We start from the raw sequence: 40,844 nt of genomic DNA, 5'->3' as shown, positions 1-40,844 counted from the left end.
TCGACGGCGGTCAGCCGTCGACGGGGCGGGGGACGCAGTCCCCCGCTCTAACTGGGATTCGGCACGTCGATGTGCACCTCGACCCGGCGGTTCTTCGCCCGGCCTTCCTTCGTGGCGTTGTCGGCGATCGGCTTCGACTCGCCGTATCCAGCGACCGAGATCTGCTCCTCGCGGACGCCCCGCGACACGAGCACGGTGCGGACGGAGTCCGCGCGCTTGCGGGAGAGCGTCTCGTTGAGCGAGTCGGAGCCGGACGAGTCGGTGTGGCCCTCGATCTGGATGCGGTCGTCCGCGTACTTCGCGAGGATGTCGCCCACCTGCGTGAGCTGCGTGACCGCCTCGGCCTTGAGGTCGGCGCTGTTCGTGTCGAACAGGATGTCGTTCTTCATGTTCACGAGGATCCCGTTCTCGGTGCGCTTCGCCTCGGCGACCTTCTCGAGCTCCTTGTGCTGCTTGTCGAGGTAGAGCCCGACCGAGCCGCCGGCCAACGCGCCGACGCCCGCGCCGATGAGCGCGCCCTTCTTGCCGCCCGCCAGCGCGCCGACGCCCGCGCCAAGGAGGGCGCCCGCGCCGCCGCCGATGGCCGTGCGCTTGCCGGCGGTGCCGCAGGCGATGAGGGTGACGAGCGTCGCAAGCGCGACGACCCGAGTGGTCCGAACGTGCATTTCAATTTCTCCTGGTTCTCCGTGCGACCGAGCCAGCGCTCGGGACGAGCGCAGCCCCCCGGCCGCACGCACGAGGCGCGGCATTGTACCCGGTCGCCTACGAGGACGTAACGGGGAGCCTGGCAGCGGCTAGCCGCGCAGCCCGGCGGGCAGGGCGGCAGGCGTCTCGCTCGGGACCTCCACCCGCCCCGGGGCGAGGCTGGCCGCCGCGAGGAGGACGAGCGCGACCCAGACGAGGTCGGCGAGCAGGAGGTGCAGGAGCTGCAGCGGGACCGGCGCGGCGAGCACGAGGTTCACGACGCCCGCGAGGAGCTCGGCGCCCACGAGCGCGATGAGGCCCAGCGCGGCCCGGCGGACGCGCGCGTCGGGGCGGAGCCGGAGGGCGAGCCGCGCCACGAGGAGCAGCACCGCGGCAGTGGCGATCGCCGCGAACGGGTGAAGGACGCGCAGGCGCAGCAGCACGTGCGCCTCGGTGGAGAGCTCCTGGCGCAGGCCCTCCGCGAAGCTCGTGGCCGGGAAGAGCGTGTCCCCGAGGGCGGCCACCGCCCCGGTCACGCCGGCGATGAGCACCGACGCGAACCCGAGCCACAGGCCGCCCGCGAGCGCCCCGCGCCCCGCGAAGCGCATCCCGCCGGGCTGCGCGCTCCAGTCCGCGGTGAGCGCCAGCGCGCCGAGCAGGAGGAACGTGTTCGTGAGGTGCACGCCCATCACCCAGCCGCGCGCGAAGGAGGTGTCCTTCGCCACCCAGCCGAAGAGGACGAGCCCCGCGCCGACGAGCGCCTCGAGGATCATGAGGCCGAGCGACGCCCACGCCGCCTTGCGGGTCGGATGGCCCGCGGGGAACGCACGGACGGCCGCGACGACGAGCGCCACGACGAGGAGCAGCGCCAGGCCGCTCATCGCGCGGTGGGTGAACTCGATGACGGTCTCGACCGCCGGGGCGCGCGGCACCACCTGGCCGTTGCACATCGGCCAGTGCTTGCCGCAGCCCGCGCCCGACCCGGTCGCGCGCACGAAGGCACCCCAGGCGACGACGAGCAGGTTGTAGGTGAGGACCGCCCAGGCGAACCGCGTGAACGAGCGCATGCGGGAGAGAAAGCATCGGCCCCGGCGCGGATCAACGGCATGACGTCGCGGCCCCCACCGGGGGGCGGGAGGGGCTCCGGTCAGTCGCGGACGACGAGCGCGAGCCCCGCACCGCCGGGGACGGCGAGCGGCACGACCGAGGCTCGCGGAGCGCGGATCGCGCGCCCGTCGGCGTCGAGCGGCGAGGCGCGGTGCCGGACCACCCACCTCCCCACGTAGAAGCCCATCGCCGAGCCCCACAGCGAGTCCGACAGGAAGTGGCGGTGGTCGATGACGTGGAACGCGACCAGCGTGGTCGTGGCGCCGTACCCGAGCACCTGCACCCAGACCGGCGGCCGGAAGTACGAAAGGCCCGCGGTGGCGAGGCTGAAGAGCGTCGCGGCGTGGCCCGACGGCGTGCCCGCAGGGTAGACGCGCAGCGCGTTCGCGGGGCCCTTGATGTCGCCGCTCTGGTCGCCGTCCCAGGGGCCGTCGCGCCCGAGCGCGAACTTGAGGGTGAGGTGGTAGACCTGCGAGACCGCGAGCGCCTCGCCCATGAGCGAGCAGCCCTGCGCGACCCGCTGGTCGCCGTGCGCTACCGCCCACCCCCAGGTCCCGAGCCCGCCGGCCGCGATCCCTGCCCAGAGGGTCGGCTGCATCCACTCCGTCCAGACGGTGGGCAGGCGCGAGTCGAGCTCCCGGTGAATCCAGCGATCGAGCCGCGCGTCGGCCGGGTCGTGGAGCGGGAACATCAGCGCGCCGACCGCGCCCGACCAGAGGGCGAGCTGCCCGAAGTCGCCCGCGCTCCAGCGCGGCGCGTTCGCGGGGATCGCGACGACGTCGTGGAGGACCCGCTGCAGGACGGGCATCTCGGCCCAGCGGAAGCGCGGGCCGAGGTACACGCCCTCGTCCTCGCCGGCGAGGGAGCCCGCGGGCGCCCCCGCGGCCAGCACGAGCGAGAGGACGACCGCGAGGCGCCCGATGGCGGCCGCCCCGCGGCGCGACGCGATCACTGGCAGGTCGGGGTCCCGGAGCACGTCAGGCCGGTGTCGCTGAAGCAGGCGTCGAACGTGACGCCGGGGCACGCCTTGGCCGTGAACGGCCCGCGCAAAAAGCCCCCCTGCTGGTCCGAGAACGTGACGTCGATCTCGCCCACGAGCTCCGTCGCGCCGACGGAGTCGATCCGGATCGTGCCCGTGGCGCTCGGCGGCGTGCCCGGGACGCACTGCGCGTCCGTCTTCTGCGCGGGGAGCAGCGCGGCGCGGATGGGACCGGACACGTTCGCGGCGATCGCCGGCACGGCCTCGTCGAGCGTCGCGTAGACCGCGTACGAGCCCGCGTCGAGCGCCGGGGCCTGCGCCGTCGCCGGGACCTGGGCGTGCGCCAGCAGCCCCGCGACGAACGTGAAGTCCTTGCGGCCGTGGCACGGGTCCGCGAGGGCGCATGCGCCCGCCTGCGGCGAGAACGCGATCAGCGCGTCGCCGATGCCGTAGGTGATCGGCACCCCGGGGAACGTACAGCTCGCCGACTGCTGCGGGCCCGCGAACACGACCTCCGCCGGGTCGAACGTCTGGCCGAACAGCTTCCCGGTCAGCGCCGGGCCCTTCTTGTCGTTGCCGCCGTCGCCGCAGGCCGTGAGGACGAGCGCGACGGAGAGTGCGAGGAGCTTCTTCATGGCGACCTCGGGATGGCGACCGCGTGCGAATCTTCCACCGTCGAGGAGCGCACCACCGCACGGACCTTGCGTCAACGTGCCGTTTCGAGGTCTCCCGCTCGGGTCGCGCTGCCGTGCGGGAGCGGCGCCGCTCCGCGGCGGCGCTATGCGTTCACCCGGAGGCCGATCATGCGCGTCCCTCATGCGCTCGCGGCGCTCGCGGCGGCTGCGCTCACGGGGTGCCCCGACAACGTGAAGACGCCGTTCGACCCGGCGGCCGGCTACCAGCCGATCGAGCCTTCCACCGCCGCCTTTCCGCCGCCGGACGGAGGCGACCCGCACCCCGAGGCCATCCAGATCGTGTCCGGCTGGCGCGAGGGCCGGCTCGCCTTCGCGCACGGCGCGGCCTACCTGCACGCGTCCGTGCCGCAGGTGCTCGAGGCGCTGCGCGACCCGCGCGTGAGCCGCATCCACGGCACGGACAGCTGGTACGCGACGGCGGACGTGGAGCCCGACTACCCCATCTCGTTCTCGATCCGCTACGCGGCGGGCCCGGCCATCTACAAGGGGCGGTGGACGATCGTGTACCGCGGCGGCCCGCTCCTCGGCACGCTGGAGGCGCCCGAGCAGATCGGGTTCCGCTACCAGAAGGTCGAGGGGATCGAGGACATCCGCGTGCAGTCGGGCTCGCTCGTCGCGTACGCCGTGGGTGACGGGGTCAGCGCCCTCGAGTTCGTCTGCCATCTCGACACCTCGAGCCGCGCCGACCAGGGGCCCGACGACGTGTACGGGACGGTGAACGACTGGTGGGTGGACCTCCGCGCCAAGGTCCGCGGCGAGCCGGTCCCCTGAGCTCGCCGCAGGCGCGCGGGCCGGCCGGAGGGGTCGCGGCCACCAGGACGCGCGGAGCTGGCCGGCGTCGAGCTGCGCGCTGCGGGCGCCAGCCCTCGACGTCCCGGAGATGACGCTCAGTCCAGCGTGTCGATGAGGGCGACGAGGTCGTCGATGTCCACCGGCTTCACGAGGTGCGCGCGGAAGCCCGCCTCGGCCGCGCGGCGCCGGTCCTCGGAGCCGCCGTAGCCGGTGAGCGCCACCAGCCGGACCGCCGGCACGAGCTCGCGCAGGCGCCGCGCTACCTCGAACCCGTCGAGCTCGGGGAGCCCGATGTCGACGAGCGCGATCTCCGGAGGCGCGTCGGCGGCGAGGGCGAAGGCGGAGCGCCCGCCGTCGGCCTCGCGCACGGCGTGGCCGCGGCGGCGCAGCAGCTCGCCGAGGGTCTCGCGGATGTCCGCGATGTCCTCGACGATGAGGATGTCGCGCGGGGTCACCGCGCGGGCCTCGGCCGCGGGGGGCACGGACGAGGCCGCCGGCGGCGCGGGCACCGCCGCGCCGGGAGGGAGCGCGGGGAGCCGCACGGTGAACGTCGAGCCGCGGCCGGGGCCGGGGCTCTCCACCCGCACCGTGCCGCCGTGCATCTCGACCAGGCTCTTCACGAGCGAGAGCCCGATGCCGAGGCCGCCGCGGGAGCGGTCCACTCCCTGCTCGGCCTGGACGAAGGGCTCGAAGATGCCGCCGGCGAGCTCGGGCGCGAGGCCGATCCCGTCGTCCTGCACCGAGAGGACGGCGAGGTCCCCCTCGCGCGTGAGCGCGACGCGCAGGTGGCCGCCGGGATCGGTGTACTTCGCGGCGTTCGCGACGAGGTTCTCCACCACCTGCGCGAGGCGGACCGCGTCACCGTCCACCCCGAGCCGCGCCTCGGGCAGGCTCACCACGAGGGCGTGCCGCCGCGACGTGACGAGCTCGTCCACCGTCTGCACCGCCTCCCGCACCACCTGGACGAGGTCGACGGTGTCCTTGCGCAGGCGGACCTTCCCGCTCCGGACCCGCGAGACGTCGAGCAGGTCGTCGACCAGGCGGGACATGTGCCGCACCTGCCGCCCCGCCGCCTGGAGCGCGCGCTCCCGCAGGCGGGCGTCGGCGCCGTACTCCTGGAGGAGTCGCACCGCGTTCGTCACCGGCGCGAGCGGGTTGCGGAGCTCGTGCGCCAGCATCGCGAGGAACTGGTCCTTGCGGCGGTCGGCCTCGCGCAGCTCCGCGTTGCGGCCCTGCAGCTCGGCGATGAGGCGATCGCGCTCGAGCGCCATCCCCACGGCGTAGCCGACGAGCTCGAGGGTGGCGGGGTCGTCCGGGTCGCACGCATCCCGCTCGGCGGAGCCGAAGGCGAGCGTGGCGACCACCTCTCCGCCCGCGAGGCACGGCCGCGCCACGCAGCAAGCGACGCCGAGCACGGCGGCGATCGGCGGCAGCGGCTCTCCGCGCGCCGACACCCACGGGGCGAGCCCGCCCAGGATCGCCTCGGCCGAGTCGAGCGCGGCCAGGAGCCCCGGCTCGGCCGCCCCACCGCCCGCGGCGGCGAGCGTCAGCCGCCCGTCCGGGCCGGCGACGTGCAGCGCCCAGCGCTCGAGCCCGAGGTGCGAGGCCACGCGGTCGCAGATGGCCGGGAGCCGCTCGCGCACGCTCTCGGCCGTGAGCAGATCGCTGCGGACGCTGGAGAGGATCTTGAGCCGCTGGTTCGCGCGGTGGAGCGTCTCCACGAGCCGCCGCTCCCGCTCCATCTCGCGCCGGAGCGCCTCCTCCTCCCAGCGGCGCCGCGCCTCGGCCACGTTCCGCGCGAGCTCGCGCTCCTGCGCCGCGCGGAGGAGCTCCGCGTTGCGGCGCAGGGCCTCGTTCTTCCGGTGCGCCTCGATGAAGAACGCGACCTTCGCGCGGAGCGCCTGCTCCGGCACGGGGGTGGTGAGGAAGTCGACGGCGCCGAGCGAGTAGCCGCGCTCGAGCAGCCGCACGTCGGAGCTCGCGGTGAGGAAGATGATGGGCGTGTGACGCGTCCGCTCGCGCGCGCGCACGAGCTTCGCCATCTCGAGCCCCGACATCCCCGGCAGGTTGACGTCGAGGAGGATGAGCGCGACCTGGCGCCTGAGGAGGATGCGCAGCGCGTCCTCGGCGGTGGAGGCCTCGACGATGCGCGCCCCCGAGCCGGAGAGGAGGGCGCGCGTCACCTCGAGGTTGCGCGGGTCGTCGTCGACCGCGAGCACGTCGATCGGCTGGGCCTCGCCGATCGAGACCGGCCGCTCGGCGTCCGCTCGCGGGCGCTCCGCGCGCGTGGTGTTGCGCTCCGCGGGCGCGCGCGCCGGCGGCTCGGAGCGGTCGCCGTCCGGGTGGTTCGCGGGCGAGGGAGGCAGGTTCTCCATCGTGTCTTCGTGGATATGCGCGGCGAGCCGAGGCCGCGCGTGCCGTGGAAGACGCCACGCGAGGGGGCCCCTCAAATAGATCGGGGAGTTGCCGTAGAGAAGTGCCCCCGCCGGGGCGGCGGCGAACTGGCGGCGTTCTGGCTCGACGATCTCCGGACGTCCGCCGCCGTTCGATCGACCGCGCACGGCGGTCCCGGGCCCCGCGTCGAGCTCGCGCCCAGAAAACGAAAAACCCGGGACCATCGAGGTCCCGGGTGTCCCCCTCCGCGCCGGACGCTGCCGGCGTGAGTGCGCCTAGTAGTTCACGGTCACGGTGACCGTGTCGCTGTAGCTCCCGGCGGTGGGGTACTGGCCCGCGGGGATGCGCGCGTAGACGAAGAGCAGGTTGCCGGCCTTGCCCGCCGCGCCCTGGGACGCCGGCATGGCGGCGTTCGTCCAGACGGCCGTGCGGGTCGAGTCGGAGTAGAGCTCGTAGCCGAGCACGTCGCCCGCGCCGGACATCTGGCGCGTCCCCGAGATGCCCGAGGTGCCGTTGTCGAGGCCGACCGTGAAGGAGGTGCCCTTGGTGCAGGTGACGGTGAGCGACCCCTGCGCGTCGAGGTCGACCCCGGCGGTGGGATCGTAGCTCCCGAAGGCGATGTCGCTCGTCGTGACCGAGCACTTCGCGGCCACCTGGGCGGTGACGGCGAAGGTGTTCGTGGCGGTCGCGGCGCGCGCGGCCGTGGAGAGGAGGGCGGCGGCGAGCGCGACGGAGAGGCGGAGGGCGGTGCGGTTCATGGGGCGGGTCCTTGCGTGGGTGGTCGGCGGCGGATCCTGCACGCGCGCCTGGCAATCGCCAGCATATTGCGTTTGCGATGGCGCAGAAGGCCACGATCCCGTGACGCGCAAAAGTGCGCCGAGCACGCCGCTGTGGGTGAACCGGGCACGGGAGCGCACGCGATAGCGCGCTCAGTAATTGATCGTCACGGTGATCGTGTCGTCGTACGCGCCGACGGACACGTCCTGGGCCGCGAACGCCCGCGCGTACACCGCGATCGTCCGGTCGCTCGGAGAGGCCGACGCCCACGTGGACGTGCCGGGAGCTCCGTCGCCCCACACGATCGAGCGGGCCGCGTCGAGGTACAGGTCGTACCGGAGCAGGTCGCCGCCCGGCCCCCGCATCGCGCGCGAGGAGAACGACCCGGACCGTCCCGGCCCGATCGCGATCGTGACGGGCGTCTGCGAGCAGTGCTGCAGGGTGATGGTCCCGGTCGTGTCGAGCGGCACCGTCGAGAAGGGATCGTAGGCGCCGAAGGCGATGGCGCTCGCGACGCTCACGCTGCAGGTGGGCTGGACCGCGGCCGCGTCCCGCGCGCAGAGGACGGCGCCCACCACCGCCGCGGCGAGGGCCGCGCGACGCGCTGCGGTGCGAGCATGTGAGCGCGGCCGTTTCATTGCTGGCGTCGAATTGCGCGTATTAGACTCCGGCGCCGCCCACCCCGCCACTTCACGTGCTCATGCGACCGCTCCTCCGTGCCGCCCGCGCCCTCCTCGTCCTCGCCGCGCTCGCGGCCGGGGCCGCCCGCGCCGGCGACCTCGACGTCACGCCGGTGAACGTGGAGCTGTCCGGCGGCGCCCGCACCGCGCTCATGTCGCTGCGGAACCGCGGCGGCGCCCCGGCGCGCTACCAGATCCGCGCGTTCCGCTGGGCGCAGAAGCCCGACGGGGCGATGGACCTGTCCCCCACGCGCGAGCTCGCCGTCTTCCCGCCGCTCCTCGAGCTCGGGGCGGGAGAGGCGCGCTCACTGCGCATCGGGACCGACGCTGCGCCGGCCGCGACCGAGCGCACCTGGCGCATCTTCATCGAGGAGCTGCCGCAGGCCGAGACCGCGGAGGACGCCGCGCGCGTGAAGGTGCTGACCCGCGTCGGCGTGCCCGTCTTCCTCGTCCCGGCCGCACGCGTCGAGCGCGGTGAGCTCGCGTTCCTCGGTCGCGACGGCACGCACGTCCGCTTCGCGCTGCGCAACCCCGGGACGGTCCGCCTGCGGCCGAGCGCGGTGACGCTCGCGCTCGTCGCGGCCGACGGCGCGCGGGTGCTCGAGAGATCGCTCGAGGCCTGGTACGTGCTCGCGGGCGGCGAGCGCGTCTACGAGGTCGCGGTCCCGCCGGAGGCGTGCGCGCGCGCCGCCAGCGTCGTCGTCTCGGCCGCGCTGGCGCGCGGCGCGATCGAGGCGCGCGCTCCGGGCGCGTGCCGTGATCCGTAAGAAGCTCGCCCGCGCGCTCGCGCTCGTCGCCGCCGCGGCCGCCGCGGCGGCGTTGGCCACGACATCGACCCCGACCTCGACGAAGACCGCGGCCCCGATCTCGACGTCCACCCCGACCCCGACCGCGACCCCGACCCCGACCCCGACCCCGAACCCGGCGCCGCCTTCGACCGCGACCCCGACCGCGGCCCTCCCCCTCGCGAGCGCGGAGCAGCTCGACCTCACCTCGCCACCCGCCGCGGCGGCACCTCGCGACCTCTCGGCCGCCGAGGGCGACCTTCGCCCCGCCTTCCTCCAGCTCTTCGTGAACGGGGGGCCGGCCGACACCGCCCTCGTCCTCGTGGCGCCGCAGGACATCTGGATCGCGCCCGCCGACCTCGTGCGCGCGGGCCTGGCCGGCTTCGGCGGCGCCCGCCGCGAGCTCGACGGCCGCACGCTCGTGTCGCTCCGCTCGCTCGCGCCCGGGGTGCGCTTCGATCTCGACGAGCGCGCGCTCGCGATCCGGCTCGAGGCCGCCCCATCGCTCCTCGGCCACGGCGCGCTCGACCTGCGCGCGTCGAGCCGCCCCGCCGGGCTGGAGACGGGGGACGCCCCGAGCGCGTTCCTCAACTACGCGGGGCGCGCCACCACCCAGGAGGACGTGTCCGGGTTCCTCGAGGCGGGCGTCTCGCACGGTTCGGCGCTCCTCGCCGGCTCGGTCTCGGCGACCCGGGCGGCGGGCGCGGTGCGCGGGCTCACGACCCTCACGATCGACCGCCCGGCGCGGCTCCTCCGCCTGACCGCCGGCGACGCGGCGATCCCCCCCGACGCGCTCTCCGGCGCGCCGCTCGTGGGCGGCGTCGGCCTCGCGCGCGAGCTGTCGCTCGATCCGTACCTCGCGCGGACGCCGCTCCCCGGCGCCACCGCCTTCGCCGCCACGCCCTCCACCATCGACGTCTACGTGAACGGCGCGCTCGCGCGCACGCTCACGGTCGCGCCGGGCACCTACGACCTCTCGAACCTGCCCGTCAGCACTGGGGCGAACGACGTCCGGATCGTGGTGCGCGACGCCTTCGGGCGCACGCAGGCGATCGAGGCGGCGCACTACCAGGCGCAGGGCCTGCTCGCCCCCGGGCTCGACGAGCCCGGCCTGTGGGTCGGCGCGGTGCGCGAGCGCTTCGGCACGGAGAGCTTCGCCTACGGCGATCCCATCCTCGTCGCGCGGGAGCGGCGCGGCTTCACGCGCGCGTTCACCGGCGGCGCGCGGCTGGAGCTCGGCCCGCGCGTGCAGCAGGGCGGCGCCTCCGCCGCGCTCGGCGTCGGCTCGAGCGAGCTCGAGCTCGCGGGCGCCGCGAGCGCGGACGAGGGCACGCCCGGGGCCGCCGCGTTCCTCGCCTGGCGCCACGTCGCGCGCCGCTTCGCGCTGGGCGCGGACGCCTCGCTCCTCTCCACCCGGTACGCGAACTCGACGCTCTCGGCCGCCGCCGACCGCGCCCTGTGGCGCGCCGGCGCGTACGCCACGGCGCCGCTCGGCCGGGGAGCGAGCCTGCAGCTCCAGTACGTCGGCGCGGAGCAGCGCGACGCGGGGGCGAGCCACCGCGTGGATGTGCGCACCTCCCTGCGCGTGCGCGCGGGCGCGTGGCTCCTCCTCTCCGCCTCGGTCACGAGGGATCGCGCCGCGGAGGCGGCCGGCGCGGTGTTCGCGCAGCTCGTCCTCTCCGCGCCGGGCGGGGGGACCCTCGACGCGGGCGTCCGCTCGAGCCGCGCCGGCGCGAGCGCGAGCACGGGCCTGTCGCGCTCGGTCCCGGTCGGCCCGGGCGTCGGCTACCAGCTCCGCGCCGACTCCGCCGCCGGCGGGGCGGTGAGCGGCCTCCTGCAGGCGCAGCCCGAGTTCGGTCACTACGAGCTCGGCTACGCCCGCGTGGACGGGAGCGAGGCCGGGTCCGCGTCCGCCTCGGGCGCGCTCGTGCTCGTCGGTGGCCGGCTCTTCGCCACCCGCCCCGTCGAGCAGGGCTTCGCGCTCGTGCGCGTCCCGGGCGTCGGCGGCGTCCGCGCCTACCTCGACCGGCGCCCGGTCGGGCGCACCGACGGGCGGGGCGACCTGCTCGTCCCGGGGCTCCTGCCGTACTACGGCAACCGCCTCGGGATCGAGGACGCGGACGTGCCGCAGAGCTACCGCGTCGGCCTCACGGAGCGGCTCGTCGCGGCGCGGCCGCGCGGCGCGGCGCTGGTGCGCTTCGACGTCACCCGGCTGCGCGCCGTCGAGGGGTGGCTCCGGATCGCGCGGCGCGATCGCGCCGACGTGCCCGCCTACGGGACGTTCGAGGTGGACGTCGCCGGCGGCACGCGCCGCTCGCCGGTCGGCGCCGACGGCGCCTTCTGGCTCGAGGACGTCCCGGCCGGCGCGCACGCCGCGCGGATCTACTGGAAGGGCGAGCTGTGCGAGCTGCCGCTCGAGATCCCGGACAGCGGCACGGGCGTGCTCGAGCTCGGCACGATCACCTGCGGCGCGCGCGAGCCGATGCTCTGACGCGTCGGATCATTGCACCGCCGGAACCCGGTCGCGCCGGGGCAGGACCGTGAGCTCCCTCGCTACCGGAGCCCCGCGACGAGGATCACGAGCGTCACCGCCGAGGAGCCGACGATCGCCCAGCCGAGCGGGCGCAGCCGCTTCGGCGAGAACCGCGCGAGGCTGATCACGATCGAGAGGAGCGCGGTCGGCAAGGTCGCCCAGGCGAGCGCGGCGGGGAGCCCGGCGGCGGAGAGCAGCACGGCCACACCGGCGAGCGCCGCGGCGAGCGCGGCGTGGAGCCTCCCCGGATCCTCCGCGCCCTTCGAGCGGGCGCGGGCGAGGATGACCCGCACGCCGAGGGTCGCCGCCGCGAAGGCGAGGATCCAGGCGAGCGCGGCGGCGAGCGCGTCGTCCGCGGGCGCGTGGCCGGCGAGGGCGACGGCCCAGCCGGCCGAGGAGAGCGCGGCGGCCACGACGATCTCGCCGAGCGTCGTCTTCTCGAGCCGCCTCCAGACGAGGAGCGCCACGACGAGCGCGAGCACCGCCGGGAGCAGGAGCGCGGCGCGGGCCGACGCGGGCGCGAGCGCGATGCCGATCGCGCCGGTGACGGCGGCGAGGCCCCCCGTGACGGCGAGCCAGCGCCGCGCGCGCCCGCCCTCCTCCTCCGCGACGCGCCGCCCGCGCTGGCCGAGCAGGACCAGGAGCGGCTCGTGCGCGATGAACGCGAGGACCACCGCCGCCGTGAGCGCGGCGGGCGCGAGGCCGGGCCGCCCGATCGCGAGCGCGGTGAGGAGCGGCATCGCGAGCTGACCCCAGGCGCCGTGCTCGTGCGGGAGCATCGAGCGGGGCGGAGCGGCGGGGCGGGCGGGCGGGCGCTGGACGGTCGCGGTCGAGTTCATCACGTGGAGTGCCTTGAGCAAGTTGCCGGCCAGGCCCGAAGACGGCGGATGTTCGAGGGTTTACCTCGCCTCTGCCCCGCGCCGCCACCGGTCCGGCGTTGCCCCGCGCACCGATGGACCGGTGTTCGTTGACCGAGCTTCCCTCGTCGGGTATCGGTTCGCCCCCGCTCGAGGGCCCGCCCGCCGTGCAAGCCATCCTCAGCTCCTTCCTCCTCGTCGCCGTGAGCGAGATGGGCGACAAGACCCAGCTCCTCGCGTTCTCGCTCGCCACGCGATTCCGCAAGCCGTGGCCGGTGATGGCCGGCATCCTCGTCGCGACGGTCGCGAACCACGCGCTCGCGTCCTCGGTCGGCGCGTGGATCTCCGCCAACGTGCCCGCCCACGTGCTCGCGGGGATCCTGGCCGCGACCTTCATCGCCTTCGGGGTGTGGACGCTCCGGCCGGACACCCTCGACGAGGCGAGCGGGCCGGAGCGGTTCGGCGCCTTCCTCACCACCACGGTCCTCTTCTTCCTCGCGGAGATGGGCGACAAGACCCAGCTCGCGACGGTCGCGCTCGCGGCCCGCTACGAGTCTGTAGTCCGCGTGACGATCGGCACCACGCTCGGCATGCTGGCCGCGGACGGCCTCGCGGTGTTCCTGGGCGAGCGGGTGGCGGACCAGGTCTCGTCGCGCAAGATGCGGTGGGCGGCCGCGTCGCTGTTCTTCCTGTTCGGCGCGCTCTCGCTCGTGGCGGCCTTCCGCTCCTGACCGCGCGCCCCGTCCGGCGCCGACGCCGCGGGCGCGTGGGGTGGATGATGAGGGGACCATGGCGCCCGCGCTCTCCGAGGTCCTCTCCGCCGTGCCCCTCGACGTGCTCGTCTCCCGCGCCTCACGGCGACGCCCTCGCCCACCTGCTCGCGGCGCTCGTGGCGGGCGGCGCCATCGGCATGGAGCGCAGCTACCACGGCCGGCCGGCCGGGTTCCGCACCCACGCGCTCGTGTGCCTCGCGGCGAGCCTCCTCATGCTCGTCACCGTCTACCAGGCGGAGTGGTTCCCCGGCGCGCCCGAGACGGTTCGGGTCGATCCCACCCGCATGGCGCAAGGGATCATGACCGGCATCGGCTTCCTCGGCGCGGGCGTGATCTTCAAGGAGGGGCTCACCGTCCGCGGCCTCACCACGGCGGCGTCCATCTGGATCACCTCGGCCATCGGCGTGCTCACCGGGACCGGCCAGTACGTGCCGGCGCTCTACGCGACGCTCCTCACGCTCGGCGTGCTCAGCCTCTTCCGCTGGATCGAGGCGCGGGCGCCGGCCCACAAGTTCGCGCACCACCGGATCCGCTTCGATCGCGGCGACGCGATGGGGGAGGACGCCGTGCGCGCTTTGCTCGCGGAGAACGGGTTCGCGCTGGCCGGCCTCTCCTACGCGCTGGCGAACGAGGGCCGGTCCTTCGAGTACCAGATGACGATCAGCACTCACGACGAGCGGAACTTCGGGCGACTCGCCCGGGCGCTCGACGGGCTGCCCCAGGTGCGCGAGTTCCGGATCTCGCCCTCCGGCGACTGATCGCGCGGCGCCAGGTCGGCAGACGTCGCTGGCGGCCCGCCCGGCTCTCCTCCAGAATGCGGCGGTGCCTACCCACCTCCGCTTCCTGCTCGCGCTCGCCGCGGCGCTCCTCTCCGTGCGCGCGGCGCGCGCCGCCGCCCCCTGGGAGGGCGCGCCGCTCTCCGCCGACCCCGCCGCGGTGCGGGCCGCCGCCGACGCGCTCCCGCCGCCCGGCGGCGCGCCGCTCGACGTGCTCCTCGAGGAGGCGATCTACCGGCTCGACGCGCAGGGCGCCGCGGCGCAGACCTACCGCCTCGTCTACCGCCCCATGAGCGGCGAGGCCGCGCGCGCGTCCGCCCGCGTCGAGCGAGCCTGGGCGCCCTGGAGCGAGAGCCGGCCGGAGATCCGCGCGCGCGTCGTCGCGCCCGACGGCGTCTTCACGCTCGATCCGGCCGCCCTCGCCGAGGGGCCCGTCGAGGATCCCGGCGCCCCGCCCTCCAAGCGGCGCGAGCTCTCCGGGACGATCCCCGGCGTCCGGCCGGGCGCCGTCGTCGAGCAGGTCACGACCGTGCGCGAGACCTCGCTCGCCGCCGGCGGCACGGTCCAGCGCTTCGGCCTGGGCAGGGCCTCTTCCGCGCGGCTCGTGCGCGTCCGCATCGAGGCGCCCGCCGCGCTGCCGGTCCGCTTCGTCGTCCGCGGCGTCGAGCTCGCGCCCGTCGAGACGGTCGCGAACGGGATCCGGACGCTCGTCTTCGAGCGCCGCGACGCGAGCGGGACGCCGCCACGCGACCCCGGCGCGCCGCCGGAGCTCGCGCCCGCGCCGTACCTCGCGTTCGCGGCGGGGCAGTCCTGGGCCGACGTCGCCGGCCGCGTGCGAGCGATCTTCGAGGGCGCGATCGCGGGCGCGGACCTCCGCGCCGAGGCGCGCGCCGCGCTGGGCGCGGGGCGGCCGAAGCGCGAGGAGGCGGTGCGCCGGATCGCGGCGTTCCTGCGCCCCCGCGTGCGCGCGACCGGGGTGCCGGTGGACGAGGCGCCGCTCGCGCCGGGGAAGCCGGCGGAGGTGCTCGCGCGCGGCGAGGGCGACGCGAAGGACCTCGCCGCGCTGTACGTCGCCCTCCTGCGCGCCGCCGGCCTCGAGGCCGAGGTCGCCCTCACCTCGGGCGAGTGGGGCGACCCGCCGCGCGAGGTCCCCGGGCTCGGCGTCTTCGATCGCGCCCTCGTCCACGTGGGCGGCAAGGGCGCGGCGATCTGGATCGACCCGGCCTCGCCCCGGCTCCCGCCGGGGACGCTGCCGCTCGAGCTGCAGGGCAAGCTCGCGCTCGTCGTCGCGCGCAAGACGCGCGACCTCGTCCGGACGCCTGCGTCGGGCCCCGCGGACAACGCCGCGCTCACCGTGCGGGAGCTTCACCTCGCGGAGCTCGGGCGCGGCCGCGTGGTCGAGACCCGCGAGCTCTCGGGGGCGCTCGCCTCGAGCGAGCGCGAGTTCCGGGCGCGGATCCCCGCCGACCACCGCGATCGCATCGACGAGCGGTACGCGCGGGAGGTGCTGCGCGCCGGCACGTTCCTCGGCGCGGAGGTGCAGCACCTCGACGATCCCGCCGCGAAGCTCGCCGTCCGCGTCGAGGCGGACGAGAGCGCGCTCGCGGAGACCGGCGACGACGACGCGCTCGTGCCGGTCGGCGCCGCGCCGGTGCTCGAGCCGCTCCCGGCGTTCCTGACCCAGGCGCGCGAGGGAGAGGCAGAGCCCGCGCCGCGCCGCGACGACCTGGCCCTCGCGCTGCCGTACCGCTGGGAGCTCCGCTACCGCGTCTTCCCGCCGGACGGCTTCCGGGCGCGCCGGCTCCCGGAGGACGCCATCGAGCGCTTCGGGCCCGCCACGCTCACGCGCCGCTTCTCCGCGGGGAAGGACGGCACGGTCACCGCCACCTACGTGTTCGACACCGGCGGCCGCCGCCTCGGCGCGGCCGACGCCGACGCCCTCGCCGCGCGCGCGCGGTCCCTCGCCGGCGGCGAGCCGGAGCGGATCGCGTTCGAGCGGACCGCCGCGGCGCTCCTCGCGGACGGCCAGGTGAAGGAGGGCCTCGCGGAGCTCCGGCGCCTCGGCGCCGCGCACCCGCGCGAGGCGATGCACCCGCTCCACCTCGCGCTCGCGCTGCTCGAGCTGGGCGATGGTGAGGGCGCGGCGGCGGAGGCGCGCCGCGGCATCGCCCTCGAGCCCGCGCGCGCCTGGGGTCACCGGGTGCTGGGCTGGATCCTGGAGCACGACGCCGTCGGCCGCCGCTTCGGCCACGGCTACGACCGCGCGGGCGCGATCGCCGCCTACCGCCGGGCCGCGGAGCTCGACCCCCGCCACGCCGGGGGGCGCTCCGCCCTCGCGGAGCTCCTCTCGCGCGGCGCCGGGGGAATGTTCCTCGGGACGGGGGCGGACCTCGGCGCCGCCCTCGCGGAGTACGAGGCGCTCCGCGCCGACGCAGGCGCGGGCCCGTACGACGCGGGGCTGCTCGCGGCGCTGCTCGCGGCCGGGCGGCACGCCGACGCCCTCGCGCTCGCGCGCGGGCTCGGCCCTTCCCCCGAGCGGAACGCGATCCTCGTCGCCGCCGCGGCGGTGCTGGGCGGCGCCGGGAAGGCGGAGGCGGAGGCGGACGCGCTCGGCGACGACGGGCGCACCGCGCTCCGCGACGCCGCGGCGCGGCTGGCCCGCGACCGCCGCTACCCGCTCGCGGCGGCGCTCGCGCGGAGCGCCGTCCGCGGCGCGCACGACGCCGACGAGGTGGCGACCTTCGCCGACCTGCTCGCCTCGCTCCGCCCGTGGAAGGAGGTCGCCGCCCAGGGCGACGACGTGGCCCGGCTCGCGAAGGCGGTCGTGGTCACGGCCCTCTCCTCTCCCGACCCCGGCCGCGAGCTCGAGCCGCTCCTCTCCTCGCGCGCCGTCGGGCCCGCCCGCGCGGCGCTCCTCGCCGGCCTGTCCGCGCCGCTCGGCGCGGTCCGCCGCTCGCTGCGCGAGGCGGGCGTCACCTCGGACCTGCTCCTCGACGTCGCCCTCTCCGGCCTCGAGCTCTACCGGGACGGCGATCCCGCGACGGGCGCCCGGATCCGGCTGCGCTTCGCCGCGGCGCCGGGGGAGCACGCGACGTCGCTCTTCGTCGTGCGCGAGGGGGGCGCGCTCCGCCTCCTCGCGTCCGAGACCGCCTGGCCGATCGTCGGCGCCGAGGCCCGCCGCGCCGCGGAGGCGGGCGACGCCGCCCGGGCGGCGCGCTGGCTCGCCTGGGCGCGCGAGGACGTCCCCGGCTCCGCCGGCGAGCCCGGCACGCCCGCCGGCGTCCTCGCGGCGCTCGCCCCGCCCGGCGCGGCGCTCGATGCCGCCCACGCGCGGCTCGCCGCGGCGGCGCTCGCCGCGTTCGCCGACGGCGACCCGGGCGGAGTCGAGATCCTCACCGCCGCCCGCGACGCGCGGGAGCCGGCGGCGCGGCGAGCGGTGCTCGTCGCGCTCGCGCAGGCGCACCGCAACGGCGACCGGCCGGAGGCGGTGCTCTCGGCCGCCGACGCGCTGCTCGCCGAGGCGCCCGCCTCGCACGAGGGGTTCGCGGCGAAGGCCTGGGCCCTCCGGCGGCTCGGGCGCGGCGCGGATCTCTCCCGCGCGGCCGAGGCGATGCTCGCGCGCCTCCCGGACGACGCGGAGGTGCTCGCGCTCGCCTCGAGCTCGCGCCTCCTCCTCGGCGATCGCGACGGTGCCGCGCGCGGGTTCCGGCGGCTCGTCGAGACCGGCCGCGCGACCCCCGTCGTCTACAACGACGGCGCGTGGCTCGAGCTGTTCCGCGGCGGCGCCTCGGCCGAGGCGCTCGCCTGGGCGCGCCGCGCGGTCGAGGGCGCCCCGGGCGACCACGCCGCGCTGAACACCCTCGCGGCCGTGTACGCCGAGCTCGGCCGTCCCGCCGAGGCGCGCGACGTCTTCCTCCGCTCCCTCGACGACGGGCGCCCGCTCGAGGGCTCCGACTGGTTCGTCGCCGGGCGGATCGCCGAGGGCTTCGCGCTCCCCGAGGCGGCGCGCGCGGCGTACGCGCGCGTGCAGCCGGACCTCGTCGACGGCGCGGAGGACCCCTCGGGCGCGCACGTCCTCGCGCGGCGGCGGCTCGCGCTGCTCGGCGGCAAGGGCGCGCCGGCCTCCAGCGCGGGCTCCCCGCCGCGCGGCGAGGGGCGGTCCGGGAAGCGCTGAGGTGCAGCGCTGGCGGGGCCGCGCGGACTCGACCCGAGGAGGTCCGCGCGCGCCCCCGAATGCGTGAGACCGGGGTGAGCGGGGCCCAACGGGGCCGCGCGGCTGCGGTCGTCGCGCCCCGGCGCGCGCGGTAACATCCGCGCTCTCGAAGGACCCGTACCGGAGTGATCGTGCCGAGGCGCTCGCCGCTGGAAGCCACCACCGGGAGGACCTCTCCCCCCGAGCCGCTCGACGACGGCACCCCCTCCGAGCTCATCCCCACCGAGCGGGAGTTCCGCGCGATCTTCGACCTCGCCGGGAGCGGCAAGGCCATGGGGGATCCCGCTCGGAACCGCTTCGTCCGCGTGAACCGGCGCTTCTGCGAGATCACCGGCTACTCGGTCGAGGAGCTGCTCGAGCGCGGCGTCGCCGACCTGACCCACCCGGCCGACCGCGCCCGCGACGCGGCCGCCATCACGGCGGCGCTGCGCGGCGAGACCGACGGCTGGACCATCGAGAAGCGCTACGTCCGGAAGGACGGGCAGATCGCGTGGGTGGTGGTGACCGGGACCGTGCTGCGGGACGCGAACGAGCGCCCGTTCCGGACGGTCGCGACGGTTCACGACATCACCGCGCGCCGACGCATCGAGGAGAACCTGCGCGCGAGCGAGGCGCTGCTCCGGCTCGCGCAGCGCGCGGCGCACGCGGGCGTCTGGGAGCTCGACCTCGTCGCCCGGACGGCGTGGATGTCCCCCGAGTGCCACGCCCTGTTCGGCACGGCGCTCGCGGCGCGCGGGCCGGACATCGCGGCCTGGGAGCGGCGGATGGTGCCCGAGGACGCGCCGGTCGCCCAGAGCGCGCTCTCGCAGGCGGTGAAGCACGGCGAGGAGTACAGCGCCGAGTTCCGCATCCACCATCCGGCCCTCGGCGAGCGCTGGCTCTGGGAGATCGGCCGCGCCGAGTACGACGCAGCGGGGGAGGCGGTGCGCGTCCGCGGCATCGCCCTGGACGTCACCGAGCGAAAGCACGCGGAGCAGGCCCTCGTCGCCGCCGATCGGCGCAAGGACCAGTTCCTCGCCGTGCTCTCGCACGAGCTCAGGAACCCCCTCGCGCCGATGCGGAACGCGCTCGACGTGCTCGACCGGACCGATCCCGGCGCCGAGCCCGCGCGGCGGGCCCGCGCGGTCCTGCAGCGGCAGCTCGGGCACCTCTCGCGGCTCGTCGACGACCTGCTCGACCTCACCCGCATCTCGCGCGGCAAGATCCAGCTCCGCACGGCGCCGGTGTCGCTCGGCGACGTGGTCCGGCGCGCCGCCGACGACCACCGCTCGCTCTTCGCGGAGGCGGGCGTCGCGCTGGACGTGCACGTCCCCGGCGCGCCGGTGCCGATCTCGGGCGACGCGACGCGCCTCACCCAGATCGTCGGCAACCTCCTCCAGAACGCGGCCAAGTTCACCCCGCCGGGCGGCCACGTGCTGCTCGAGCTCTTCTCGCTCGGCGCGGACGCGCTCCTCCGCGTGCGCGACACCGGCATCGGGATGGAACCCGGGATGCTGGAGCGGCTGTTCGAGCCGTTCGCCCAGGCGGAGGTGAGCCTCGAGCGCAGCCGGGGGGGGCTGGGGCTCGGGCTCGCGCTCGTGCGGCGGCTGGCGGAGCTCCACGGCGGGCAGGTCTACGCGCACAGCGAGGGCCTCGGGACGGGCGCCGAGTTCGTGGTCCGCCTCCCCATCGCCGCGGCTCCGGCGGAGCGCGCCCCGCTCCCCGCACCTCCGGCCACGGCGGCGCGGCGGCGCGTCCTCGTGGTCGACGACAACGTGGACGCGGCCGAGACCCTGCACGACCTGCTCGTCCTCGCCGGCCACGAGGTGGCCGTGGCGCACGACGGGGAGGCCGCCGTGACGGCCACCCGCGCCCTGTGCCCGGACGTCGTCTTCTGCGACATCGGGCTGCCGAAGCTCGACGGCTACGGCGTGGCGCGCGCGTGCCGGGCCGACCCGGCGACGCGCGGCGCCTACCTCGTGGCGCTCACCGGCTATGCCCTGCCGGACGACCTCCGCCGAGCCGCCGAGGCGGGCTTCGACGAGCACCTCGCGAAGCCCCCGCCGCTCGGCGCGATCGAGGCGGCCCTGGCGCGCGCCCCGCGCTAGCCCCGGGTGAGCTCCTCCGCGGTCACGAACCGCGGGGCGATGTCGACGGGGATTTTCGAGAGCCGGTCGAGGACGGCCTTCACCTCCGGCCGCACCACGCCCATCTTCTCGAGCAGCGCCTTCGCCGCGGCCCGGTCGCCCTTCCCCTGGATGGTCATGATCTCGCGCGTGAGCGAGACCACCGCCTCCTTCATCCGCGCGCCGTCGATGGCGAAGGTGCCGTCCGGGCGCGGGACGATCGCGCGCGCGTCGAGGAGCCAGTTGAGCTGCAGCGCCATGCCGCGCCCGTGCGCCTCGCCGACGCCGAAGCGGATGGAGCGGAAGGCGGAGGCGAGGAAGGTCGGGTAGAGCGTCCGCTCCATGGCGCGGTCGAGCTTCCCCTCGTCGAGGAGCTTCCGGAGCGCGAAGAGCCCGGCCACGTCGGCTTTCGCCTCCTCGAGGGCGCTGTAGGTGTCGCCGAGCTCGGCGCGGACGGTGGTCTTGCGGCCGGCGACGGTGATCTCGTGCGGCCCGAGCCCGTGCAGGAGCTCGTGCATGAGGATGTGGGTGAAGAACGGGTCGAACGCGACGGCGGCGCGGTCGGCCGGCGAGAGCGCGAGACCGGCGAGCGGCACGAGCACCTTCCGGAACTTGGCCTCCTGCACGTTCTTCAGCATGACGCGCTTCGAGCCCATCTCGCGGACGATGCGCTCGTCGTTCGGCAGGTTGTAGGCGGCGGTCTGCACGCCGTGCATCGCGTCGCCCGCCGCGAACAGCTCGTTCACCACCCGGATCGGCGCCATCGCCCCGAGCTTCGGGTTCTTCATCGCCGCGTCGATCGGGAGCACGTCCTCGATGCCCTGCAGCTCCGCCGCGAAGCGCTGGAGCTTCGCGGTCTCGGCGTCGTCGCGGACGCCGATGAACGCCTCGAAGGCGGCCTTGGCGTTGAACCAGCCGTCCTCGTAGACCTCGTACGGCCCGATGGTGGGATCCACCGCCGCGTCGAGCTCCATCCAGGCCACGTCCGAGGCGTAGTAGTCGTTCGAGACGAACGCCTGGGCGCGCGCCTCGAGGAACTTGCGCAGGCCGGCGTCCGCGGTGGCCGCCGCCGCCTCGCGGAGGAGCTCCGCCGCGCGGGCGAGCTCGCCCTGGTACTCGAGCGCGTACGGCACCGCGACGAAGCCGCCATTCGGGGCGCGGCGCACCGTCGTGAAGAACCCCGTCGCCGCGGCCTTCGCCTCCGGGGCGAGCCCCGCGAGCCACCGCTCGACGTCCTCCTTCGTCGCGCCGGCCGGGTAGAAGTTCGCCTGGGCCGGCTTCTCCGGCACGCCGGGCAGGAACGCCGGCGCGCCGTGGTCGAGCCGGTCCCACGGCCCCTTGTTGCGGAGGAACGCGGCGAGCCGCGCGGCGCCGAGCGGCGAGCGGTCCCGGGAGAGCGCGAGGAGGAGCGGCTCGTTCCCGGCCCAGACCTGTCGCAGGAAGAGCGCGTCCATCACCTGCGCCGCCTCGACGAGCCGCGCGAGCGCGCGCCGCTCGCCCTCGGGCAGCCTGGAGAGATCGAGGCGGAGGTCCACCGGCGCGTAGCGCGCGTCGGCGCGCCGGAGGTCGGCGGCGCCGGGCAGCGCGCGGGGCGCGGCGGCGGCGGGGAGCGCTGCGACGGAGAGTGCGGTGGCGAGGGATCGGGCGGCGAGGCGCATCGAGGGGTCCTCCATGGGGTCCGGTCCTTTTACCTCGGGGCGACCTCCTGCGCCGCGCAGGCGAACGGGGCGGACAGACCGCGGGAGTAGGCTCTCCCACATGGACTCGACGGGTCTCCTCCTCCTCGCACTCGGCGTCGCGCTCGGCGCCGCCCTGGGCTTCCTCGCGCGGAGCGGCGAGGCGCGGCGCGCGGCCGAGCGGGCCGTGCGCATCGCCGAGCTCGAGGCGACGCTCGCCGCCGAGCGGGCCGGCGCCGAGGAGAAGCGGGCGCTCGTGGACGACGCGCGCGCGCGCCTGTCCGACGCCTTCAAGGCGCTCTCCGCCGACGCGCTCCGCGCCTCGAGCGCCTCCTTCCTCGAGCTCGCGCGCGCCGCCCTCGGCCGCGAGCGCGCGGCGGCCGACGGCGACCTCGCCCGGCGCGAGGAGGCGATCGCGGCGCTCGTCGCCCCCGTCCGCGAGGCGCTCGGCAAGCTCGACGGCGAGCTGCGCGGGATCGAGCGGGCTCGCGAGGGGGCGTACGGCGCGCTCACCGAGCAGCTCCGGCAGGTGGCCGAGGCGCAGGCGCAGGTCCGCGGCGAGGCGGCGAACCTCGTGAAGGCGCTCCGCGCCCCGCAGGCTCGCGGCCGCTGGGGCGAGCTGCAGCTCCGCCGCGTCGTCGAGCTCGCGGGCATGCTCGACCGCTGCGACTTCGAGGAGCAGGCCACGGTGGACGGCGACGAGGGCCGGCTGCGCCCCGATCTCGTCGTGCACCTCCCGGGCGGGCGCAACGTCGTCGTCGACGCCAAGGCGCCGCTCGCGGCGTACCTGGAGGCGATCGAGGCCAAGGACGACGGCGCGCGGCGCGCGCACCTCGCCGATCACGCCCGGCAGCTCCGCGAGCACGTGCAGCAGCTCGGGCGCAAGGCCTACTGGGAGCGGCTCCGGCCCGCGCCGGAGTTCGCGGTGCTGTTCCTCCCCGGCGAGAGCTTCTACGCGGCGGCGCTGGAGGCCGACCCCTCGCTCCTCGAGGCGAGCGTGGAGCGGCAGGTCATCATCGCGACGCCGACCACGCTCATCGCTCTCCTCAAGGCCGTGGCGTACGGCTGGCGCCAGGCCCAGGTCGCCGAGAACGCCGAGGCGGTCGGCGCGCTCGGCCGCGAGCTGTACAAGCGGATCGCCGATCTCGGCGGCCACTTCGCCCGGCTCGGGCGGGCGCTGGGCGGCACCGTCGAGGCGTACAACCGCGCGGTCGGCTCCCTCGAGGCGCGGGTCCTCCCGGCGGCGCGGCGCTTCGAGACGCTCTCCGCCGCCCCCGCGGACGCCGAGCTCGACGCGCTGGCGGCGATCGAGGTCGTCCCGCGGGCGGTCGTCGCCCCGGAGCTCGCCGAGCCGGCCGCGGGCCGCTGACCTCCCCGGCGGCGGGTACGCCGCGCGGCGGTGAGGATGCCCGGCTCCGGCCGTGGCGCCCTCGCCGGTCGCCGGCGCTTTCACTGTTTGTCGCACCCGTACGCCGGGTGAGCCGCCTCCCGCATTCACTTTCCGTCCTGGCCCGCGCCGCCCTGTGAACCGTCGCCGAGGGACCCGGACCGACTCCTCGACACGATCCGCTCGCGCGCGCCGCCTCCCCTCGATTTTCACCCCAAAATTGTTGGCGCAAATTTAACGTGGAGCCATCCCGTCAATGTTGTCTCGCGGAGTCCACAAAGGCCAATTCGCGGGCCCGTTTTCGGGTTTGACCCGGGTTCCGCGTGACGTCGGTCAAGCCTCAGGCTCGACGGAAGGGTGCGCCGATAGCGCGCGGCGTCCATTTGCCGCACGAGCGCCACGCAAACATTTCGTTTGCCCGATTTCCGAAAAGCCGGGGAATTTTAGCAGGTTGTAATTTTCGATTGGAGCGGTCAGTCTCCGCGGCACCCGGAGGACGGAATGAACGATATGGGCTCCGAAGTGCTCGGCCTGGAGACCAAGGGTGTCTCCCGCCGTGACTTCATCAAGGTCTGCACCACCGCGGCGGCGGCCGTGGGCCTCCCGGCCTGGGCCGGCGAGAAGATGGCGGAGAACGTGGCCAAGGGAAGGAAGCCCTCGGTCATCTGGCTCCACTTCCAGGAATGCACCGGCTGCACCGAGTCGCTGCTCCGCACGAGCCACCCGGACGTCGGCGCGCTCATCCTCGACCTCGTCTCGGTCGACTACCACGAGACCTTGTTCGCGGCGGCCGGCCGCCAGATCGAGGAGGCGCTCGAGAAGGCCCTGCACGAGAACGAGGGCAAGTTCGTCCTCGTCGTCGAGGGCGCGATCCCGGAGAAGGACGGCGGCATCTACTGCCAGGTCGGCGGCAAGAAGGCGATCGACACGCTCAACGCCGTCGCCGCCAAGGCCGGCGCGATCATCGCGATCGGCTCGTGCGCGTCGTGGGGCGGCGTCCCGTCCGCGGCGCCGAACCCGACCGGCGCGACCGGCGCGCCGCAGATCCTGAAGGGCAAGACGGTCGTCACGCTGCCCGGCTGCCCGGCGAACCCCTACAACCTGCTCGGCACCGTGCTGCAGTACGCGACCTTCGGCACGCTCCCGGCGCTCGACGACCTCGGCCGCCCGAAGTTCGCCTACGGCCGCGTCATCCACGAGGACTGCCAGCGCCGCCCGCACTTCGACGCCGGCCGGTTCGCGCAGGCGTTCGGGGACGAGGGGCACCGCAACGGCTACTGCCTCTACAAGCTCGGCTGCAAGGGCCCCCAGACCCACGCCAACTGCTCGCTGCTCGACTTCTGCGAGGTGCCCGGCGCGTGGCCGGTCGGCATCGGCCACCCCTGCGTCGGCTGCACCGAGCAGGGCGTCGGCTTCACCGTGCCCATCTACACGAACCTGCCCGTCCAGAACCCGACGGCCCCCATGGCCTACCCCGCCATCCACCCCGACCACACGGTGCTCGGCAAGAGCGCCCTCGCCGTCGGCGTGGGCAGCGCCGTCGTCGGCGCCATCGTCGGCGCGGGCGTCGTCGCGACGCGGAAGATCAGCGCCGACTCCGAGAAGACCGAGGGGAAGGAGTAGCCCCCCATGCGCATCTCACGACGAGACCTGCTCAAGGGAGCGGCCGTTGCGGGAGCGACCACCGCGCTCGCCGGGACCGCGTCCGCTCGAGAAGCCGTCGAGCCGCGCCCCCAGGCGGTGGGGATGCTCTTCGACGCCACCCTGTGCGTCGGCTGCCGCGCCTGCCAGAGCGCGTGCAAGCGCGCCAACAAGCTGCCGGTGGACCTCGAGACCGGCGAGACCGGCGGCCAGTACGACGCGCCCCGCGACCTCAACAGCAGCACGAAGAACGTCATCAAGGCGGTCGAGGCGGCGAACGGCCCGACCTACATGAAGCAGCAGTGCATGCACTGCGTCGACCCGTCCTGCGTGTCGGTCTGCATGATGGGCGCCCTCCACAAGGAGGGCGAGGGGAAGAAGAAGCTCCCCGGCGAGCGCGCCGGCAGCGGCATCGTCGTCTACGACAAGAACACCTGCGTCGGCTGCCGCTACTGCCAGATCGGCTGCGCGTTCAACGTGCCGAAGTTCGAGTGGTTCGACGCGTTCCCGCTCATCGTGAAGTGCGAGCTGTGCCGGCACCGCGCCGACCCGAAGCAGGAGGGGCTCCTCTCCATCGCGAACCCGGCCTGCTGCGAGGTCTGCCCCCGCGAGGCGGTCGTCTACGGCCGCCGCGAGGAGCTGCTCGCCGAGGCGAAGCGGCGCATCGCCGCCTCCCCCGCGCGCTACCAGCAGCACGTCTACGGCGAGAAGGAGGGCGGCGGCACCCAGGTGCTGTACCTCGCCCCCGCGGGCGTCTCGTTCACGCAGCTCGGGCTGCCGGAGCTGCCGGACCGCTCCCAGGCCTCGTTCTCGGAGAGCGTCTCCCACGCCCCGTACCTGCACGGCGTCACGCCGGTCGCGCTGTACCTCGGCATGGCCGCGCTCATCGCGCGGAACCGGAAGAGGGAAGAGGCGGCCGAGCACCGCGAGGAGGGCAAGTAGATGAGCGCCCACGATCATCCGAAGGCCATCGGCGGGAGCCTGCTCGACCGCTCGATGCTGGTGCTGCTCGCGCTGTTCGGCGTCGCCGCCGTGGTGATGGCCTACCGCTTCTTCGCCGGCGTCGGGCCGGTGTCGAACATGACGGACGGCTTCACCTGGGGCATCTGGGAGCCGGTGAACGTCGTCGTCTTCACCGGCATCGGCGCGGGCGCGTACTCGGTCGGCCTGCTCTGCTACCTCCTCAACAAGGGCCAGTACCACGGCCTCGTGCGGCCGGCGGTGCTCGTCGGCGCCATCGCCTACACGCTGGGCGGCAGCTCGATCATGATCGCGCTCGGCCGGTACTGGAACTCGTACCTGCTGCCGTGGATCCCCTGGTGGAACCTCAGCTCCGCGCTGCTCGAGGTCGCCATCTGCGTCATCGTCTACGTGACGGTGCTGTGGATCGAGGTGCTGCCCTCGATCCTCGACGGCGCCGCCGCGAGCCGCTCGCCGCGCTGGGCGGCCATCGGCAAGACCTGGGGCCCGCGGCTCGCGAAGGCGATGCCCTACATCATCGCGCTCGCGATCCTGCTCCCCACGATGCACCAGAGCTCCCTCGGCGGCCTGATGCTCATCGCCGGCCCCAAGATCCACCCGCTCTGGCACACGGCGCTCCTGCCCACGCTGTTCCTCGTCTCCTGCCTGTCCATGGGGTTCGGCGCGGTCGTGGCGCTCGTCACGATCCTGAACCTCACCTGGAACGCCAAGCACGACCCGAAGCTCTTCGCGGACATGTCCAAGGTGAACGCGGGCATGCTGCTCTTCTACGTGGTGCTCCGCGTGGCGGACGTGGTTTGGAGCGGCAAGCTCCGCTTCCTCGCGCTCGACTTCCCCACGCTCCTGTTCGTGGCCGAGCTCGCGCTCTTCCTCGCCCCCGCGCTCATGTTCCTCTCGCCGCGCGTGCAGCGGAACAAGGGCCGGATGTTCGGGGCGGCGCTGCTCGCCGTCGCGGCGGGCGCCGCGTACCGCGTCGACGCCTACCTCACCATGTACCGCCCGGCCGGGTGGACCGCGGACGGCAAGCCCATCGCCGCCGGCTGGAACTACTGGCCGTCGCTGGGCGAGACGATCGTCACGGTGGGCATGGCGGCCGTCGGCGTCGCGCTCTTCATCTTCGTCTCCCGCAAGTTCCCCGTCGTGGTCGTCGAGGACGTCCGCGACGAGCACACCCACGTCGGCAGCGGCCCCGCGAAGGCCGCCGCCAGCCGCTAGGCAGAGAGGTGAACGTCCATGGGTAAGCTCATCACCATCGACCCCGTCACTCGGATCGAGGGCCACCTCCGCATCGACGTCGAGGTGGACGGCGGGGCGGTCAAGAACGCCTGGTCCTCCGGGACCATGTGGCGCGGCATCGAGACCATCCTGCAGGGCCGCGATCCGCGCGACGCCTGGGTGTTCACGCAGCGCATCTGCGGCGTGTGCACCACCGTGCACGCGATCGCCTCGGTGCGCAGCGTCGAGAACGCGCTCGGCCTCGAGATCCCGCTCAACGCGCAGCTCATCCGCAACGTGATCATGAGCGCCCACGCGCTCCACGATCACATCGTCCACTTCTACGCGCTCTCCGCGCTCGACTGGGTGGACGTGGTCGCCGCGCTGAAGGCGGACCCGGAGAAGGCGGCGAACCTCGCCGACTCGCTCGGCCTGCAGTGGGCGGGCAACTCCAAGCACGCCCTCAAGGCGGTGAAGGAGAAGGTGGCGGGCTTCGTCGCGGCCGGCCAGCTCGGCATCTTCACCAACGGCTACTGGGGCCACCCGGCGATGAAGCTCCCGCCGGAGGTGAACCTCCTCGCCGTCGCGCACTACCTGCAGGCGCTCGACGTGCAGCGCAAGGCGAACCAGGTCGTCGCGATCCTCGGCTCGAAGACGCCGAACATCCAGAACCTCGCGGTGGGCGGCGTCGCGAACGCCATCAACCTGGACAGCCCCGCGGCGCTCAACATGGAGAAGCTGTACCAGGTGAAGACGCTCCTCGAGGAGGTCGTCACCTTCGTGCAGCAGGTCTACCTGCCGGACGTCGCGGCCATCGCGGCGAGCTACCCGGACTGGCTCAAGTACGGCGCGGGCGTGACGAACTACCTCGCCGTGCCGGACATGCCGACCGACGTGAAGATGACCCGGTTCGACCTGCCCGGCGGCGTCATCTGGAACGGCGATCTCTCGAACGTGAAGCCGGTCGCGAGCTGGAACGACGACTACCTGAAGCAGAACGTCACGGAGTCGATCGCCCGCGCCTACTACGAGGGCGACACCGTCCGCCAGCCGTGGGAGGGCCAGACGAACCCGAAGTACACGGGTGAGTGGAAGGCGGAGACGCCCGCGCCCGAGAAGTACACGTGGGTGAAGGCGCCGCGCCTCGAGGGCAAGCCCGTGCAGGTGGGCCCGCTCGCGCAGGTGCTCGTCGGCTACGCCGGCGGCCACGAGAGCATCAAGAAGTGGGCGGACTTCTGCCTCGGCACCGCCGGCAAGATCGCGGGCGTGAAGCTCACGCCGGCGGTCCTGCACTCGACGCTCGGCCGCCACGCCGCCCGCGCGATCCGCGCGGCGACCATGGGCGAGCTCGCGCTCAAGCACTGGAAGCTCCTCGTCGAGAACATCGGCAAGGGCGACACGGCGATCTTCGTCGACCCGATGAAGAACCTGAAGCCCGGCACGTACAAGGGCGTCGGCTTCCACGAGGCGCCGCGCGGCACGCTCTCGCACTGGTCGGTCATCGAGACCGACGGCAAGACGATGAAGCTCGCCAACTACCAGGCGGTCGTGCCGTCCACCTGGAACGCCGGCCCGCGCGACGCGAAGGATCAGCTCGGCCCCTACGAGAAGTCGCTCGTCGGGAACCCGATCGCCGACCCGAAGCTCCCGCTCGAGGCGCTCCGCACGATCCACTCGTTCGATCCGTGCCTCGCCTGCGCGATCCACACCGTGGACGCGGAGGGCGAGGAGCTCGCGCGGGTGAAGGTGCTGTAGCCACGAGCCTTCCCGTGGCCGCTCGCCCCGAGCTGTCGAAGGGCGAGCGGCGCGCGGCCGGCACGCGCGGTAGAACCGATCCCGTCCCGGACTCCCTCCCGGGGCGGGATTCTCTTTCGACGCAGGAGCCTCATGTCCCCCCGCATCGCCGTCATCGGCATCGGCAACGTGCTCACCGGCGACGACGCCGTGGGCCCGCACGTGGTCCGCGTGTTCGAGGCGCGCCACGCGGTCCCGCCCGACGTGCAGGTGATGGACGCCGGCACCCCCGGCTACGACCTCACCGCGTTCATCGCCGGGCTCGAGGGGCTCGTCCTCGTGGACGCGGTGAAGGCGAAGGCCGCGCCGGGCACGCTGCGCGTCTACGACAAGGAGGAGCTGCTGCACAAGGCGCCGGTCCTCGCCATGAGCCCGCACGAGCCCGGAGTCCGCGAGGCCCTCATGAACGCGGAGTTCATGGGCGTCTCTCCGAGGACGGTGAAGCTCGTCGGCGTGGTCCCGGCGAGCGTGGCGACCGGGATCGGCCTCTCGCCGGAGGTGCGCGCGGCGATCGACGGCGCCGTCGCCCAGGTCGCGAAGGAGCTCGCGGCGCTCGGGGTGGCGGTGACGGAACGCGTTCCGCCGGCAGCGCCGGATCTGTGGTGGGAGAAGCCGCGGGGGTGAAGGCGAGGCACGGCCGGCGCCGCGCCGCGCCGTTATGAGAGCCGGAGACGATGCGGACCGATCCCCTACAGCGCGCGCCCGCCGGTCGGCGCCTGACCGTGAGCGGCACGGTCCAGGGCGTCGGCTTCCGGCCCTTCGTGTACCGGCTCGCGCACGCGCTCGGGCTCGCGGGGCGCGTGCGGAACGACGCGTCCGGCGTGACGGTCGAGGCGTTCGGACCTGCCGCCGCGCTCGACGAGCTCGAGCGGCGGCTCCGGAGCGACCGGCCGCCGGCGGCGGTCATCGAGACGCTCTCGAGCGAGCCCATCGCGGCGGAAGGGCTGGAGGGGTTCGAGATCGTCGCGAGCGGCCCCGCCGCCGAGCGGCGCGCGGCCATCCCGCCCGACCTCGCCACCTGCGCCGCCTGCGAGCGAGAGGTCTTCGACCCGCGCGACCGCCGCCACCGCTACCCGTTCACGAACTGCACGGACTGCGGCCCGCGCTTCACCATCGCGCACGGCGCCCCCTACGACCGGCCGGCCACGACCATGGCCGGGTTCACGATGTGCCCGGCGTGCGCGCGCGAGTACGCCGATCCTCTCGACCGCCGCTTCCACGCGCAGCCGAACGCCTGCCCCGCCTGCGGGCCGCGCGTGCGTGTCGTCGCGCGCGACGGCTCGGCGGTCGAGGTGACGGATCCCATCGGCCAGGTCGGCCGCGCGCTCGCCGCGGGCGCCATCGCCGCGGTGAAGGGCCTCGGCGGCTTTCACCTCGCCTGCGACGCGACCTCGAGCACGGCGGTCGCGACGCTGCGCGCCCGCAAGCGCCGCGAGGAGAAGCCGCTCGCGGTGATGGTCCGCGACCTCGCCGCGGCGCGTGCGCTCGCGGACATCGGCGAGGCGGAGGAGGCGCTGCTCGCCTCGGTCGAGCGCCCCATCGTGCTGTGCCGCCGACGACCGGAAGCGGCCCTCGCGCGGGAGCTCGCGCCGGACAGCCCGCTCGTGGGCCTCCTCCTCCCCTACGCGCCGCTCCACCACCTCCTCCTCGAGGCCGCGGGCCGGCCGCTCGTGATGACGAGCGGCAACCTCTCGGAGGAGCCCATCGCCTTCGAGGACGACGAGGCGGTCCGGCGGCTCGGCGGCATCGCCGACCTCTTCCTCGTGCACGACCGGCCCATCGCCTCGCGCTGCGACGACTCGGTCGCGCGGACCATCGCGGGCCAGCCGCTCGTCATGCGCCGCTCGCGCGGCTACGTCCCGCGCCCGGTGATCGTCCACCGCCGCTTCGCGCGCCCCGTCCTCGCGGTCGGCGCGCAGCTCAAGAACACGTTCTGCCTCGCGCGCGGCGACGAGGCGGTGCTCGGGCCGCACGTCGGCGACCTCGACAACCTCGAGACCTATGCGGCGTTCGAGGCGGCCATCGCGCGGCTCGAGGGGTTCCTCGCGCTGCGCCCCGAGGTCGTGGCCTGCGATCTCCACCCGCTCTACGTCTCGACCCGCTACGCCCGCGAGCGCGCCGCCGCGCTCGGCGTCCCGCTCGTCGAGGTGCAGCACCACCACGCGCACGCCGCGGCCGCCATGGCCGAGCACGGCCTCGACGGCCCGGTGCTCGCGCTCGCCTGGGACGGCACCGGCCTCGGCCCGGACGGCACCGCCTGGGGCGGCGAGCTCCTCCTCGCCGAGCGCGGCCGCTTCGAGCGCCTCGCCACGTTCCGGCCGCTCGCCCTCGCCGGCGGCGACCGCGCCATCCGCGAGCCGTGGCGCCTCGCGCTCGCGGCGCTGCTCGACGCCTTCGGAGAGGACGCGCCGGTCGCGGACCTCCCGCTCTTCCGCGCGGTCCCCGCGGCCGAGCTCGCCGTCGTGCGCCGCCTGCTCGCGACCGGCCTCAACTCGCCGCGCGCCCACGGCGTGGGCCGCGCCTTCGACGCCGCCGGCGCGCTCGCGCTCGGCCGTGGCGTCTCCCATTACGAGGGGCAGGTCGCGCTCGCGCTCGACAACGCCGCCGGCTCGGCGAGCTCGTGCGAGGCGCCCTACCCGTTCGACGTCGACACGGGCGCCCCCGTCGCGGAGCTCGACCTGCGCCCGCTCTGGCGCGCCCTCGTCGCGGACGTCCTCGCCGGCACCGCGCCCGCGGCGATCTCGGCCCGCTTCCACGCCACGCTCTCCCGCGCCGGCGCCGAGCTCGTCCGGCACGCCAGCCGGGCGACCGGGCGGCTGCCCGTGGTGCTCACCGGCGGCTGCTTCCAGAACGCCCGGCTGACCGAGGGCCTCCTCGGCGAGCTTTCGGCGGATTTCGCGGTATACCCACACGGTCAGGTGCCCCCCGGCGACGGTGGGATCGCGCTCGGCCAGGCGCTCGTCGCGGACGCGCGCGCGCACCCGTAATCGGAGAGCCCAACACATGTGCCTCGGCGTTCCAGGGAAGGTCCTCGCCATCGACGGGATGAGCGCGACGGTGGACTTCTTCGGCGTGAGGAAGGAGCTCCGCCTCGACATCGTGGACGAGCCGGTGTCGGTCGGGGACTACGTCCTGAACCACGTCGGCTTCGCCATCCGGCGCATCCCGCCCGACGAGGTGCAGGAGACGCTCGCGCTGTTCGACCAGATCCTCGACGTCTCCGGCGCGAAGGCGGACCTCATGGCCGCCGACGTGCGGGGCGAGATCGCGGCGGCGAAGCACAAGGAGTAGCGAGCCGCCGGCGCGGCGCTCCGGCGAGCGCGCGGTGGCGTGGAGACCCCATGGCAGCGAAGGATCTCTTCCAGGAGCTCAAGTTCCGCGACCCGGTGCGCGCGCGCGCCCTCTCCGAGGCGATCGGGCACGAGGTCGCTGCGCTCGGGCGGCGCGTCTCGGTCATGCACGTGTGCGGCAGTCACGAGCAGGCCATCGCGCGCTTCGGCCTGCGCGCCGTGCTGCCGCCGGACCTCGAGCTCATCATGGGCCCGGGCTGCCCGGTCTGCGTCACCGACGGCCCCGAGGTGGACGAGGCGGTCGCGCTCGCGGTCCAGGGCGCGCGCGTGTGCACCTACGGTGACATGCTGCGCCTACCCGGGACCGCGCGGTCGCTCGCGGACGCCCAGGCCGAGGGCGCCAAGGTCGACGTCGTCTACTCCGTGTCCCAGGCGCTCGAGCTCGCCGAGAAGCACCCCGCGGACGAGGTGGTCTTCCTCGGCTCCGGCTTCGAGACCACGGCGGTCGCCACCGCGGCGGTGGCGCTCGCGAACCCGCCGAAGAACTTCTCCATCCTGTCGGTGCACAAGTACGTCCCGGCCGCGATGAACGTCGTCGCCGAGAGCCCGGAGACGAACATCGAGGGCTACATCGCGGCGGGCCACGCCGCCATCATCACCGGCTGGGGCATCTTCGAGCCGTTCGCCGCGCGCACCGGCAAGCCGGTGGTGGTCGCCGGCTTCGAGCCGCTCGACATCCTCGCCGCGATCCTCAAGCTCACCGAGCTCATGCGCGCCGGGAAGCCCGAGGTCGCGAACGTCTACCCGCGCTGCGTGACGAAGGAGGGCAACCTCGCCGCGCAGCGCTCGCTCTGGAAGGTGTTCCGCCCGGTGACCGGCAGGTGGCGCGGCATCGCCGAGGTCCGCGATGGGAACCTCGACCTCACGCCCGAGTACGCGCACCTCGACGCGCGCAAGCGCTTCCGCATCGACACCTCGCCGGTGCGCGACGAGGAGGCCGAGGAGGCCGCGAAGGGCTGCATCTGCGGCTCGATCATGCTCGGCCTCGCGAACCCGGGCGACTGCGCGCTGTTCGGCAGGGCCTGCGTCCCCGAGTCGCCGGTGGGCGCCTGCATGGTGTCGTCGGAGGGGCAGTGCCGCATCTGGCACACCTACGGCGGCGTCCCGGATCTCAGGAAGGTGGGGACCTAGATGGAGAAGCCCCAGGCGAAGATCGGGCTCAAGCACGGCTCGGGCGGGCGCGCGATGCGCCAGCTCATCGAGGACGTGTTCCTCACCCTCGCCTCCCCGGTGGACGGCATCGGCCTCTCGGCGCTCGACGACGGCGCGGCCATCCGCGTCGGCGATCGCTGGCTCGTCGTCACCACCGACTCCCACGTCGTGCACCCCATCTTCTTCCCGGGCGGCGACATCGGTCGGCTCAGCGTCTCCGGCACCGTGAACGACCTCGCCATGATGGGCGCGACCGAGCCGCTCGGCCTCACCTGCGCGGTGGTGCTCGAGGAGGGCTTCCCGCGCGCCGACCTGGAGCGCGTCGTGGCCTCGATGCGCGAGACGGCGCGCGAGGCGAACGCGCCCATCGTCACCGGCGACACCAAGGTGATGGGCAAGGGCGAGGTGGACGGGATCGTCCTCAACACGACCGGCGTCGCGCTCGCCGATCGCGTCGTCAGCGACGCGGGCCTGCGCGCCGGAGACCTCGTCATCGTCACCGGCACCATCGGCGACCACGGCATGGCCATCATGTCGCGCCGCCACGACCTGCGGCTCGAGGGCGACCTCCGCTCCGACGTGGCGCCGCTCAACGGGCTCGTCCGCGAGGCGCTCCGCGCCGGCGGCGAGGACGTGGTGGCGATGAAGGACCCGACCCGCGGCGGCGTCGCGGGCGTGCTCCACGAGATGGCCGCGAAGGGCAAGGTCGGCATCGTCATCGACGAGACCGCGCTGCCGGTGCGCGACGAGGTGCGCGCCGCGGGCGAGATGATCGGCATCGACCCGCTCCTCGTCGCGAACGAGGGCAAGGCGGTCATCGGCGTGCGGGCGCGCTCGGCGGACAAGGTCCTCGCCGCGCTGCGGGCCCATCCGCTGGGCGCCTCGGCGATCGTCATCGCCACCGCCATCGGCGAGCGGCCCGGCGCGGTCATCCTCGACACCGGGTTCGGCAAGCGCATGCTCGCGGAGCCCGAGGGCGAGCTCCTCCCGCGGATCTGCTAGGCGCGGAATGCACGAGTACTCCCTCGTCGAGGCGCTCGTCACCCGCGTGGAGGCGGAGGCGAAGAAGCGCGACGCGATCGCGGTGCACAAGCTCTCCGTCCGCGTGGGCGAGCTCTCGGGCGTCGATCCCGAGCTCTTCCAGACCGCCTACGAGACGTTCCGCGCGGGCACGATCTGCGCGGGCGTCCCGCTCACCCTCACCCGCGTCGCGGCGAGCTGGTCCTGCCCGCGCTGCAGGACGCCCATCGCGCGCGGCGCCATCCTGCGCTGCCCGGCCTGCGACACGCCCGGCAAGCTCGACGACGGCTCCGACGCGCTGACCCTCGACGGCATCGAGATGGAGGTCCCCTGATGTGCACGACCTGCGGCTGCGGCGACACCGAGCTCGTCCCGGTGGAGCTCCACGAGAAGATCCTGGCCGGGAACGACCGCGCCGCGCGCCACAACCGCGAGCACTTCCTCGAGGCGCGCGTCCTCGCCCTGAACCTCATGGGCTCGCCCGGCGCGGGCAAGACCGCCGTGCTCGAGGCGACCGCGAAGGCCGCGGCCGCGAAGGGCTGGAGGCTCGGCGCCGTCTCCGCCGATCTCGCGACCGACAACGACGCGCGCCGGCTCCAGAAGGCGGGCATCCCCTCGAAGGCCATCACCACCGGCCAGGCCTGCCACCTGGACGCCGAGCTCGTGCACCGCTCGCTCCACGACTTCCCCTGGCGCGACACCGACATGTTCTTCATCGAGAACGTCGGCAACCTCGTCTGCCCGGCCATCTACGACCTGGGCCAGGCGGCCAACGTGGTGGTGCTCTCCGTCACCGAGGGCGAGGACAAGCCGCTCAAGTACCCGGTGATGTTCAACGCCGCCGACCTCGTGCTGCTCACGAAGTGCGATCTCGTCCCGCACCTCGACGTCGAGCTCGCCAAGATCCACGACGCGCTCGCGCGCGTGATGCCGCGGCCGCGGATGATCGAGGTCTCCGCCCGCACCGGCCAGGGGATGGACGCGTGGGTGGCGTGGCTCGAGGAGCTGCGCGACGGGATCGGCCTCGGCGGCGCGGACGCGCATGCCCACGGCCACGAGCACTCGCACGCGCATTCGCACGAGCACGCCCACGGTGACGAGCGCCACTCGCATGCCCACTCCCACGACGGGCACGAGCACGAGCACGGCAGCGCGGATCACCACGGGCACGCCCGCGGCGGGAAGCACGACCACGACTGAGCGCCGCGCTCAGTCAGTCGCTCCGCGCGACCCGCCCACCCTCACCCTCCCGAGCGCCCGCTCGAAGGCGTCGAGGTCCGCGATGGCCTGCACGCGCGGCGCTCCGGCCTGCGCTGCGGCGTCCGCCCCGGCCCCGCCGACCCACACCTCCACGCTCGCTGGCAGCTCGCGCGCGACCGCGGCGACGGCCTCGAGGGCCTGCGGCGAGGCACCCCCGGTGAGGCCGAGCACGACCACGCGCGCGGCGGCGTACTGCGCCGCGGCGACGACCTCCGCGGCGGGGAGGCTCGGTCCGAGGTAGATCGCGCCGAGGCCCGCGATCGCGGCCACGAGCGCGGCGGCGAGCGTCCCGAGCTCGTGCAGCTCGCCCTCGGGCGTCGCGAGCACGAGGCGGGGCGCGTTCTCGTGGATGGGCTGCAGCCGCACGAGCGCGCCGAGCAGGCTCCGCAGCTCCGAGGAGACGAGGTGCTCCTGCGTGACGGAGAGCCGCCCCTCGTGCCACCCCTCGCCGACGGCGCGCAGGAGCGGGAGGGCCACGTCGCGCGCGAGCGCGTGAGCGGGGAGGACCGCGGCGAGGTGGGAGAGCTCGCGGCGGAACGCGGCGGGCTCGAAGCGCTCGATCGCCGCCCGCAAGCTCGCGAGATCGACCGGCGCTCCGGGGCGCAGGAGCTCCGGCTCGCCTCCTCCCGAGGCGACCAGCGCGCGGAGCTCGTCCAGAGGCAGCGCCGCGATGCGCCCGATCGCGTGCCCGCGCCCGACCGCCTGCGCGAGGAGCCGGAGCCGCTCCACGTCCTCCTCGGAGTAGAGCCTCCCGCGCTCGTCGCGCTGCGGCTCGACCACCCGGTAGCGCCGCTCCCACGCACGCAGCGTGTCGACCGAGATCCCGGTCAGCCTCGACACCGCGCGGATGGGGTAGCGCAGCGAGCTCATCCCGGGTGCCGATAACGTCGCCGCGTGCGCACGTCCAGCGGCTGCCCGCGATCTGTCATCAGCCCATCCAGGGGTCCAGGCTCCCGCCGCGGGGCGCGCGTCCTGGGGAGCGCTCGGAGCGCGCCGGCGCGATGCGGTGCGGTGGTCCGGTGCGCACGATGGCGGGGCGATGAAGCGCGTGGCACGAAGGCCCGCGGTGCGCCGCCGGGGCGACGCTCGGCTTCACCGGGCGACGCGCGCGCCGCTCACACCGCCCGCGGCACGAGGTCGCCCGCGTCCGGCAGCACGAGGACGGTCGCCTCGCGTCCGACGCGCTCGCGGGCGCTCGCGATCGCGGCCGCGAGGTCGGGCGCGAAGGTCGCGTACGTCTCGCGCACCGTCGCCTCGTCCATCCCGGAGACGAGCAGCACCGTCGCGCCGGCGGGCAGGTAGCGCCGCACGCCGAGCTCGAAGATCCCCTCGTTCACGACCTGCAGCGGACCGGTGCCCTCCGGGCACTCCGCCGCCACGATCACCACGCCGCCCTCGCGGAGCAGCAGCCCCGCGGGCGGGATGAGCTTCGAGGCCTGGTAGAGCGAGCCCGACACCGGCAGCGGCGCGGAGACGATCACCACGTCCGCCTTCGGCGCCTCGACCTCGCACCAGGGCCGGGCGAGGCGGACGCCCTCGCGGTGGGCGTAGACGACGTCGCCCGCGACCGCGCCCACGATCGTGCCGCCCGCCTCGACGACGTTCACGAGGTAGGTGTCGCGACCGATCCGCCGCACCGCCTCCTCGAGATCCTCGCGGCACGGGTTCCCGTCGGCGCGGCCGAGCGCCGAGGTCTCCTCCGCCTTGAGCCGGTGGTTCTGGCGGATGTCCACGTCGTGGCCGAGCCCGGGGAAGATCCCCTTCGCGCCGCCGCCCCAGCCCGCGAAGTAGTGCGGCTTCACGCGGCCCGTCGAGACGATGAGGTCCGCCTCGGCGACGCAGCGGTTCACCCGGATGCGCGTCCCGCGGCTCGTCCGGCCCATCTCCACCATCGACGCGTCGTCGCGGGCGTCGTGGTTCACCACCCGGTGCCGGCCGAGGACGGCGGCGGGCAGGCCGAGCCGCTCGAGCGGCTTGGGGCCGTGCGTCCCGTTCGCCACCGCGATCGTGAGGTGGTCGTCCGGTACCGCGCCGAGCGCGCGCCGAACCGCCGCGAAGAGCTCCGCGCGCGGCTCGTCGCGCGAGGCGTCGCTCACGATCACCACCACGCGCGTGCGCGCCGTCGCGACCGTCGCGAGCGGACGCGCGCCGACGGGATGGGCGAGCGCTGCGTCGATCGCCGCCTCGAGATCCGGCACGGGGGGCGGAGTGGGCGGGAGGAGCACGCGCGCGCCGGGGAGGTCCGGGAGCGCGAGGGTGCGGGTGCCGTAGCCGAGGAGGACGGTCACGGGGGCATTGTACGTCCGCGGGCGCGAGCGGGCGCAATGGCGACCGACCGCCCGTGGTTCGACAGGCTCACCACGAGCGGTGCGTGCAGTCGAGCCTGTCGAAGGGCGAGCGCGCCACGACCGCCCTCGAGCTGCCCGTCACGTCCGAGCCGGCGCTCCGGGCTCGACGGACCGCGCCGGCGCGTCGCCGTTCGCCACGTCCGCGGCAGGGAGCGCCGCGGCGATGCGGCGGCGCACCTCGTCCTTGAGCCGGCCCGCGTCCTCGGGCCTCAGGCCGGCGGTGGGGACCGGCTCGAGGATGCGCGCATAGGCGCGGCACGGCCGGACCCACGGGCTCCCCTTCGGCATGCCCTGCGCCGCACCGTGCACCGCGACCGGCAGGATCGGCACCCCCGCCTCGATCGCGAGCCGGAACGCGCCCGACTTGAAGGGCAGGAGCTTCGCGCTCGTGCTCCGCGTCCCCTCCGGGAAGATCATCACGTTCATGCCGCGCTCGAGGTAGCGGCGCGCCTTCGCGAGCGCCTCGCCGCCGCTCTCCGAGTCGCCGCGCCGGACCGGGATGTCGCCCGAGAGGCGGAACATCCAGCCGACCCAGGGCACCTTGAAGAGCGACTCCTTCGCGATCCACTTCATCTCGCGAGGGAGCTTCGAGAGCATGAGGATGTCCAGCATCGACTGGTGGTTCGCGACGACCACGTACGCCTGCCGCCCGCGCGGCCAGCGCCCCTCGATGCGCAGCCGCCAGGGCGGGAACGTCCGCGTGACGGCCACGGCGACGAGCCGCGAGAAGCGGCCCGCGACCGCGCGGTTCCGGTCGAACGGGAACGTGACGGCGAAGAGCAGCACCTGCAGCGGCAGCGCGAGCAGGATGACGAGGCCGGTGAAGAAGTAGCCGATCGCGGCGATGACGGGCACGGGCGAATGGTCCTGAGCGGACGTCACCGTCCGGTCACGGCGGCGACGGGCACGGCGGGGGGTGAGAGCTCGGGGCGGGCGAGATGGTGCTGCGTCTTCGCCTGGAAGAGGGCCGCCACCGAGAGGAGGCGCCCCTCCTCGAGCGGAGGCCCGACGAGCTGCAGCGAGAGGGGCAGCTTGCCGGAGAAGCCCATCGGGAGCGCCACCGCCGGGAGCCCGGCCACGTTGCCGGCCGCGCCGAGGGGGTCGGGGCTCTCCGAGATGGCGTCGAAGTTCTCCTCGACGCGCGGCGGCACGAAGGGGACGTTGGGCGCGAGGACGAGGTCGAAGCGCGAGAAGAAGCCGGCCAGCGCGCGCTGGATCTCGCCGCGGACGCGCATCGCGCGCACGTAATCCGAGGCGTTCGCCTTCGGCAGGTAGTCCTCGGGGCTCTTCGTGCGGTGCGAGGCGTCGGCGAGCTCGCGCGTGCGGCCGGAGCGGATGAGCTCCTCGAAGGCGGTCGCCGCCTCCGCCTCGATGAGGAACCCGGCGAGCGCCTCGTACGGGAGGTCCGGGAGCGCCGCGGGCTCGAGGAGCGCGCCCGCCTCGCGCAGCACTCCCTCCGCCGCGGCGAACGCCTCGCGCGCGCCGGCCGCGGGCTCGGGCGGCTTGTCGGGGAAGCCGAGCACCGCGACGCGGAGCCCCCGCGCCACCTCGGGACGGATTCGCTTCACCGGGGGCGACGAGATGGCGCTCGGGTCGCGCGCGTCAGGCCCCGCGATGACGTCGAGCACCAGCGCGCAATCCCGCGCGCTGCGCGCCATCGGCCCGAGCTTGTCCATCGTGTACGAGAGCGCCATCGCGCCGTGGCGCGGGACGACCCCGTAAGTCGGGCGGAGCCCCGTCACGCCGCAGAACGCCGACGGCCAGGTGATGGAGCCCCAGGTCTCCGAGCCGATGGCGAACGCGACGAGCCCCGCCGCCACCGCCGAGCCGGCGCCCGAGGACGACCCGCCTGCCCATCGAGCGAGATCCCAAGGCGTGCGGCACGGGCCGTTCAGGGCCGCCTCGCCGGTGTGATAGCCGAGCCCGCCCGCGAGCTCGACCATGGAGAGCTTGCCGAGCAGCACCGCTCCCGCCTGCGAGAGCCGCGTGACGATCGCCGCGTCGCGGTCGGGCACGCGGCCCGCGTAGGGCGCCGCGCCGAAGGTGGTGCGGATCCCCTTCGTGTCGACGAGGTCCTTGAGGCCGTACGGCACGCCGTGCAGCGGCCCGCGCCAGCGGCCGGCGGCGAGCTCCGCCTCCGCCGCGCGCGCCTCGGCCAGCGCGCGCTCCGGCGTCACGGTGACGAAGCAGCCGAGCCGCGCCGCGTGCGCGTCGATGCGCGCGAGGTACGCCTCGGCGAGCTCGACCGGCGAGAGCTCGCGGGCGCGGAGCTTCTGGGAGAGCGCCTGGACTCCGGAGAACAGGACGTCGTCGGAGACGGCCACGCTAGGCTCCCGGGCGCGCCGGGGCGGCGCGGAAGACGAAGGCGGGCTCGGCGTCGAGGGCGAGCGGGAACGCGCGCAGCGGCGCGATCACGTCCGGGCCGGGCGCGGCGCGGGCGGGCGCCGGGGCGGGCGGCGCGCCGGAGGGGTCCGCTCCCTGGCTCGGGGCGCCGGGCGCGGCGGCGTGCACGCCCGCGCAGCCCGCGGCGAGCGCGGGGGCGAGCGCCATGATCCGCAGGAAGTCGCGGCGAGGTGTCGCGGTCACGGCCGGTTGGCTGTCGTCCATGCCGCGTTCCTAGCACAGCGGGGCGCCGCCCGCCGCCGCCTCCGCCGGGACAGGTGCTAACATCTCGCCTGCGTGCCCGAGCTCGCGCCGATCCCCCTGCCCTTCCTCGGCCTCGACTCGGTGGAGACCCTCCGCCGGATGGCGGACGCGCTCCCGGACGGGCTGTTCCTCACGGATCGCGAGGGGACGGTCACGTTCTGGAACCGCGCCGCGGAGCGGATCACCGGCTGGCCCCGGAGCGAGGCGATCGGCCAGCGCTGCTC

At 75.0% G+C, this 40,844-nt stretch carries 34 protein-coding genes (1 of these 34 only partly in view); 20 read left to right on the top strand and 14 right to left on the bottom strand.

What is annotated here, in order from left to right; translation table 11 throughout:
- Window positions 1-47: 47 nt before the first annotated feature.
- From MLV88_RS13450 to MLV88_RS13435, 4 genes are all read right to left on the bottom strand, one after another.
- Complete coding sequence (locus MLV88_RS13450; protein WP_242334749.1) at window positions 48-665, bottom strand: OmpA family protein; 618 nt, start codon at window positions 663-665, stop codon at window positions 48-50.
- A gap of 129 nt (window positions 666-794) precedes the next feature.
- Window positions 795-1,751, bottom strand: coding sequence for a COX15/CtaA family protein (locus MLV88_RS13445; RefSeq protein WP_242334752.1), 957 nt, complete (start codon window positions 1,749-1,751; stop codon window positions 795-797).
- 80 nt (window positions 1,752-1,831) lie between these two features.
- The gene (locus tag MLV88_RS13440; RefSeq protein WP_242353011.1) at window positions 1,832-2,767 is read right to left on the bottom strand and encodes a phosphatase PAP2 family protein; all 936 of its coding nucleotides are present in this window, start codon (window positions 2,765-2,767) and stop codon (window positions 1,832-1,834) included.
- Complete coding sequence (locus MLV88_RS13435; RefSeq protein WP_242353009.1) at window positions 2,740-3,405, bottom strand: hypothetical protein; 666 nt, start codon at window positions 3,403-3,405, stop codon at window positions 2,740-2,742. Before MLV88_RS13435 ends, MLV88_RS13440 begins: the two co-directional genes overlap by 28 nt.
- Before the next feature lie 168 nt (window positions 3,406-3,573).
- Between MLV88_RS13435 and MLV88_RS13430 the strand changes: the two genes are divergently transcribed.
- On the top strand, window positions 3,574-4,236 hold the full coding sequence (locus tag MLV88_RS13430) for a hypothetical protein (RefSeq protein WP_242334761.1): 663 nt from the start codon (window positions 3,574-3,576) through the stop codon (window positions 4,234-4,236).
- Window positions 4,237-4,352: 116 nt separating this feature from the next.
- Here the strand turns inward: MLV88_RS13430 and MLV88_RS13425 are convergent, their stop codons facing one another.
- The 3 genes from MLV88_RS13425 to MLV88_RS13415 all read right to left on the bottom strand — a co-directional run bounded on the left by MLV88_RS13425 (window position 4,353) and on the right by MLV88_RS13415 (window position 8,003).
- Window positions 4,353-6,632: a response regulator gene (locus MLV88_RS13425; protein WP_242360540.1), complete on the bottom strand. Its 2,280-nt coding sequence runs from the start codon at window positions 6,630-6,632 to the stop codon at window positions 4,353-4,355.
- Between the two features lie 294 nt (window positions 6,633-6,926).
- Window positions 6,927-7,409 (bottom strand): Csu type fimbrial protein, encoded by a 483-nt coding sequence (locus MLV88_RS13420; RefSeq protein ID WP_242334767.1) that lies wholly within the window; start codon window positions 7,407-7,409, stop codon window positions 6,927-6,929.
- A gap of 171 nt (window positions 7,410-7,580) precedes the next feature.
- On the bottom strand, window positions 7,581-8,003 hold the full coding sequence (locus tag MLV88_RS13415) for a Csu type fimbrial protein (protein WP_242353007.1): 423 nt from the start codon (window positions 8,001-8,003) through the stop codon (window positions 7,581-7,583).
- 125 nt (window positions 8,004-8,128) lie between these two features.
- Here MLV88_RS13415 and MLV88_RS13410 point away from each other — a divergent pair, with 125 nt between their 5' ends.
- Window positions 8,129-8,875, top strand: coding sequence for a fimbrial biogenesis chaperone (locus tag MLV88_RS13410; protein ID WP_242334773.1), 747 nt, complete (start codon window positions 8,129-8,131; stop codon window positions 8,873-8,875).
- Entirely contained in the window at window positions 8,865-11,384 is a 2,520-nt protein-coding gene (locus MLV88_RS13405) for a fimbria/pilus outer membrane usher protein (RefSeq protein ID WP_242334776.1), read from the top strand. Before MLV88_RS13410 ends, MLV88_RS13405 begins: the two co-directional genes overlap by 11 nt.
- A gap of 62 nt (window positions 11,385-11,446) precedes the next feature.
- Here MLV88_RS13405 and MLV88_RS13400 read toward each other — a convergent pair whose 3' ends face one another.
- Window positions 11,447-12,265 (bottom strand): YwiC-like family protein, encoded by an 819-nt coding sequence (locus MLV88_RS13400; RefSeq protein WP_242334779.1) that lies wholly within the window; start codon window positions 12,263-12,265, stop codon window positions 11,447-11,449.
- A 185-nt stretch (window positions 12,266-12,450) separates the two neighbouring features.
- Here MLV88_RS13400 and MLV88_RS13395 point away from each other — a divergent pair, with 185 nt between their 5' ends.
- The 4 genes from MLV88_RS13395 to MLV88_RS13380 all read left to right on the top strand — a co-directional run bounded on the left by MLV88_RS13395 (window position 12,451) and on the right by MLV88_RS13380 (window position 20,132).
- The gene (locus tag MLV88_RS13395; protein WP_242334782.1) at window positions 12,451-13,014 is read left to right on the top strand and encodes a TMEM165/GDT1 family protein; all 564 of its coding nucleotides are present in this window, start codon (window positions 12,451-12,453) and stop codon (window positions 13,012-13,014) included.
- A 158-nt stretch (window positions 13,015-13,172) separates the two neighbouring features.
- Window positions 13,173-13,814, top strand: coding sequence for an MgtC/SapB family protein (locus MLV88_RS13390; RefSeq protein WP_243337679.1), 642 nt, complete (start codon window positions 13,173-13,175; stop codon window positions 13,812-13,814).
- Between the two features lie 64 nt (window positions 13,815-13,878).
- Window positions 13,879-18,006 carry a DUF3857 domain-containing protein gene (locus MLV88_RS13385; protein ID WP_243337677.1) on the top strand — a complete coding sequence of 1,376 codons (4,128 nt, stop codon included), beginning with the start codon at window positions 13,879-13,881 and terminating at the stop codon, window positions 18,004-18,006.
- A 164-nt stretch (window positions 18,007-18,170) separates the two neighbouring features.
- Window positions 18,171-20,132: a PAS domain-containing hybrid sensor histidine kinase/response regulator gene (locus MLV88_RS13380; protein ID WP_242356155.1), complete on the top strand. Its 1,962-nt coding sequence runs from the start codon at window positions 18,171-18,173 to the stop codon at window positions 20,130-20,132.
- Here the strand turns inward: MLV88_RS13380 and MLV88_RS13375 are convergent.
- Window positions 20,129-21,823, bottom strand: coding sequence for a dipeptidyl-peptidase 3 family protein (locus tag MLV88_RS13375; protein ID WP_242340147.1), 1,695 nt, complete (start codon window positions 21,821-21,823; stop codon window positions 20,129-20,131). The two genes, MLV88_RS13380 and MLV88_RS13375, sit on opposite strands and share 4 nt — an antisense overlap.
- A gap of 85 nt (window positions 21,824-21,908) precedes the next feature.
- Here MLV88_RS13375 and MLV88_RS13370 point away from each other — a divergent pair, with 85 nt between their 5' ends.
- The 12 genes from MLV88_RS13370 to hypB all read left to right on the top strand — a co-directional run bounded on the left by MLV88_RS13370 (window position 21,909) and on the right by hypB (window position 35,566).
- Window positions 21,909-23,195 (top strand): DNA recombination protein RmuC, encoded by a 1,287-nt coding sequence (locus MLV88_RS13370; RefSeq protein ID WP_242340148.1) that lies wholly within the window; start codon window positions 21,909-21,911, stop codon window positions 23,193-23,195.
- Window positions 23,196-23,714: 519 nt separating this feature from the next.
- On the top strand, window positions 23,715-24,836 hold the full coding sequence (locus MLV88_RS13365; protein ID WP_243337674.1) for a hydrogenase small subunit: 1,122 nt from the start codon (window positions 23,715-23,717) through the stop codon (window positions 24,834-24,836).
- 6 nt (window positions 24,837-24,842) lie between these two features.
- Window positions 24,843-25,796, top strand: a complete 954-nt coding sequence (gene hybA, locus MLV88_RS13360; RefSeq protein WP_242340150.1) for a hydrogenase 2 operon protein HybA — start codon at window positions 24,843-24,845, stop codon at window positions 25,794-25,796.
- Window positions 25,797-27,050: an NrfD/PsrC family molybdoenzyme membrane anchor subunit gene (gene nrfD / locus MLV88_RS13355; protein ID WP_242340151.1), complete on the top strand. Its 1,254-nt coding sequence runs from the start codon at window positions 25,797-25,799 to the stop codon at window positions 27,048-27,050.
- 18 nt (window positions 27,051-27,068) lie between these two features.
- A complete protein-coding gene (locus MLV88_RS13350) occupies window positions 27,069-28,805 on the top strand; it encodes a nickel-dependent hydrogenase large subunit (RefSeq protein WP_242340152.1) in 1,737 nt (578 codons plus the stop codon).
- 132 nt (window positions 28,806-28,937) lie between these two features.
- Window positions 28,938-29,468 (top strand): hydrogenase maturation protease, encoded by a 531-nt coding sequence (locus tag MLV88_RS13345; RefSeq protein WP_242361173.1) that lies wholly within the window; start codon window positions 28,938-28,940, stop codon window positions 29,466-29,468.
- Window positions 29,469-29,518: 50 nt separating this feature from the next.
- Window positions 29,519-31,831, top strand: coding sequence for a carbamoyltransferase HypF (gene hypF, locus MLV88_RS13340; RefSeq protein ID WP_242361172.1), 2,313 nt, complete (start codon window positions 29,519-29,521; stop codon window positions 31,829-31,831).
- A gap of 16 nt (window positions 31,832-31,847) precedes the next feature.
- Window positions 31,848-32,135 carry a HypC/HybG/HupF family hydrogenase formation chaperone gene (locus MLV88_RS13335; RefSeq protein ID WP_242340155.1) on the top strand — a complete coding sequence of 96 codons (288 nt, stop codon included), beginning with the start codon at window positions 31,848-31,850 and terminating at the stop codon, window positions 32,133-32,135.
- 50 nt (window positions 32,136-32,185) lie between these two features.
- Window positions 32,186-33,325 (top strand): hydrogenase formation protein HypD, encoded by a 1,140-nt coding sequence (gene hypD / locus MLV88_RS13330; protein ID WP_242340156.1) that lies wholly within the window; start codon window positions 32,186-32,188, stop codon window positions 33,323-33,325.
- Window positions 33,326-34,348 carry a hydrogenase expression/formation protein HypE gene (gene hypE / locus MLV88_RS13325; RefSeq protein ID WP_242340157.1) on the top strand — a complete coding sequence of 341 codons (1,023 nt, stop codon included), beginning with the start codon at window positions 33,326-33,328 and terminating at the stop codon, window positions 34,346-34,348.
- Window positions 34,349-34,355: 7 nt separating this feature from the next.
- Window positions 34,356-34,700, top strand: coding sequence for a hydrogenase maturation nickel metallochaperone HypA/HybF (locus MLV88_RS13320; protein ID WP_242340158.1), 345 nt, complete (start codon window positions 34,356-34,358; stop codon window positions 34,698-34,700).
- Window positions 34,700-35,566, top strand: coding sequence for a hydrogenase nickel incorporation protein HypB (gene hypB / locus MLV88_RS13315; protein ID WP_243337672.1), 867 nt, complete (start codon window positions 34,700-34,702; stop codon window positions 35,564-35,566). Before MLV88_RS13320 ends, hypB begins: the two co-directional genes overlap by 1 nt.
- 9 nt (window positions 35,567-35,575) lie before the next feature.
- On the opposite strand, the gene MLV88_RS13310 is transcribed toward hypB, so the two are convergent.
- The 5 genes from MLV88_RS13310 to MLV88_RS13290 form a co-directional block, all read right to left on the bottom strand.
- Window positions 35,576-36,496, bottom strand: a complete 921-nt coding sequence (locus MLV88_RS13310; RefSeq protein WP_242340160.1) for a MerR family transcriptional regulator — start codon at window positions 36,494-36,496, stop codon at window positions 35,576-35,578.
- Between the two features lie 245 nt (window positions 36,497-36,741).
- Window positions 36,742-37,914, bottom strand: a complete 1,173-nt coding sequence (locus MLV88_RS13305; RefSeq protein WP_243337671.1) for a lactate racemase domain-containing protein — start codon at window positions 37,912-37,914, stop codon at window positions 36,742-36,744.
- Window positions 37,915-38,052: 138 nt separating this feature from the next.
- Window positions 38,053-38,829: a lysophospholipid acyltransferase family protein gene (locus tag MLV88_RS13300; RefSeq protein WP_242340162.1), complete on the bottom strand. Its 777-nt coding sequence runs from the start codon at window positions 38,827-38,829 to the stop codon at window positions 38,053-38,055.
- A 23-nt stretch (window positions 38,830-38,852) separates the two neighbouring features.
- Complete coding sequence (locus MLV88_RS13295) at window positions 38,853-40,298, bottom strand: amidase (protein WP_242340163.1); 1,446 nt, start codon at window positions 40,296-40,298, stop codon at window positions 38,853-38,855.
- 1 nt (window position 40,299) lies between these two features.
- Window positions 40,300-40,581: a hypothetical protein gene (locus tag MLV88_RS13290; protein ID WP_242361169.1), complete on the bottom strand. Its 282-nt coding sequence runs from the start codon at window positions 40,579-40,581 to the stop codon at window positions 40,300-40,302.
- A 72-nt stretch (window positions 40,582-40,653) separates the two neighbouring features.
- On the opposite strand from MLV88_RS13290, the gene MLV88_RS13285 reads away from it, so the two are divergent.
- Window positions 40,654-40,844, top strand: the 5' end (the start) of a protein-coding gene (locus MLV88_RS13285) for a sigma-54 interaction domain-containing protein (protein ID WP_242338877.1). 1,195 nt of this gene lie beyond the right edge of the window; only the first 191 of its 1,386 coding nucleotides appear in the window; its start codon is at window positions 40,654-40,656; the stop codon falls past the right edge of the window.

This window comes from Anaeromyxobacter soli (assembly GCF_022808855.1).
GTDB classification, from domain to species: Bacteria; Myxococcota; Myxococcia; order Myxococcales; family Anaeromyxobacteraceae; genus Anaeromyxobacter; species Anaeromyxobacter soli.
This window is presented reverse-complemented; position numbering and strand designations above follow the sequence as displayed.

Coding starts and splice junctions, on each gene's coding strand:
- MLV88_RS13450 (WP_242334749.1), bottom strand. CDS start 665: ATGCACGTTCGGACCACTCGGGTCGTCGCGCTTGCGACGCTCGTCACC.
- MLV88_RS13445 (WP_242334752.1), bottom strand. CDS start 1,751: ATGCGCTCGTTCACGCGGTTCGCCTGGGCGGTCCTCACCTACAACCTG.
- MLV88_RS13435 (WP_242353009.1), bottom strand. CDS start 3,405: ATGAAGAAGCTCCTCGCACTCTCCGTCGCGCTCGTCCTCACGGCCTGC.
- MLV88_RS13430 (WP_242334761.1), top strand. CDS start 3,574: ATGCGCGTCCCTCATGCGCTCGCGGCGCTCGCGGCGGCTGCGCTCACG.
- MLV88_RS13425 (WP_242360540.1), bottom strand. CDS start 6,632: ATGGAGAACCTGCCTCCCTCGCCCGCGAACCACCCGGACGGCGACCGC.
- MLV88_RS13420 (WP_242334767.1), bottom strand. CDS start 7,409: ATGAACCGCACCGCCCTCCGCCTCTCCGTCGCGCTCGCCGCCGCCCTC.
- MLV88_RS13410 (WP_242334773.1), top strand. CDS start 8,129: ATGCGACCGCTCCTCCGTGCCGCCCGCGCCCTCCTCGTCCTCGCCGCG.
- MLV88_RS13400 (WP_242334779.1), bottom strand. CDS start 12,265: ATGAACTCGACCGCGACCGTCCAGCGCCCGCCCGCCCGCCCCGCCGCT.
- MLV88_RS13375 (WP_242340147.1), bottom strand. CDS start 21,823: ATGGAGGACCCCTCGATGCGCCTCGCCGCCCGATCCCTCGCCACCGCA.
- MLV88_RS13370 (WP_242340148.1), top strand. CDS start 21,909: ATGGACTCGACGGGTCTCCTCCTCCTCGCACTCGGCGTCGCGCTCGGC.
- MLV88_RS13365 (WP_243337674.1), top strand. CDS start 23,715: ATGAACGATATGGGCTCCGAAGTGCTCGGCCTGGAGACCAAGGGTGTC.
- hybA (WP_242340150.1), top strand. CDS start 24,843: ATGCGCATCTCACGACGAGACCTGCTCAAGGGAGCGGCCGTTGCGGGA.
- nrfD (WP_242340151.1), top strand. CDS start 25,797: ATGAGCGCCCACGATCATCCGAAGGCCATCGGCGGGAGCCTGCTCGAC.
- MLV88_RS13350 (WP_242340152.1), top strand. CDS start 27,069: ATGGGTAAGCTCATCACCATCGACCCCGTCACTCGGATCGAGGGCCAC.
- MLV88_RS13345 (WP_242361173.1), top strand. CDS start 28,938: ATGTCCCCCCGCATCGCCGTCATCGGCATCGGCAACGTGCTCACCGGC.
- hypF (WP_242361172.1), top strand. CDS start 29,519: ATGCGGACCGATCCCCTACAGCGCGCGCCCGCCGGTCGGCGCCTGACC.
- MLV88_RS13335 (WP_242340155.1), top strand. CDS start 31,848: ATGTGCCTCGGCGTTCCAGGGAAGGTCCTCGCCATCGACGGGATGAGC.
- hypD (WP_242340156.1), top strand. CDS start 32,186: ATGGCAGCGAAGGATCTCTTCCAGGAGCTCAAGTTCCGCGACCCGGTG.
- hypE (WP_242340157.1), top strand. CDS start 33,326: ATGGAGAAGCCCCAGGCGAAGATCGGGCTCAAGCACGGCTCGGGCGGG.
- MLV88_RS13320 (WP_242340158.1), top strand. CDS start 34,356: ATGCACGAGTACTCCCTCGTCGAGGCGCTCGTCACCCGCGTGGAGGCG.
- hypB (WP_243337672.1), top strand. CDS start 34,700: ATGTGCACGACCTGCGGCTGCGGCGACACCGAGCTCGTCCCGGTGGAG.
- MLV88_RS13310 (WP_242340160.1), bottom strand. CDS start 36,496: ATGAGCTCGCTGCGCTACCCCATCCGCGCGGTGTCGAGGCTGACCGGG.
- MLV88_RS13290 (WP_242361169.1), bottom strand. CDS start 40,581: ATGGACGACAGCCAACCGGCCGTGACCGCGACACCTCGCCGCGACTTC.